This is a genomic window from Cyanobium sp. ATX 6E8 (genome assembly GCF_024346335.1).
Taxonomy (GTDB): Bacteria; Cyanobacteriota; Cyanobacteriia; order PCC-6307; family Cyanobiaceae; genus Cyanobium_A.
Map to the genome: position 1 here is coordinate 1 of NZ_JAGQCT010000015.1, position 57,671 is coordinate 57,671.

A 57,671-nucleotide genomic window follows, 5' to 3' on the forward strand; every position below is an offset into this window, starting at 1 on the left:
GAGCATGGACATCACCTCCTCAAGATTGCCCAGCAGGTCTATCCATTGTGGTGAGGCCTGCTGGAGCCGGCAAAAGCAGGCAGTGCCCTGGCCGTCCATGCATACGTTTTCATGCCGACCTGGGCTTCAGCGGCGACCGGTCAAACTTGAAGAAGACAGCCGGCCAAACCTTGGTTGGTGGGGATTGCAGGATTGATGGCTACCCCTCGCTCTGACAGCTTCCACCGCCTCCGCACCTACATCGCCGAGCGCATGCGGATGAGCCACATCTATCAGCCGCTGATGCTCATGGAGCTGCTTGGAAGGAGCAGCCCGGCGCCGGCGGAGGACATCGCCCGGCGGATCCTCGGAGAAGACGTGACCCAGATCGACTACTACACCGAGCGCGTCAAGCGGATGGTGGGCAAGGTGCTCACCGGTAATGGCATCACTGCGTACGGCAACGGCACCTACAGCCTGATCGGCGCCGACGAGCTGAGCGACACCGAGCGCGACGCGCTGCAGCAGCTGTGCCGCCAGCGACTCGATGCCTTCCGCGAGCAGCGGGGCGAGGAGGTGTTTGCCCACCGCAGCCGCCAGCGAACACCGATCAGCGGCTCGATCAAATACCGGGTGCTGACCCGGGCCCGCGGCCGTTGCGAGTGCTGCGGCGCCCATGAGCACCAAAGGGCCCTGGAGGTGGACCACATCGTGCCCAAAAACCACGGTGGCTCAGACGACATCAGCAACCTGCAGGCGCTTTGCTTTCGTTGCAATGCCGGCAAGCGCGACACCGACAGCACCGACTTCCGCGGCCTGCAGGCCAGCTACGGCCACCGCGAAGCGGGCTGTGTGTTCTGCGCGCTGGAGGGCAGCGGCCGAGTGCTGCTGGAGAACGAACTGGCGCTTTGCATCGCTGATGCTTACCCCGTGACGGAGGGTCACAGCCTGGTGATCCCGCGGCGGCATGTGGCCGACGGGCTGGCACTGCACCAGCCGGAGTGGAACGCCGTGACCCAGCTTCTGAAGCTCAGAAGAGAGCAGCTAGCGACGCAGGACCCGTCGATCAGTGGCTGGAACGTGGGGGTGAACTCAGGCGAAGCTGCCGGGCAGACGGTGCTGCATGCGCACTGGCATCTGATCCCAAGGCGAGATGGGGATTGTGAGCAGCCGCGCGGTGGGGTGCGTGGGGTGATTGCGGGACGGCAGAGCTACTGAGATTGGACCTGGCTGCAGACGAGGTTGGATTCCCTTCGTCCTTCGCAGGAGGACGGCAAATCAGCAGTGCGGAGCTGGCGAGACTCTGCACATCCTCAACGCCGAGAAGGCCATGCAGATCATCGAACTGGAGCGTGACGACTGGAACTTCTTCTGCCCGGCCACCGGTCGGCCGGTCTTCACGGAAGACGGCGAACCCAACACTCCAGCGCTGCGCGGCAGCTGGTGCCATGAGGTGCCTGAGGAGCCCATGCACCTGGCCGATGAGCTGAAACCCCTGTGGCAGGCCCACCTAGAAGAACAGGAGGCTGCCGATGAGGGAGCCGACGTGGTGCGCTTTCTGCAGTCGGTGGAGCGCCCGAACTGGGTGGCCTTTGAAATCACCACCTGCGGCATGGCCTGCGGGCCGGTCTGGAGCACGGCATGGACGGTGCTGGATCTTTCAACGACCAATAGCTGAGAATCTGTATGAGCAGTAACTCAGCGCAGTAACCCTCCCTTGTTCGCCGGTCGAGCTGGATAGCGGCGAACGCTGAGACAATGAAGTGAATGCGAAGCAGAAGCCCTCGTGGCTCAGCAGACCAACTTCGGTAGCCTCCAAGCGGCGGTGTCTCTGGACAAGGAGCGCGGCCTTGCCCAGCTGGCCGGTCGGTTGCTGTTGGCCCTGCTCGAGCTGGCGGTGCCCGTGAAGGTGCAGGTGTTGCAGGAGCTCCGCAGCGAAGGGCGCAACATCAGGTCGTACCAACGGGAAGAACCTGACGATCTTCACCAGGCGCGCCAGGAGCTGGAGGCTTTGCTGACGCAGATTCAGCCAGAGCCATACAAGTTCTATGAGCGCTGGGAGGTGCTGCTGAGTAGCGACCGCGGCACGCGGCGCACGGGAAGCCTGATCCATGATCTTTGGCGCCATCTGCCGGAGCAGGTGCGGCTGAAGCCAGAAGGTGCCGGGGAGCTGCGGCGCTTCACAGGATTGCTGCAGGAAACCCGCGGTCTGTGCATCAAGCTTCAGCAGGACCGTCACCACGCCTCCCACTCCAAGGCCGATACGGCCTTTCATTCCCTGTCGTGGCACGCAGCGGTGCTGCGCCTGGCGGAAATGCCGGCCGAACTACAGAGCAGCGCGCAGATCATCCTGGCGACAGCAGCCACCATTCCGGCCCCTGTACAGGCCGCCCTGGAGCAGGCCCTGCAGGTGCTGGATGGCATCGAGACGCAACCCCTGCTGGGTCATGTGGAGCGGGCCTTCGTGCAGCTGGCTGGGGAACGGACTGGCCTGGCCGAGCGCTGGCTGGCGATTCATCCGCCGGCCACCGAGGCCGGACCAGCCCTCCAGGCCGAGGATATCGCCCAGCTGCGGGAAGAGATGGCAATCCTTCAGGACCGCTTCGCAGCGCTGAGCGGCTCGATCGGGCCGGTACTCAACCGGCTGGGCGACGACATCGAAAGCATCGGCGCCCAGCTGCGGGAGTTGTTGGTGCTGCAGGCCCAGGCCAACAAAGCTGTGCGTCAAACCGGCGGGAACACTCCGGTGGATGAGGCCACTGCACTGACGACCGTACAGGAAGCATATCGGGAGTTGCAGGATCTGCGCTTCGCCATTGCCCAGGAGATGGGCCAGCTGGATTCGGACTTTCGCTTCTACCACTGCATCATTTATCGCGAGCTGATCGTGCAGGCCCTGCGACAGCGGGTGGTGCGGGTAGAGCAGCTGGTGGACCTATCACGCCAGACGATCCTGCAGAAAACCCTGCGCAGCGGCGGTGACACCGATCTGGCTGTGCGGTTGGTGGAGGAACAGGCGCAGCGCTTCGGGGAGCGCATTCAGGTAATTCTGGATCGGATCAGCTATCCATCCGAGGTTGTCGCGGTGAGCGATCTCGTCGGCCGCGAAGAGCCAGAGGTTCACTGACTCAGCGATTCCAGGTCAACCAATCTCCAGCAGGGGCTGCTCGATCGGCACCAGCGCGGGCGGCTGCCGGTGAATGAGGCGATCAAAGTGCTGCCACACGGCGTCGGCACGGCCGCCGGATGGGAAGTGGATGCCGAGCTCGCAGTTATCGAGCTGGGCGCTGTCGCTGAGGTTGGCGCTGGTGACGAGCAGTTCGTCATCGGCAACGCAGCACTTCACGTGAAACACGGTGGGGCGCTCGCGGGATAGATCCAGAGAGCGTGGATCGAAAAAGCCGCGGGGACGTGGCCTGCCCGGATCCCAGAGATGCCGCCAGGTGTCCTGCACATAGGCCTGGCGCAGCTGGTCGGCCAGCACAGTGTTGCCACGAGCCCGCGGGATGTTGACCACCATGCGGGCATCCAGATCGGGATGGTGCTCCAGCCGCTGCTGCACGCGATCCAGCAGTTCGCCGATGAAGCCGCCACGCCAGAGATTGAAGGTGGTGATCAGCAGCCGCTGCTGGCAACGCTCCACCATCTCGCGGATCAACACGGCCTGATCGCGGGTGATGTCGCCCGGCCCGCCCTGGGGGCCTGACCACACCAGCTCCGCCTGGCCACTGCCCTGGCCCCGGCGTTGCTCCAGCAATAACGCAAGGGTGAGCTCGAGGCTGGCGTTGCTGCCACCTCGATGGCTCCAGTTCTCCAGCCAGGCGAGCAACGCCTGGCGCAGTTCAGGCCGATCACTGGCGATATGGTGCTGGCTGAGCGCGGCCTCGCCTGGGCTGGCTGGCTGGGACCTGAGGCAGGCCGCCAGGCGCTGCAGTTCGCCGCTGCTGAGGGCCAGCAGGGGCTGGCTCATGGCAACTGCTCGGGGAAGAAGGCAGCGTCGGCCACATCGAGCGTGGGCACCACAAAGGCACGATCGAGGAACTGGTTGCGCTGCTCGCAACTGGTTTCAGCAATCAGCAGGCAGCCGTGGCAGGCGGCACCATGGGTGTAGCGCTTCTCGAGATCGTTCTCGGGATCGTGCAAAGAGCAGAAGGGATCGTTGGAGCACAGGCGACCCCTCTCCAGGGCGGCAGCCACCAACTGGTCGATGCGATCGGCTAAGGACACCAGCCCACCGAGGGTCCCTTCTGAGCCGCTGCCGCTGGTGTACAGCAGGATTCCGTAACCCTGGCCCGGAAAGCTGTAGATCCGCTCCTTGATGGCCGAGGCGCCATAGCCGCTCTCCAGCGCCGCCGTTGTGATCAACAAGTGGGCCAGGCTATGCAGCATCAGATACGCCTCGCCCGGCCATTCGAACTCATTCTCTTTAAGGCCGTGATCACGGTTCCAGAGCTTGCAGGCTTCACGGTGCTTGGAGCTGTGCTGCTTGACGCCATCGCCCTGGCACCAGGTTTTCAGCGCGGCTTCGTTGACGCCGAGGAACAGTCCTTCGCCGAAGTTCTCGATCGCAGGCACCCAGTCGAGTTCCTTGATGTTGATGTCGGCGCGTTTGGCACCGATGTCGTGCTGGTCAATCGGATCGCCATCGACGCCCTTCACGATCGGTTCAAGCCGGGTGAAGCCGATCAGTGCCATCACCTCGCGCAGACGATGCACTTTCAGCACGCGGTCGAAGCAATCGGTGAACCAACGGGGCTTACCAGTGAGTGGCAGGATTTCGGCATGGAAGGTGCTGCTGGGATCAGATGAGCCGAGTAGATGTGCCGGCTCATAGAGCGCCTTAATTTCCTGCTGCTTGAGAGGAGGTTGTTTTTCGGTGCGAACGTCAACGCTGCTACCTCGAACGGCATCGAGAACTGCCCAGACTTTATCTGGGTCACGCTCTCGAAATGCCGGTGCAATCTTGTCGTGCAGAGCGTCGACATCAAGAAGCTGTTTAAGACGATCCGCGCTCGTTATCTTTGTGCAGTGACTTAGGTTCTGGATAATCAGCTGCCGAAGCGGATCCTCTGGCTGCGGGATTGAGATCGCTCCCACCATCTCCGGGAAGTAGGCATTGCTGGCCGATCGCACCAGCAGACGGTTGTAGCGGGGTTTCCCCTTCTCATCGGTGCAAGGCAGGGCTTCGGTGCTGAAGTTGCCGAGCCAGGGTCGATGGCCACGGCATTGACCCAGCAGCGAGGCACCATTGTCTCCTTTGGTACTGGCCAGAGCCTGCCGTTTCTTGCACTTGGGGCACCGCACATAGATCTCGTTGAAATCATTGCCGGCGCCGGCCTCATCAAGCCAGAGTTCCTCCTGGCAGTTGCTCTGCTTGCCATCGTGAACGAATCGGTCCCAGTCGATGTCGCTGAGGTGTCCGTTGGCGCAGCACTGCACGAAGCGAACCGGCACGACATCCAGGTCCTGCTTTTTGCCCCCGGGTTCCCGCCAGGGCAGTTTGTCCTTGATCAGCCGTCGCTGGTGGATCAGCGGGCGGGTGCGATAACGCTTGCCACCCTCTTCATAGGCAATCGGTTCTTTGGGCTGGGCGACGAACCAGAGCGGGAACTGCGGTGAGCGGATGCCGCTGCTGCTTTTGAATTTTTGGGCGAAGTCGTCGTCTTCATGGGGGGGGCGCTTGAGCAGCAGGGTGCCCACGCCCAACAGGCCACGCAGCTTGGCGATCAGCCGAGGCTCATCGATGTTGCAACTGTCGTCATCGCGGCTGTAGTGCCAGAGATTCAGCCCACCGATCACGACCGAGCGATCAGGGAGATCCACCATGGCTCCAGGGCCATACGTGGTGATCAGCTGGCCGTGGCGCACTTCGCCAACCGGGTGATTGCTTGTGCCTTGGGGTGCGGGCATGACGTTCAAGATTGGGTGGTGGTCTGCAGGCGATCTTTGAGCAGCAGCGCGGAGGGCTCCACATCGCGCAGACTGCGGTTGGCCTTGAACTGTTTCTCACGCTCGTCCTCGAGCTCCAGCAACTCGGGATCGAGGGGGGTGCGCAACAGCGGCGGCAGCTCGCCGTCTTCCCGGCCGTATTCCATGCGGCCGCGGCGCTGGGCGATGGCGCACCAGTCGTCGACGATATGGCGCACCTGCTCGGCTACGGAGGTGGCGTAGGCATCAGCATCTGCGGGGGCATGCACGAGGGCGATGGCCACGCGCCGCCGCAGCGCCTCGGCCACCGCTTCTCGCACGTCCGCCAGCGCCTCGACATCCCCAGCCCGATTGGACGGGGTGAGCTGGTCGCTGAGGTGCCGCGCCAGGGCCACGGTGATGGCGGGGAGGCCCCGTTCCAGAGCCCGCTCCGAGAATGGTGTGACGCTGGTGGCCTCCACGTCGCGGTAGAAGACGTCGTGGCCGTAGGCGAAGTGCTCGTAGTGCGAACGATCGCGTGGGCGGTTGGGGTTGAGCAGCACCACCACCAGCCCCGGCTTTTCAGAATCGCGGCCCACGCGGCTGCTGGCCTGGATGTATTCGGCGGTGGTCTTGGGCTGGCCGAGCATCAACATCAGGCCGAGGCGGGTGATGTCGAGACCTACCGAGATCATGTTGGTGGCCAGGGCCACATCGACGCGCTCCTTGTCGTGGAAGCTGCGAGCCAGGCGATCCTTGGTGGTGCTCACCTCGGTGGTGGAAACCCGGGAGGTGAGCTCAAAGGGGATGTTGGCGATTTTGCGGTTGGAGGAGCGCTCCACCTTGTCGCCCAGGCGTTGGCGCTCTCCATGGGTGGCCAGCTGTGAGGTGAGCTCTTCTTCGATCAGGCGGCGGCTGATGCCCAGTTCCTTGATCGTGTTGAAGTAGCCCAGGAGGGTCATGTAGGGATCGGCTGGGTTCCGGTCGGGCGTTTCACCCCGTTTGCGCTGAGCGCTGCGCTCCTTTTCAGCGGCCTTCCAAGCCAGTTGGGCCCTGCTCATCAGGGCCAAGGAGGCCCGAAGCAATAGCGCTTTCACATTGCGGCCCGGAGCACTGAGGCCTACATAGAGCCTTCCGGGCACCTGATCAACCGGCACTGTGACGGCAAAAAAGGAATCGCGTCGATCGGGGCCTGGCGCGGGAAAGATTGAGGAGTCGTTGCGGCCAAACAGGGCGCGCATCTGCTCACTGGCGCGGCGTACGGTGGCAGTGGAGGCCACAATCTTGGGTCGCAGGCCATCGCGGCTGCAGAGCTCATCGATCACCGCCTCATAGAGGCCCGCCATGGAGCCGAGTGGGCCGGAGATCAGGTGCAGCTCGTCCTGAATCACCAGATCGGGGGGATCTAGTCGATCCGCCAGCCGCACGCCCTTGCTGGCGTCGTCGCCATCGGCAGGGCCGTAGAAGCCCTGACCATCGAGGACATGGGTGGCCTTGCCGAACAACTTGCCGCAGCGACCTTCCCACGGCAGTGAAGCGAATTTGTCGACGGTGGCGATCAGGAACGCCGGCAGGCGGCGGTAGATCATGTCGTCGACGGCCACCAGCGGCAGGTGGTTGCGGCCGGTGGTGCCCTTGAAAGCGCAGCTGCGGTTGAGGCAGGCGACGCGCAGCTCTTCAGGGTTATCGGGATCAATCACGCCCTGACGCAGCAGTTTGAACACCCCGGCAGTGCTGCAGGGTTTGGGGTCGTTGAGGGAATGCTTGCCGAACTCAACGCCGCACCAGGGGCAGGTGTCGATCGGGATTGGCTTGATCGGGGTGTTGCCCCCGTTGTAGGCGCGTACTCGCAGCCGGGCGGTGCTTTCGTTGTTGTTTCCTTTGCCGCCCATGCGGTTGGGAGTGCCGGCCTGGCCCACCCAGAGTCCGATCTCAAACGGCCAGCTACCGAGCTTGTCGGGCTGGCGCTGTCGTTCGAGCTCCAAGGCGCAGATCAGAGTGGAAGCGCGGCCGAGTTGGTCAAGGGTGAGCAAGCGCAGGGTGTAGCGCATCAGTACGCTCAACCCGCCGGCCTGCAGTGAGCCGCCATGGCGCAGGCGACGCATCACCAGTGTGAAGGCGGCCAGCCCCAGGTAGGCCTCGGTTTTGCCACCGCCGGTGGGGAAGAAGATCAGATCAACGTTGTCGCGCTCGCGTTTGGGGTCGAACTGTGGATCATTGGGGCGGGCGATGCCCACGAGATTCATCAGCAGAAAAGCAAGCTGGAAAGGGCGCCACGCCGGTGGGCGCAATGAAGCGTCGTCGGCCATGAGGCCCTGCATGACGCCATAGCGCTGGCGAGCGGCGGCGGCCATGGTGCGATTGGCGATCGCGAAGGCGTCGCGGATGTCGGGCTCGGCGAGGGCCTCGATGCCACGAGCGATGCGCTGAGCTTGTCCGCGGGCATTGGCGAGCAACTGCTCGGCGGTGGCCTGCTGCTGGGCGTTCAGCCCGGCAACGGCGGCCTGTTCCTCGATCCAGGCTCCATAACGATCCACAAGGGGCATAAGTGCCCCGCGAATGGCCTCGAATCCCTGGCTGGCCAGGCGATCAAGCTCCTCCATCGCCAGCTCGCAGCCCACATCGGCGCGGGGCACCACCTTCTCAACCGTGGCCTGGGGGATCCAGGTGGTGCGCAGGCGAGAGCAGCCGCCCGCAGCATCAAGATCCACATCAATCCCTACGTTGTGGCCCACGCCGTATTCACGGGCGTCACGGAACTGAAGGGCATTGACGGCTTCATCCCAGTCGCCGCCGGTGCGGCTGGCGTGTGGGTCGAGCCGCGGCACGAAACCCTTGGAACAGCGCAGCTCCAACTCGGCCTGGAAGGCCGAGCGCTGGTCGCGTTCAACCAGGGTGATGGCCTTCTTGCGCTCGTTGGTGAAGAAGAGGGTGACTGCCACGGTGCCGGCGGCATAGCCCTGGCTGGCGGGAGCCGGGCGGCAATGCCAGCGCAGATGTAGACCGTTGCTGTTTGGCCAGGGCCTTCCGGTAAGGCCCTGGGTAGCGGTGATCTCGCTGTGGCTTAGGGCCAGCGCCTCCTGGCGTGGGGTGCGCTGCCAGCTCTGCTGCTCACGGGATCCGCCCTCTTCTCGGGCGATGCTTGCCGCAGCGTCGGGGTTGGCGCCCTCGGCAAGTCGGACGTAGTCGCCCCAGGTGGCGATCAGATGCAGATCGCCACCTGGCGGCAGCAGCACGCTCACACCGATGGACGAGGGGAACAGCTGGGGCTTGGCCGGACCCGATTCGCTGCTGCCGCCGTCATCACCGGATCCTGGTTTGTACTCGCTGTTGGTCTTTTTGGGTTTGCGTAGGTCCACCCCATCGGCGGCGGCGAAGTCGTCGTCGGCCGTGTCGTCGCATTTCAGCGACAGATCTGTTTCGGTGGGCACCAGGAAACCGGTGGGATACCAGCTGTTAGGCAGCCGATCGAGGGCTTCCGAGTCCAATCCCTCGCCTTCCGGCCCGAGGGCCTGCAGCACCCGCTGAGTGGGCCCGACCAATTCCAGTTCCAGAGCAGTAACAAGCTGGGTTCTGACCTCGCCTGAGCTGTGGGAAGGCTCGTAGGGGGAATGCAAAGCGGTGGACTGACTCATGGCAAACAGTCTTGCAACAGCGGAAACCAAGTGGCTACGTATGTCATGCGATTGACCAGCCCGTGCTTGAGCTTGCCTGTAACAGGGATGCTCCCCAACCCAACTAGCTGAATATGCTCGATCACTGTGGTTCCTGCTCTAGAAGCTTCAGCCAGCCAAGCCAATACTCGCTGGCTTGGCTGGGACTAATCATAGAGGCTGCTTCGGGTACTTCGCCATCTACGGCAGCCTTAGCAATATCACTTTTGGAGCGAATTCGATCTAGTTTTGAACGACACCAACTCCAACGCTCGCCATTTGGAAGATGAATGTCAGTGATAGGGAGATATACTTTAACAGAATCAAACTCTGTGCCATCACGATCCAATCGCCCAATGGCCTGCTCGAACTCCGTTGAGGTCCACGGGAGCTGCAGAAAGACTGCTCTATTGCAGACCGATTGAAGACCGTCGACCCCAGTGCCTGCACATTGAATCGAAGCCACCAAGATATCAGTTGATCCTCTGATGAATTCATCCAAAGAATCAACATAACCAGCCTCGCTGGCCTCTTTGTCGTTTCCTGTGTAGACACTATAGCTATAGCCATCTTGTTTCAGCCATTGGCACAGCGGATCCAGTGTGCTTTTGATGTAGGTGATAAAGATCACTGTCTTGTGACCAGGCTCAAGACAAGCTTTTAAAGCATCAAGCTTTGGCTGGACTAGTAGCTGCTCCACATCGTGGTAGCTTCCGCGCCTGGTAGCACTAATGACCTGTGGCAAAATCGATGTGGCATCCACGTCGACAAGAAGAAGCTCTGTACGCGGTAGTCGACCCGGGTTCATGCGAATGCCATGCACAACAAAGTGCTGATAGAGATTCATGCAGGCATTGAGGTCCATTTCCTCATCAACACCGTCAAGAGCTTCTTGGCTCACTAATTCAATCAGAGAACGACCTTCAAGCAAGTTGTTGATGACAGGCGTAGCAGATAGACCTAGTACACGCAGCTCACTGTTGATATTGGCAGACGTAAAGATAAACTGATCCATTAAACGCCGACGTTGGCTGCTCTTGTCCTTATCTCTCTGCTTGGCTTGATGAATTTCATCAATGACGATAAGGTCTGCCTGAAAGCCAAGGCAAAACTCAAGCAAGAGCTGGCTGAATTGGTTTTGAAATCTCTCATGGTTCACGATGACGACATGAGTTCGTTTATCAAGTTCTGGTAGTCGCCAATCGTCGGGCCTAATATGAATTACTGCATCGGGATATGCAGAGCTAAATGTGCGATGCCAGCTGGAGATTACGCCGTTTGGACAAGAAACCAGAATCCTTCGGCATCCACAGACTTGAGCCGCAAAAACAGCGGAGAGGGTTTTGCCTGTTCCAGTTCCACTGAGGTTGAGAAGCCTGTAGTCACGCTTGAGTCGAAACGCCACAAGTCGTTGCATCAACTTTGGCTGTCGTGGAAGGCCTTTTAGATCGCAGAATCGGTAGGTGGAGGGAATCTCTAGAGATCGAGCTCCTTCGTACTCCTCAAGAAAGGATGATCGAACTTCACTGCTATAGGTATCTGCATCGACATTCATGATTCGTAGCTTGTTAGTCAAGGCCTCTGCATCCGCGAAGCAGGCATCCCATAGTTTCGCGGTAGCCTTTGCTTTTAAGAATTCGATACGATCAGAATCTGTTGCACTGCTCTCGATCACACTTGCAGCCTTGTCTAAAGCTAGAAGAGTCTTGACGGGATCGAGCTGTGGCAGGTCAACACTAGCAATAAGGTCAGTTCGTTTTTCTTCAGCGAACTCACTCTGAAGCTGTTTAGAGCGCTGGTGTAGGAGCAAAGACTCCTTGTCTGCCTGATTCGTTTCGGCCTTCAGGTCGGCGCCAAATTCCAGGAGTTCACTGATGGAATCAACATCGTTGTTACTAGCCCAGGCCTGAAGGTCTTCACGCTTGACCATGCCAGACTGAACAGCATCGACTAGCCGATCAAAGGTGCGACTGAACCTCTCTTTGTCTCCCCGGTTGATTCCCTGTGCTTGAAATAGTACATAAAGTTCAGATGGGGTTAAGGCCTCTAGATGCACCCCTAGATCACGAACAAAGGCCTTGATATAGGCAAGCGTTACATTTGCTGTGGATGCTCCTGAGACAAACTGCTTGCTAAAGCGACTAGCGACTTCGCTCCAGTGCAGCTGCCCTTGCCGCGTCATTCCGGCGATTGGTGAGCCAGGATTTTTACCCGCATAAGGCTCGTCGCACTGCTCCTTAAAGAAGTCGTAGATCTGGGCGTAGGACGGCATGAGCAACAAGTCCTGGTTGTGGAAATGATTTACGTCATCCAACAACTTGAGCAGCTTGTCTTCGGTCCAATACGTGCGACCACCGTCTTCACCAACTAGTTGCCCCTGATACCGGAGCCCGAGACGGCGAGCGACCTTGCTCTGGCCACCGAAGTCTTGAACAATTCGTCCCACACGACGGGGTAGTGAGGTCTGTTTGGGCATCGCATTGGGATGACCAAGTGCTACTGCGTGCCGCAGGATAAATTGCTCTAAACACTCAAAGTCTTTCCAGTAGGCATTCCCCATAGAAGTGCTGTTGTTGCAGATCCATTCGTAATGTACATCCCACTCGGAACTTGGCACAGGGATGGCGTACTCCTTGTAGGACCCAAGCCGCTGTTTAGGATTCATCTTCAGAGCAGTTTCCCAAAGATCCATATTTTCTTCGGCCAACGGATGATCACCGTTAAATGCAATGCGCCCGAAGCGTTCAAGCCAAGACTGGATACATGAAAGCTGCTTGACTCTTGCTTGATCAATATCGCTGCCTTGAATCCGATCGGCGAACACATCTGTCGCAACGCCAATGACGCGCGCTACTCTGTTGACCAGTTGCCTAACACGCTCTCTCGTTACTGGGGGATCAAGCTGCTCGCCAATGGCTTGATAGGTTATGCCGCAAACTCGACTGATATAAGATTTCCAGCCCCTTTCTGCATCTCTACTGATACTTTTTTGAAGGCCATTAAGCCAGGACTTGGAGGTGTCATTGCCTAGTTCATGCGCATAGCGCAGAAGCAGGTGCCTCCTTAATTCTTGCCAGGCATCATTGTTGAATTTGTCGCGAAGGAATGATGGGCCGAGTAGTGATTCGATAATCCAAAGGCAATCCCTTAAGAAGCTCAGCTCTGTGTGCAGTGAGGCATGCCCTTGAGTGAGCTCGCTGTTCAGTAGTAGCTCCCCAATAGCCTCTTCTGGGGTGCCAGGCTCTCCTGCTAAGCACTTCTCGGCTATATCACTAACCAAAGCAATTGCGTCCTCTCTTTGCTGCTTTCTGTCGGCCTTGACAGTTTGGTTAAAGAGATTGACATCATATGACTGCGGCCCTACCTGCCCTAGATCACTGGCATCAAATGGCAGCTCGAGGCCATGACTAGCAAGGATGTCACGAATGATCTGTATGCCTTTTGAACCAAGCCGGCGGATCTCCGCGAGTTCTACATCCGTTTGTTCAGAGAGATCACCCAACGTCTTAATTCCGCTGCGCAACAATGGACCTAAAACAGCCTGCGGGAATCCAATGTCAGTCAGTAGAGTTGTCGACGACAGCCCAATCGGCTTACCAACTAGATCGCGGTTGATTTGATCGCTTTCTTGCCAATCAAGGTTGGGAATTGAAGGAACTGGAAATGGAATGCTCTGATTTTCCAGACCTGCTATCAGCTCATTCAGACCCCGCTGTCCAAAGTTGCGTATGGACAGAAGGTCGTCTGCTTGTTTCTCTGCTAAGTCTGCAAGGGTGCGAATGCCACCACGGTAGAGAGAATTTGTGGCCCGTATTGACAGTGAAAGAGCTTCGATAGGAGCTGCTAACCAAGTGGGATTCTCTCTTGGCAACTCGGCGTCAGGCTCTGGCTCAAGCTCAGGAGCTGCCTTCTCGACCCTATTTAGGTCTTGGAGAGTGACTAAATCCTCTGCGAGAGGGTCTAAATCCAACTCAGTATTGGGCTCAAGTCCTGGAAAGCGGTGGCCAAATCCTTGTGGGTCGAAGTCCTTGGCCTCCAAGGCCTGGCGTTCCACTTCCGCCTGACGCTCCTGCTCCGCCCTCAGCCGATCTGCCTCAGCCTTGGCTTCGGCTGCTAAACGCTCCTGCTCTGCTTCCCTCTCCTGGCGTTCCGTCTCTGCTTTGGCCTGGCGTTCCACTTCCGCCTGACGCTCCTGCTCCGCCCTCAGCCGATCTGCCTCAGCCTTGGCTTCGGCTGCTAGACGCGCCTGCTCTGCTTCCCTCTCCTGGCGTTCCGTCTCTGCTTTGGCCTGGCGCTTGGCTTCTTCCTTGGCTCGCTGCTCCTGTTCTTGCCTGAGTCGATCAACCTCTAACTTTTGGCGAGCCCATTCCTCTTTCTCTCGCTGCATTTCCGCCCTGCGCTGCGCAGCGGCCTCAGTAGCCAGGCGCTCTGTTTCCTTCTGCCTTTCTTGTTCTACCCGTAGTTGCTCGGCTTCAGCTGATTGACGGGACTGGTCCTCCTTTTCAGCCAGCTGTCGCTCGCTTCTTTGTTTGGAAGCCACCTGCGATCTCAGCACCAGGAGAGTGCTGGAAGACGCATTGGGATTAACAGTTTGTCCTTCAAACTCCTCGAATAGTTGAGCCAGGCGCCGTTTCAGTTCGACTGTCTTAGCCGGTGGTGCCTTCCAGAGTGTCAGCTCGTGCCAGAGATCCAGCAGCCTGAGGCTGTTGCGGCTGGTGGCTGCTTCTACAATCTGCTGCTCTATTCGGTCAAGGGTAATGGCGTAATCAACCTCTCCCGAAGCGACTGACTTAGCCGAGGGTTTGCGCAGCCCTAGGGCGCGAGCTGTGTTCTTGAGGAAGGATCTCAGGCCCATCGACTATCGGTGCTCATGTTCATTGCCTAATACATCCACCTCCACGCTTAAGCCAGATAAAAAGCTTTGCGTAGTAGTTGAGGGTCCAAATCGACCTTTGGACGATCCTGGCGACGGATTTCCATCGATGTGATGAAGGCTGGGAGTGCCGACACATTGAGCAAATTTGTGCCGCAGCCGCTTACGCCATCCAGGTGGGCCTGATCGGGGGCAATTACCAGGCATGCCTTGCTGAACTGGAAATTGGCGTATTCGCTTGACAGGCGCTGAAGTACATCACCGATGTAGCGGCGACATTGGAGCATTGGATTAACCGGTCTGGCAGCAATAACCCGCTCGCTGCCATCGGGTGCGGTGCAGACCCACTGAGAGTTGATACCACCGGTCCAGGTTCCACGGTAGTTCTTGCACTCCATGATGTAAGCCTCCCCCGACGGGGTGATCAGCAGGTGATCCACCTCATGCAAGTGCTGACCGAGAATGACATTGGAAATCAGGTAGCCCTCCATGTTCATATCTCGAAGAATATTTGCTACTTCAACCTCGAGGCTGTTGTAACTGGGATTGGGATTCAGCTCGATGACTTTTTGCGATCTTCTGGAGGTGATCGCAGGGGGAGACGGAGGTGATGCGAGCACAGGAGAAGCCGACTCGTTGAGATCTACGATCACCTTGTTGTCAAACAGGCGCTGTTTGCTAACGGTGTCATCCACCGTGATCAGGAGTTGGCGGTCCACATCGATGGCGAACGTGATGCGATAGCGCTTATCACCAACAGGAGCAGCTGGGTCGACTGGAATCACCACGAGGTGGCCGCCAGTACCCAGGGGTCGAAACTCGCTAGCTACCAGGGGGCCGGTTGCCTGTGGCTCGTCTGTTACAACTTCTACGGGACGGCGGGGTTGCCGATATAACTCACCTACCGAGATGCGGATACCAGTTTGACTCCTGGATTGGCGACCTGAATTAAGAGCGTAGTCGGACAGACAGGGGTAGACCGTTCCCTTGCTGAACAGTGTCTGGTAAACAAAGTTGCCGTTGCTTGCCCGCAGGCGGACTGCATAGTCGTGCAGCAGGTAGTCATTTGATACTGGGGTATCTACACTCTTCAGTGCGCCGAAAACAACAGCGGCAAAGCGGTCTTCCTCCGTTGGTGAATCAGAGAGTTCAAGGTCTAGGGCTGAAAAGGCCTCATTGAGAACAGCACGTATGGGCGGACAGATGGTGCAGCCCCCTACAAGAATTGCGCCGTTGATCGAATTCAGCGCGATGCCGCGGCGCTGGATTTCAGCAGCAGTTTCCCTCACCAGATCCCGAAGTGATAGCGCAATCGCCGAGTCCGCAACCATCGACGCTAGGTCGGTATCACGGAAGGTCATATTGATGGTGAGGCCGGCTTGCAGGTCCTCGTAGGGCTCCAGGGCACGGGGGCGGAAGCTGAGAGTCTTCTTCACCTTCTCTCCCGCACGGATGGCGCGCAGGTAGGTCTTGCGGTTATAGGTCGCAGGCTGATTTAGCCCCTGAAGTGCAAAGGCCTTCTCAGCAATCAGGTCGTCGATGGTGGAGCCCCCGACAAAGGCACCAGTCTTGGTGATCAGTCGAGCCTCTTCTGAGGATCCGTCGCCAGCAAAGCCGATATCGGCCAGGGTGATATCAGAGGTGGAGCCACCGATGTCCACGATCAACACGCGGCTGCCAAAAGCCTCCTCGCCGTAGAAAAGGGCAGCGGCGGTGGATTCGTCGATCAGGCGAATCGCTTCTGGCTGGAGGTTGTCATTGAAGACTTCGCGCAGCCACGAGCGGTATTCGGAAGGTGCCTGCACCGGGACCGTAAGGATCAGGCTGGGTACCCTGGAACTGCCAAATTCAACTTCCAGTTCCTGCCTGAGATCGTGGCAGAGCACGCGCACGAAATCTGTGCTGGTTTCCAGCAGGCTTCGGTGACCCTCTTCCCCATGGCGGGCCTGCAGGAAGGAGTCGAGCAGCTGACGCTTGAAATTGCGGCCGTAACGCCGGTAGGCATCAGGCCGTTCATCGTCTGCGAGCTTTGCCCAGGCCCGCGCGCCTATTTCAGGTCCGTCGTCGGAGTGGAACACCTCCGAGGGAACAAAGGTGAAGGGCTTTTCAGGGCTCTTGGATAGCTGGGTATCCAGCTGGGAGATGCGCGGTAGGTGCAGCAGAGCCTCAGTGCCATCCTGATCGCGACTGGCGATCAGGGTGTTGGTGTTGCCGAGGTCGATGGCGAGGTGTTGAAGCATGGCTAATCACTCCGCACCCACAACGACAGCCTTGCGTACCACGGCATCACCACGGCGGAAGCCAATCTGGCGAATGGTGCAGGTGTCTCCTTTGCTCAAAGCAGCAGCGGAATCGTGGTGGCGCGGATCAAAGACTGCTGCTTCGCCAGGTTCGCCGATGGGCTCAAGGTCTAGCGGTTCATAAACCGCTTCCAGGGCAGCGGTATAGACACCCAACCGCTGCAGCTTTTGTTGATCGCTTAGGGCGTTATCGGCCAAGAGCGACGGCAGTAACGCCAGGGGGGCTTCCACCGCCTCCATCACCATCTGCCGCAGCGCATCGGCTGCAAGGGCGGCCTGTTTGATGGCCCGACCTGAGGTGTCGTCGCTCTTGTTGGGCTTAGGGGGGCTTGACGCCATTGGAGCTTCCTGCCCCTGATCGGCCAGGGTTCGGATCAGGGCGCCGTAGTGGGCAGCCACGCCGGATGCGCTGGATTCCGCCAGGTTCAGCCCTACCACCAGGTCGGCCAATGCTTGCTGCAGCTGCCGCACCAGCTTTTGGCGGCTGTCTGGGAAGAGCTCCGCAATTTCGGCGTCACTGCGAAAACCAGCTGCCTTGGCCAGCTTTTCACGGGGGGCGCCCTTGGCGCCACGAGCGGTGAGTCCCTGTGCTGACTTCGACTTTCTGGCCATGGCTGATCTTGCGTAGAGGGTTGATGGGAAAAGAAAAAGGCCGTGGGTATGCAGGCCGATCGGGGACAGAAATCAGGAGCTATCCCGAGGGCTACCCAGAAAGGCGTTGAGCCGCTCGGCAATCGAGCGCCGACGCTCCGCCAGGAATTCTCTGTAGCACCCAGTGGGCAGCAGAGCTGGATCGGTGGGGATGCACTGGCTTGTGAAGGGCTGATCGCCATTGCTAGCGATCAGCTCAGGGATATAGGAGGAAGGAGCCTTGTCGCTGATGCGGCGATTAGCGCGGCCGCCTATGAAGGCGAGGTTGGCGATGTCGTCTATCTCGCGGGTGCTGTAGCCGCTCTTCTTGAGCAGGGCCTTGGGGAAGATGTGATGGAACTGCAGCTGGTGGGCGCTGCCCACATGGCTGAGGGCAATGGCCAGTTGGGTCTGCCAGTCGCGGGCGCCGGCCTGTTGGAACGCAAGGAACATGGTTTTGAAAAGGGCGCTGCGTTGGCTGCGGCCATCCAGCTCCTCGGGGGCGATGTCAAGGCGGCCCACCTGGGTGCGCAGGCGCTCGAGCAGCTCGATGTAGGTGCCACCTTCCCGGATTGTCTTGAGGTCTTGGTCGAGCAGGGTTTCGCTGGAGCCGCGGCTGTAGCGGCCCTTGGCATTGGCGAGTAACACCCAACGCAACAGGCCAACTGCCTCATCGCTGCTGAGCGAGTAGTTGCGCTGGGCGCCGTAAAAGCCAAGGCTGATCACCAGAAATGGCGAAGCCAAGAGCGCAGGACTGGTGATGCCTACATTGCTGCGGAGCAGATTGAGGGCAAAATCGATACCCCGGCAGCCATCATCCCAACCGCTCTGGAGTTGCTCCAGCCGGAGATTGGCCACGGTGAGGAAGCGTGACTGGCCGGTGGCATGGGCTACCAGGTTCTTGAGGTGGATACCCAGATCCAGTTCAAAACCAATCTTGGAGCAATCAGCCTGGTAGGCCTGAAAGATCTGCAGGGAGCCGCGCCACTTGGCGGTGATCTGGGCGAGGGCGAGATCGGAGCTGCGCAGCTTGGCGCCGAGCGAGTTGACCCGCACAAAGATCTCCGTGACTTCGTCGTAGGAGAGGCTGCGCTCCAGCACGTCCATTCGGTAGATGTAATCGCTAATCCCCCTTAAGCGGTTCAGTCGCTGGGTGTAGCGCTCAGCTCGAGGATCATCGAGGCTGGTGATACCAGCTTGTTTTAGGAAATGTGTGATGTCGTTCTTGCGCTGAAAGACCTCGCTGACATTCACCCACTGGGGCAGCTGCTCCAGCTTGCGGGTGGCGACTACAAAGGTCATGCGATTGAACCGCTTCTGCAGTTCGTCTTCTGAGGCATCGGCTTCTTCCTCGGTGGCTTCCTCCCCGTCTTCACCGTTATCGCCGCTGTCTTCGAGGGCATCGGCGGTGTCGTCGTCCACCTCGGAGATCACGCTGAGTTGATCAGGGTGCTCGAGGTTGAACAGCAGCTCGATGGGGCGAACCCGCCCATTCACTCGCACAGGCTTGCCGCGGATCACAGCGGAGAGGGACGTGAGCCGCTGCTGGCCGTCGAGTAAGAGTTGCGTTTTGGTTGCAGGCTTCACCTGCTGGTCAACTGCAAACGGCTGCTCGGCCACCTCGTCGTCGGTTTCCCAGATCAGGATCGCGCCGGAGGGATAGCCGCGATACAGCGAATCGAGCAGATCACGCACGCGGGTGGAGCGCCAGACGTAGCGGCGCTGCATTTCAGGCAGGCGCAGCTCGCCGCGCTCGATCTTGCTGACAAGTTCTTCGACGGTGGCTTCTGCTTTGGCCATGTTTCAGAACAGGCTTAAGCCGCCTTGGTAGGGCTCACTGGTGAGCTCGAATTTCGGGGTTGATGCGGCTTTGGCCTTGCCTTTCCCCTTGGCCTTGGGCGTCTTGGCTGCCCCCTTGCTGTGCAGCCCCATCGCCACCTCCTCCTCATACCGCGCGGCATTCAGCGCCAACAGCCGAGCCAGCACGTCATCTCGTACTGAATCCGGCCAGCGGTAGCGCCAGGGCAGCTTGAGCCGGCCGGTGATGGCGCCGTAGGCCTGCAGCTGGCCCTGGAAATCGAGGGCGTCGCCGGCATCCCAGAAGAAAAGGTTGCCCTCGTCGATGCGCTGCTGCAGGTCCTCGGGTAGCTGGGCGTCTTCTTCGAGATCGAGGTAGTCGAGGCCGAAGCCGCAGGCGGTGGGCACATCGCTCCATCCGTAGGCGTTCAGCACCACCTGATCCATCTCGCCGTGGAGGTTGCGCAGCTCCAGTAGGCCGCTGCTGGTTTCGGCTGGATCGTGGAAGCGGTTGTAGGTGCTGGTCAGGCCTTCGTTGTTGGCCACCATCAGCTCGGCGCGGAACTGGTGGTAGCGCTCGCCGATGGCTTCGAGGCTCTGGCGAGTGGCGGCGTGGGTGGGATCGGTGGCGGCGGAATTGAGGAGGGCGGTGGGGAAGGGGAAAGTTTCGAAGCAGTCGGAGGGGTTGTAGGTCAGCCTGTCTTCAAGAGTTGAACTGAAGAAGTTTGCGAATACCGTGTGTACGCGAGAAATAAGAATACAAAAAGCATCAGTAGTATCTAGCGGGAAGACAATCAGCTTGTGACTGAAGACTTGATCGGCAGGAATAAACGGAAATGTCAAATACTGTGTAGCAGCTGCGCCTGTAACCAATACCCGCTCACAACCCGTAATCGCCGCATACAGCGCAGGGCGTTTTTCTGCGTGTATCCACCACTTCTGAGGCAGTGGTATCCGCTGTTTGTATTCTCCACTTGGCTTGCGCTCTTGCCGCTGAGGCTTCACCTTTTTATCGAGAAGTGTCATCAGCTCGGGCCAGTTGAGCCGGCACTCATCTTCACTGCGATCTCTGAAATCAACCACATAACGGTGATGCGCATGTGTCAAGCTCTCATTTACCTCCTCGCCGCCGATGTAGGGGAAGATCACCTCAGCATTCTTCTGGCTCATGGCGATCAGGCGCTCCATCGTGGCGATCGGTGAAGGGATGCCTGGTGTGTCGTCGTCGGCCGGGCCGGAGTCATCAAAGGTGAAGCCCATGCCCAGCACGATCGAGCCCTGGAAGCTCTTGCCTGCATTGGCCGCCAACTGCTTCGGGTCGTCGTGGCCGCCATTGGCAAACAGAAACGCCGTGATCCGCTCCACCGACCGTTTTTCCAGCAGCTTCACGCCGGCATAGGCCCCCTTGAATAGGTGCACCACGCTGACAACAACAGCGGCCACACCGGGCCACTTGTAACGCTTGCGCGCGGCGTAGATAGTGCCGCCATTCAGGCAGATCCAGCGCAGACCGGTGCTGCGCGTATCGCCCTGGGCGATGGTGTTGGTGGCGATCAGGCCCAGGGTGCCCCCGGGCCGCAGCAGATGGAAGCAACGGCGGAAGAAGTGGGCCACCAGATCGGCATTGCCGTGGCTCTCGGGGTGCAGCTGCTTGAACCAATCGAGGATTCCGTTGGGGCTGCCTTCGGCGATGGTGTTCTTGCCGGCGAAGGGTGGATTTCCCACGAAGGCATCGAAGCCTCCGTGCCCATCACCGAACACCTCCGGGAACTCCAGATCCCAGTGGAAGGGAGTGATGCCCTTGTCGCCTGCGGCCAGCCGATCGCGGATCTCCTGAATTGAATCCTGTAGCCCCTCATCGTTGAAGGCGCCGCTGAGCATGGCCAGATACACCTGCTGCTTATCGGCCCGTTCCTTAGCTTTGACTGCATCAAAGAAGGCCGCCACCATCAGATCACCGGCCTGGCGCAAGCCTTCGCTGGCTTTGATCTGTTGCTGCAGCAACACCTTCTTGCGGTCGTAGCCCTCGTCATTGAGGCTGTCGTCGCTGAAGCTCTCGCGCCGGGCCACACCCATCTGGGAGAAGACCTGGTTCTGCTCATTGAGGAAGCCGAGCTGCACTTCCTTCATTGCGCTCTGGATCTCCTGGACGCCGTACCCCACCAGCGAATCACCGCACTTGAGGGCGTGATCCACAAAGGTGAAGGGCAGGTGCTCGCTGAGGGTCACCAGCCAGAGCGACAGCTTGGCCAGGTTCACCGCAAACGGGTTCTTGTCGACGCCGTAGAGGCAGCGCTGGGCAATCAGTCGGCGGGCCACCGTGTCTTTGTCCCACTCCTGGCGGAAGCCTTCGGGGTAGCCCTCGCGCTCCCAGGCCTGCACCAGCCAAACCGCCAGACAGCGGCACACAGCCACCAGAAAGGCGCCTGAGCCCATGGCCGGATCGCATACCTTCAGGGCCAGGATCTGCTCGGCCGTGGGCTTGCCATTGCAACGCTCCAGCCAGGGGCGGAAGGCCTCAGCCACGATCGGTTCGGTGAGCGCCCGGGGCGTGTAGTGACTGCCGCTGCGGCGCCGTTCGGCCGTGGGCTGCAGGATCAGGCTGCCGCTCACCAGGCCGTTGGGCGTGTGGGGGGAGAGCTTCTTGTCGAGCGCCACACACAGCTCGGCCAGGGTGGTGGCGCTTTTGAGCTCGCTCTTCACCTTGGCGGGCAACTTGAGGGCCACGCCGGCCTGTTCATCGAGCCACTTCTCGCGCTTGGATCCGTTCTGGGCCAGCAGCTGTTCGGCGTCCACCACCACCGTGATGGTGATCTTCTGGCGCGGCGGCCGATACGTAATCCCCACGCTGGGGCCTGTGGCTCCCTCCACCGTGAAGCCCATGATCCCCTCGTAGACCGAGCCGATCTGCTCCACGTCCAGGGCCCGATAGCTGAGCCGCTCGCCATCGAGCCAGATCAACTTGCTCAGCACCTTCTCCATCACGTCGTCGCTGACGGCGGGCAGGTTGGTGAGGATGCCGTCGTCGTAGAAGCTGTCGATGTCCCTTCCCTCCAGGAACGGGAAGGCATCGGGGTCGAACAATTCGCCGTGGCGGGCTGGCAGGTAGCTCGGCTCCGCCCCGCCGCCGTCGTACACCAACCGGAACAAACTCAGAAGCGAGGCCCAGGCGCCGCGCCGGTCGGCCATGGCGCTCTGGTGCTCAAAGCGCTCCTGGCGCAGCCGGTCGGCCAAGGAGCTGACGCTGTAGTGCTGCCCGTAGAGAGAATCTCTGGGCATCAACTCTTCGTCTTCCGCATACAGCAGGAACACCAGCCGCAGCAGCACCGTGATCAGGCCGCCGTAGAGCTGCTTCTGGCCCTCTTCTGTTGTTGGCAACGCGCCCAACACACTTCGGCCGTTGTCCTGGGCAATGCGCTCGGCCGCATCGAAGCCCAGCAACAACTCCCAGAGGGCTTCGAGCACTTGTTCGGCAAGGCGTGTGCTCACCTCGTTCTGGTTCTTGCGGCTTGCCGCCAGCAGTGCCGGTAGACGTTGCTCCGGGTTGCCGCCGAATAGCCGGTCCACCCCCAGCAGCAGCTCGAGGGCACCGAGCATCGGCCGGCCCGCCACCTCTGCCATCGGTTCCAGTGGCATGGTGATGTGGCCGCTCGATTCACCGCGCGGCGCATGCACCAGCCGCAGCTGAGTGCCGTTGAACAACAGTCCGATCGGATGCTCGGTTTCCTTCAGCAGCCGTTCGAAGCGCTGCTGCGGTGTGGCATCCCAGCCGTTACCAGTGGGGTTCCAGGCGGCATCGAGATCACGGTCCCACTGGGGGGTGAGGGTGCCGCTGGCGTCTCGCCATTGGCTTAGATCGAGCACCAGGGCCTGCATGCCCTCACCCTCCAGCTTCAGTACGCCATGGGTGGGCCGCAGGGTTTCGCCGTATTCGCTCAGCACCACCTCGGGCACCGTCTCCAGCGCGCTGGCCTCCACCAGATCGGAGTCGCCCCAATCGAGCAGCTCGGTGGCCAGTTGCTGGAAGCTGGAGACCACCTTCACGGGGTCGCCATTCAGCCCGTCGACCTTCTCCAAAAGTCCATTGAGCTGCAGTTGGAGGGCTGAGATGTAGGCGGTGCTCTGGTTGGGCACCAACTCCAGCTTGGTGAGCACCGCCGGTGCCACCACCAGGCCCACGGGTTGCACCAATCCGAGCCATTGCTCGTGGATCGCTTTGGTGGGGATGCCGTAGTAGGCCATCAGCGCACCTCCTGGAGGCTGGCGGACCCAGCAAGGTCTTCTGTCTCAGTACCCCAGCGGGTCTCGCGAGCCACGAGAGGGAGTGAGGAGGACTGTGGCGGGGGCAGGATTGCATGCTCAACCCATTTAGGATTGGGTTTGGCATAGGCACGTTTCGCCATGACCTCCATCAGCCCGTCACTGAAACACCAGCTGGAACGCCTTTCCTCTGACCAGCGCAGCCAGGTAGGCGCTCTGTTGGCAGCCATGCAGGATTCCGCCTCGCGAGGAGCGTCTGCCCCGCGGCAGCCCGGCGGCCTGCTTGGCAAGATGCACACCCACGCCGACTTCGACGCTCCCTTAGCTGAGGAGTTTCTGATTCCTTGAGCGGCGCCGGGTTTCTTCTTGATACCAGTGTGCTGATCTGGTGGTTGGCGGAGCCATCGCGCCTTTCCAGCACTGCCATTAGCAGCATTGCTGACCCTGAGAATCAGATCTACTGCAGTGTGGTCAACCTCTGGGAGATTCAGATCAAGGTGAAGCTGGGCAAGCTGGATCTTGATCTGCATCTGCCGGAGATTCATAGCTGGGTTGTTGATCAGGAAGGTTGGTTGCTGTTGCCAGTCCACTGGCCTCACGTCAGGCGACTGGATCAATTGCCGGTGCCGCATAAAGACCCGTTTGATCGCCTGCTGATTGCCCAGGCTGTTGAGGAGAACCTGACCTTGGTGAGCGTTGATCCCTTGATGCGTGATTACCCCGTAGCTGTGCTGGGCTGACTTGAATCCCCTGTCCATCAGCGCACCCCCTGGGGCCAGAGGTAGATAGCCCCGGCCGGCTCCACCCGGTGGGTCTGCAGCGCGAAGGTGCGGCGGATGCGTTCGGGTTCGCGCTCCAGATCAATGTCGATGGTTTGCAAGCGCTCCTCCCAGTACTTGCGGTTGTCCTGCAGCTGGCGGCGTTCCTCCTTGATCCCGCCCAGATCGAGCAGCAGCTGATCGAGGTTTTCGTTGGTGCGGCTGCGGGTGCTGAGGATCCGTTTGCGTTGCTCCTCCAGCACCCGCACAAAGCGGGCCACTTCATCGTCGGACCGTTTGGCCAGCTTCTGGGCCGCGTCCTGACGGCGCTCGTCGACCACCCGATCGAGGGCGTCTCTGAGCTGGCCCACATCCGCCGCCAGATGCTGCTGCAACGCCATCGCTGCCGCTTCTGGTGCTTCGAGCTGCAACTGGAGGGATTCTTTCAACTCCTTCATCACCCGATCGCTCTTTTCCACGCTGAGCTTGCGCAGGCGCCGGTTTGGATCCGCCGGATCCCACTCGGCCACCACCGCCAGCACTTCATCGTGCAGCCGCGAGGCGCCGTGGCCATAGAGGCTGAGCCGCGCTAGCACGACCAGCTTGGCCGTGTCATCGGGCGTGCCCAACACGGCGGCGCGGCTGAGGGAATCGCTCTGGAAACCACGCATCAGGAAGCGGTTGAGCAGCCGCATCACCAGCGGGTGCTCTAGATGCAGGTGCACCCGATCGGCATTCACCTCCTGGGGGTCCTGGAACACCACCGGCTGCAGTTGCGTCTCCTTGCGCCACTGCCACAACTTCTGGCCGGGTTGGCGTGGAGGCCGCAGGGCATCGAGCACATCCCCCCAGGCGGCTTCTCCGCCCGGCAGGTCGGCAGCACTGGGGAACTCCCAAATGGCCCGATCGGGATCCTGCTCGGCCTGGCTGGCATCCCGCGGTATTAGCGCTAGGCGGTTGTTGCCTTGCCGCTCTCCGGTGAGTTGCAGGCTGGTGTTGAGGGCATTGCGGAACTGGGCGCGGCTGAAGTTCAACCACTTGGTGGAGCGCTCCAGTGCGCGCTCTAGCTTGCCCACCTGTTTTTCGAGCTCTTCTTTGCGCTCACGGCTCCCTTCCAATTCCTCATCGAGCAGGGCCCGGGTGATGCGCAGGTCTTCCTCCTGATCCAAGCCCTTGATGTCTGCGATTGTGCGCGCCAGCGACGTGGGGTTGATGCCCTTGGCCAGCAGATCATTGAGCTTGCGGATCACCACCGGCGGCAGGCAACCCAGTTCCTGGCGGATCTGATCTGTCTTACGCACCACGGTGTCGAGCACCACGTCTTCCGGGCGTTGGGGCAGCACGAAATAGTGGCAGTACACCTGCGGCGCACGCTGCAGGGTGCGATCAATCCGACCATTGCGCTGTTCCATCCGGCCCGGGTTCCAGGGCACATCGAAGTGCACCAACCGCCTGCAGTGGTTCTGCAGGTTCACGCCCTCACGGGCCGCGTCGGTGGCGATCAAAATCCGCAGTGGATCGGCGTTGGGTGGGCTGTTAAAACTGCGCTTAATCGCCTCACGCCGCTCATCGCCGATGCCGCCATGGAATGTGGCAATCCGGGCCTCGGCACAATCGCTACCGGCGATCAGCTCGCGCACGCGGCGCTCCAGCCAGTCCTTGGTGTCGGCGTATTCGGTAAAGATCAGCAGGCGCTCGCCGGCCCATTCAGCGCCTTGCTGCCCAAGACGCGGACAAAGGTGTTGGCGGATCAACTCCTCCAAGCGCTGCACCCGGCTGTCGGCCTCGTAGCGGGCTGCTTCGGCGATCGTCTGCATCTGACTCAGGAGCTGCTTCTCCTCCTCGCTGGACACCAGAGCCGAGCCCACGGCTGCCTCGTGCTGGGCATCGGCCTCCTGCAGCAGGTCCTCCTCGTTGCCTTCGGCGCGATCGTCGTCGCCATCGATGGAACCCTGCAGTAGATCGAGGGCCTCCAGCCGCACCGGGCGCTGTTTGTCGGCCCTGGCGGCCCGTTTCTCCAGGGTGTTTCTATGCACCCTCAACGTGCGATCAAAAGCCGCGATCGAACTCAACAGCCGCTTCTGCAGGTTGGAGATCACCAGGTTTTCGGCTGCACGCTCCCGCTTGCCGGCGCTCGCTAGGCGCTGGTTTCGCATCTCCCTGTAGCGGCTGAGCAGCTCAGCCAGCTTGATCTCCGGGGTATTCGCCGGTAGGCCATCGATCACCTCCGGCACCACCAATCGCTCAGGCAGATCCACATTTATCTGGCGCAGGTCTTCCTTGAGCCGCCGCACCATCACGTCCTCAAGGTCTTGCTTGCGCACGGCCACACCGCGGCAGAAGCGGGTGGGATCGAGGATCTCCAGCAGGGCGGAGAAGCTGTTGCTGTGGCCGTTGTGGGGAGTAGCCGAGAGAAACAGCCTGTGCTCGAACCTTCCGGCCAGATCGCGCATCGCGCGGGTGAGCTTGGAGTCGATCGCAAATTTCGAGCCGCTCGCCGGCGCCGCGTTGTGGGCCTCATCGAGGATCAGCAGCGCCTGCTTGCCCTCATCGCCGAGCCAGTCGCGAAGGGGGCCGGCGTAGGCCTCATCGCGCACAAGCGCTTGGCTAATGATGAACCGGGTGTGGGTCGCCCAAGGGTTGATGCCCCAGCCCCGCTGCCGGCGCATCTCGGTGATGTACTGCCGGTCCAGCACGGCAAAACTCAGCCCGAAGCGGCTCTCCATCTCCCCCTTCCACTGCAGCACCACCGAAGGGGGCGCTACCACCACCACGCGATGCACCTTCTGGCGCAGCAGCAGCTCGCGCATGATCAGGCCTGCTTCAATCGTCTTGCCCAGGCCCACGTCGTCGGCGATGAACAAGCTCACCCGCGGCATGAGCAGGGCCTTGCGCAACGGCTCCAGCTGGTAAGGCTTCACATCGATGCCGGCCCGCAACGGCGATTGGAATAGGCCGGGGTCGGTACTGGTGACGCAGTTCCAGCGCAGGGTATTCAGGTAGCTGCCGAACACCTGCGGGTCGTCAAAGCCCCGTTGGCCCACCGTGTCCCAGGTGGTCTCGCCCAGCACCAGGGCATCTACCTCCCGCTCCCAGAACACCTCCAGCCGTTGGCCGTTGGCGTCGTCATCCAGACACGCCATCCGAACCACCATGTCGCCCTCAGGGTGCTCGGCGGGCTCCACGTCCTCCACCAGCCAGCGGTGGCTTCGGCACTGGACAACGGCGCCCTGCGTGGGGACCTGGCTTTTGGCGAGAACAGCGTCTGGCATCAGTCGCAGAGTGAGGCCACTGGTGTGGAGTTGAACAATCGACGCCTAAGAACAGGACGCGTTTCCACTTCACTATGCGGCGTCGTGCGGCCATCCGCTGTCGTTTTTGATCCTCCGAAACGCCTATTGGCACTGACCCCTATGCAAATCATGCATAAGGGTTGATGTACCTCTCTCGATCCAGGATTGGCGACATAGGCAGCGGAGCGGAGTTTTTGAAGAGCTGCACCGAGTGATTTGGATTGGGTAGGCGTGCAAATGGGACTGGCGGCCATGGCCAAGTCAGTCCTTCCGCGGTGCGCGAACGCTGAGGACTCCTGCCTGACGTTCCTCTGGGTTCCAGTAGCTGCCCGCTTGATGCGGCACCTCGCGGAGCGGGCTAAAACTGGGCAATCCCTGCCAACCCCCGTGGCTCACTGGTGGGTCAACCACAAGCAAACCGTCCGCCAGGAAACCGACGGTGGGTATGTGTGGTCGCCCAAGGCCAACGCCAATGGCGCCCACAATGTGAGTTACGACAACCTCACCCGCTGCCAGCGGGGAGACGTGGTGTTCAGCTACGCCTACGGGCGGATTGGCTCTATTGGGCTGGTGGAAGCGGCAGCGATCACGGCACCCAAGCCGCCGGAGTTTGGCGCTGCTGGCGATAACTGGAGCCAGGAGGGCTGGCTGGTGCGGGTGAATTGGCAGCCGTTGCGCCAACCGCTGGTGCCGCAGACATTTTTTGAGCTGCTGCAACCGTTGTTGCCCGAGAGGCACAGCCCGATCAGCACCAACACGGGCCGGGGCAACCAGGGGGTGTACCTGGCGGAGCTGAGCGACGCCTTGGGCCTGCTGCTGCTCAAGCTGATCGAAGACCATGCCGATCCCGCGGTGCGCGTGCATCTGGTGGTGCTTGCAGAAGAAGGGGAGGCCGCGTCTTCCCTGCTGGCCGACATGCAGCAGCTGCAGGCGGTGCCGAGCACCACTGAGCGCGATGCCCTCACCAAGGCGAGGCTGGGGCAGGGGCTCTTTCGGCATCGGGTGGCGGAACTGGAACCCGCCTGCCGGGTGACGGGGCTGATGCGGCAGGAGTTTCTGGTGGCCAGTCACATCAAACCCTGGCGCGACTGCGACAACCGCGAGCGGCTGAGCGGCGCCAACGGCCTGTTGCTGTCCCCCCACATCGACAAGCTGTTTGATCGCCACTGGATCAGCTTTGATTCCGACGGCCAACTGATCTGGCAGCACGAGGCCGCTGGTGAAGCGCTCCGCTGCTGGGGGATCGAGGGGGCCAACTTGATACAGCCCTTCAGCCGGGAACAGGAGCACTTTCTTGGTGTCCATCGCCGCTGCTTGAGGACGTGACCAGCAGCCAGGCGCTTAAACACCACCGCCCCAGAGCTGCCGTACCACTTCAGTGATGAAGGATCCAAGATCGCCTGCTTGGCTGATCCGCCAGATAACAGATACAGCTGGAATGGTGGTTCACTCCTCTTCGTCGGAGCCACCGCTGGGAATCAGCTTGATCTGCTTGCGGCCGAGCTTGATCTCGAACTCATCGCCGGGCTTGAGATCCAGCATGGCGGTGTAGGCCTTGCCCACCAGCAGGTTGCCATTGCCCTGCACGGTGGCTGTGTAGCTGAGCTTGCGGCCACCTTTTCCGGCACTACGCCTGCCACCATCGGTGCCAAGGCTGACACCTTTGGCGCCGAGCAGGGCTTCATAAAAAGCAGTGAAGTTGAGTCGCTCGGAGCCATCCTTTTTGGTGCTCACATAGCCGCACTCCCGCACTAGGTCTGACTTGGACACGTCGCCAAGCTCCTTGACTTTGGCGAGCAGTTCCGAACCGGTGAGCATGCTGATGAACCTATGGCCCAAAGATTTTAGCCCTCTCATCGCAAGCGGCCAGTGTCCAATGCTCTTGTTGATGGCTCAGATCAGGATGGCTTCTGTATCCCAAGCCGCATCATCATCCCCACTCCAGTTGGCTTCGGCGTCATCAATCACCTCACGCAGGCTCAATGTCAGCCAGCCAAGGCTGCAGGCGAGCAGATCGATACGGCGGCCGCAGTGGGTCCAGATCGGCAGTGGCTGCAGGGTGGGGCCGCAACCAACCACATCCCCATCGAAGGCGTCGTCGAAAGGGCTATCCACCGCAAGGATCTGATCGATCAGGTTGCCGTCCATGGTTCGCTCGTTTGACTTGAGCCAAGCCTCGGCCAGCTCAGCCGCAATCGCTAGCACCCTTGTGCGAACGACGATTGCGTCAGCTGATTGCATTCCCGTTGGGCGAGGTCCTGCACGAGAGGATCGCTGCGGCACAACAGCCACAAGCTGCAGTTTCCTGTTGCTGGCAGTGGAATCAGATCGTGGGTCTGGAAGGCGGCTATTTGATCGCGATCCAGCACCACCCCATCCAGCAGATCAAGCTCCAGGAGAGTGTTGCTGTGGTTCAAGCTGGCGGCCGGCAACGGCACCCACTCCGCCCACGGCCAACTCCTCATCAGCGATTCGATGGCGGGAGAGCCACCCAGCCGCAACACCCCGCAATCCAACCGGTGACGGTTCACGCCCTGCCGCAGCAGGCGCATCCAGTCGGCATCGCAGAAGCGCCGACCGGGCTGGCGGCCGCGCTGCTGCTGCAAACCCATCTCCTTGGCCAGGCGCCGATAGCGCCGGCTCACGCTGGGTTGCGACAGGTTCAACAGCTGTGCGGCAGCCACGGTGCTGCCAGTGAGCTCGAGCATGTCCACCAACACCAGATCCCTCAGCACGGCTGGGATTCGGTAAGGACGACGAGGAAGAACGGCGGACATCCAACAGCTGCAGCAGCCACACCAGTGTTCGGAGCCGGGGCCATGGTTGGTGGCTGACTCCTGCGAACGACCGCTGGTGATTCGCAGGAGCCCATGGCATGTGCCCCAGTCCCGCTGCAGGATGGATCGATGACCGGCACCCCCTTGCGCTGCCACCTGCTGATCGGCCCGCCCGGCAGTGGCAAAACCACCCTGGCGCACCAGTTGGCGCCCCTGCTGCAGGGGGCCGATGGCGGCCCGGGCCTGGTGCTCTCCACCGATTTGATCCGCGAGGAGCTGTTCGGCGATGCTGCCGTGCAGGGCCCCTGGGATGAGATCCGCACCGTGCTGCTGCAACGCCTGCAGACCGAGGTGGCGGCAGGCCGGCCGGTGATCATCGACGCCACCCACGCCCGCCGGCCCTGGCGGCTGCTCTACACCCAGCAGCTGCAATTGCCTCAGCCGGTCGAGTGGATCGGCTGGTGGCTCACCACACCCCTTGAGCAATGCAAGGCCTGGGCGTTGCGGCGTGATCGACCCGTGCCCGAGGCGGTGATCGAGGAGTTCCACGCCAGCCTCAACAACCGCTTCTTTCGGCCGGATCGGGCCGAGGGCTTTGCGGCGATCGTGACTCTCAACCCCGGCGGCGGAGAAGGCAGCGATGACGATCTGCGTGGGCGTTTAGCAGCCCTGGATGGCCGCATCCGCAATGCCCTCAACCGCCAGCGTGCTGTTACCCCCCAGCTGCACCGCTATTCACGCCTGCTGGATCTGGAGCGGCTGTTGTTTCTGCTCCGCCTGCTCACCAGTTTCAACGGCCTGGACGACAGCGATCCAGGCACGGCGGCCGAGCTGCTCAAGATCTGCAACCCACTGCCTCAGGGCGATGTGGCCGAACGCGCCGCTGCCTACCTCGGCAGCTGGAGCGAGGTGCACGGAGGCAACAGCGAGTGCTACGCCGATGCCACGGCCATCCGCGGCGACCTGGCCTGGCTGGAGGCCAATGGCTTCACGGGCCTCGACTGGCAGAGCGACCAGCCGATCGAGCTGGGCAGCGGCGGCCCCCCAGACGGGAGCAAAGTCAACGGCGGCCAGCCCGCCCTGGCGAGCCAGGAGGTGTTCCGGCGGGTGTTCACCCTGCTGCGCCACGTGCTCAAGTATCCATTCGATGCTCCAGAAGCCGCATCAGATCGGGAGCCATCGGAGCCGGAGACATCCGCCCCTGCTCCACCCAGGGCAAAGCGGGCCAAACGGGCCAACACGGAATTCGGCCCCTTCTACCGCCATCTGATCGACAACCTCCAGGAGATCGAGGGGAGCTACCGCCCCGACCAGGAAGCGGCTCTCCGCCATGACATCGAGCACGTTCTGACCCCCTACGGCTTCCTGCCCGCCGTGAAGGGCAAAGGTCGCCCCCACAGTCGCCGCCAGGGTTACGCGATCGGCACGGCGCTGCTGTCGGCCGATCAACTGCTGCAGGTGCACGCCCAGCTCAAGGCCTCTCAGGATCGCCTCAGTGATCAATCGCAGAAGCCTCTGCTGCTCACCCTTGAGGAGCGCCTCCAACGCGCTGGCATCCTCAGCGCTGATGGAACCCCCGACCGGCTGCGCCAGCCCCGGCGGGCCCTGGCGCACCGCTCATACACGGAAGAAAAGCCCGGCACTCTCTCCAGCCTGGAGCTGTCTCCCCGGGTGGAGCGGGCGATCCGCGACCGCCGCCGGGTGTGGTTGCGCCATACACCTGACGTGGTGGATGAAGAGCAGCGGAAACGAGGCGATGACGGCAGTTTCCGTGCCTGGCCCCTGCAGCTGATTTTTCACAACATCAGCTGGTATCTGGCCTTTGAAACCTCCCCGATCGGCGGCGACGGCCTCGGCCTGATCCGCGTGCTGCGCCTCGATCGGCTGGTGCTGACGAAAGAGGATGGCAACATCCGCCGCAACAGCGAGCAGGAGCACGCCCATGCCCTGGAGCGACTGGAGCGGCTGATGGACGTCTGCGGTGGCGTTTATTTCGGCGAGTCCATCGAGGACCAGCTGGCGGTGATGGCGCCTGCGCTGGGCCGCAGTGTCAAACCGCCATATCAGGTGCTGCGTTTTTCATGCACTGCCTGGGTGTTCAATCTGATCCGGGAAACACCACGGCGGTATCCGCTGGAGCACATCGCTTTCTCCAAGGCTATCCAGGGTGATGGCATCAAGGATCCGGGAACACGATGCATCCTCACCCCCAATCCTGCCGGTGACAGCCGTCCCTATCCCGTGGAATTCCGCCTACCCCATTGGACCGTTGCACACGACTGGGACCTGCACAACTGGCTGTTCCGCTGGGGCGCTGGCATCCGCATCGAGCAACCCATCGCCCTGCGAGAGAAACAGCTGCAGCAGGCACAAGAAGTGGTGGATCTGTATGGGCAGATGCCCTGATCCACCACCATCCACGCCTCAGCTCTAGAAGCAGTATTTGTTAAGCACGTAGAGCACCTCGTTTGGCTTGTCCTCCATCCAGAAGGCCTCTCGCTCGAGTGCTCTGAGGTTGCGACCGAATCGATCGACCTGCCTGAGATCACGCTCGCGAGATGCCGTTAGCACCATGGCGGAAGAGTTGATGCCAAAAGCGCTAATGGTTCGAAAGCCTCGCTTGCAGGCCTGAGCAACATGAACCGATTCATGCAGGATCGTTTCATTGATATGGCGCGCTGAATCCCCAAAACGAAGGATCCGGGATGTGCAGATTGTCAACTCACGCTTGTGGGTGTCGAAAAAACCATAGATATCCATTTTGTTGCAAACGGAGCCGTTCTCAACGATTCGCACCTTCTGCTGCACCAGCTGACGAACCTCCATCGCAACGGGGGTCAGATAGGCGACATAGTCCATAGTGTTGGCTGAACTCGACTGGATCAGGCCATCACAATCGAAACAGGCAGAATGCGTGAGGGGTGACGTGCGAACGACGCTCAATTGAGTCATTCAAACCTTCTCGCTCAGCAGCCCGAGATCGCCTCATCCAGCCCATCGATCACCGCCATCAGAAAGGGCAGATCCAGGGTGTCGATCGTGTCGCTGGGCTTGTGGTAATTCGGGTTCCGCATAAACGAGGTGTCGGTCACCATCATGGCGTTGTAGCCCGCATCCCAGAAGGGGCTGTGGTCGCTGAGGCGCACATCCGGCAGGGCACGGCCCTTGAAGGGCACAGGCAGCACCTTGGTTTTCACATGGGCTCCCATGCCAGCGCTGAGACCTGGCAGCAGGGCCGCAGCGCCGGTGTTGGCCACCAGGGCGATGAAGTCGCCGCGGTTGCCATACACGGCCTTCATGGCAGCCAGCGGGTAGCTCTGCTGCTCGGCGGTGTAGCCGAGCATCTCCAGGCTCAGCATCAGGTGCAGCCGCTGGCCCTGCTGACGCAGTTCAGCAGCCAGGGCCGAGCTGCCCACCATGCCCCACTCCTCCTGATCAAACGCCACCAACCAGATCGGCCGCCGTGGTGGCGTCATTGACCATCGGCGGGCCAGCTCCAGCAGCGCCGCCACGCCGGTGGCGTTGTCATCGGCGCCGGGAGAGCCCAATGGTCCGTCGTAGTGGGCGGCCACCAGCACCGGCGCCAGCTCGGTCCGCTGCCCAGGCAGTTTGAGGATCAGATTCACGCCCGCATCCGCTCCTTCCCCGAAGCGGTGCTGCTCCACCGAGCCATGCACCGCCAGCTGCTCGAGCAGATAGCTGCGCACCGTCATCAGGCCCAGTTCATCCCAGCGGGCATGGCGCGGACGCACCACCTGCTGGAGATCAGCGAGTAGCCGCTGCCGGAAGGTTTCCTGCTCTGACATCACGGGCACTGGCTGTTGCTGTGATCCTGAGGCGAGAAGAGTACTGATGGGGGAATTGACCTGCGATCGACGGCTGGTCGTTCGCAGCAGCACAGAAGCCATCCAGCTGCGTTGGATTGAGCCTGGAGGTCACAGCCATTGCCCCATGAAGTTGGCACGCGCCCCAGTCCCACTACTGATCGCCGCTTTGCTGGCCATGCCAGCTGGGGTCAATGGTCAGGTGGTCAGCGACTTCCCGGTCTGCACCAACTACCGCGAGCGCTATCAAGGCGGTGGCTACGACAACGATGGCAATTACGTGCCTGGCTTTGTCATGACCGAGCGCTTCAACATCGACTGCGGCACTGCAACCAATGGCGCTGGCTCCTACAGGCGCTACCAGGGCAATCCCCTCAACCCCAGCTGCAACCCAACACGCACGATCCTGGCGGGCACGCTGGGGGCGGGCATCGGTGCGGCCTTCAAGCGCTCAGCCAGGCGTTACACCGTGCCGATCGGCGCCGCTTTGTTCGGCCTGGCCTACAGCTGCTGAGCCTGGTGCGTGGTTTACGGCCCAAGGGCACCCACAGGCACCACCACGACCCCATCGGCACGGGGGTAGCCGTACCCCTTTCCGCAGATCACGGCCAGAAATGCGGGTGAGCCAGAGCGCTGGCTATCGATCTGCTCTGAGAAGCGCTTGAGGTTGGCGGCGGCCTGCTCCACCTGGCCCTCGCCGAGCTTGATCTCGATCGCGCCCCAGCGCCCATCTCGCAGCTGCACGATCGCATCCACCTCCACGCCGTAGTCATCGCGGTAGTGCAACACCTCCCCGTCTAGAGGTTGGCTGAGCACGCGCAAATCGCGGATCACCAGCGATTCGAACAACAGCCCGAACCACTCGAAATCGTGCAGCAATCGCTCCGGTGCAGCCCCGGTGGCGGCCAACGCCAGCGATGGGTCAACGAAATGACGCTTTGGGGCTTTGCGCAGTCGTGCTCTGGAGCGCAGATGGGGAGCCCAGGCGGGCTGATCTTCGATCACCATTAGCCGCTCCAACGCCTGCAGGTAGTCGGTCACGGTGCGCTCGTCCAGGGGGCCATCAGCACCACCTGCATCGGCGGCCAGCGTTGCGAGTTTCGCCTCAGTGGCGCAATGGCGGCCCAGGGAGCGCAACAGGGCCCCGACCCGCGCTGGATCACGGCGTCGATCATCCACCCGGCTGATGTCAACCTGCCGCACCTGCTCGAGATAATCGCGGGCGGCCCGGCTGGCGGCCTTCAGGGGCCGGCCCTGCTGCGCAGGCCAGCCGCCTCGGGCTATCAGCGCCGTGAGGTCCTGCACACTCATCCCTGGATCCGCAACGGCCTGCACCTCGCCAGCAAAGAGTTGCCACAATGACACAGCGCCATTTGACACTCCGGATTCGAACAGGCTCATGGGCCGCATGCGCAGGAACCCGAAGCGGCCGGCGCCGGTGTGGCGGCTGGCATCGTCTGCCGGCACCGCTGAGCCGGTGAGCAGAAACTGGCCGGGCTGATCCGAGGCATCGACGGCCCTGCGCACCTGATTCCAGAGCTCGGGTGCCACCTGCCACTCATCCAGCAGTCGCGGCCTTGCTCCTTCCAGCACCAGCCTCGGCTCCACCGCGAGGACCTGCCGCGCCGCTTGATCGATGTCGAGCAGCACGCTGGAGGCGGCTTGCTGCGAGGCCGTCATCGTCTTGCCGCAGGCCTTGGGCCCTTCGATCACCACCGCACCGGCAGATTCCAGGAGCTCCCGCAGCTCGCCATCCACGATCCGGGGGCTATAGGCCGGCACTCAGGGTCATCGATGCGGGAAACGCCGAAATCCTAATGCGGACATTGCAGAGCTTCTAATGGTGCTTTTGCTGGCGCAGTGATGCGGCTTTTGCTGACCCGGTGCTCGGTCTTGCTCTCTGGAAAAAAGCTCGTGATTCGCAGGAGCCTTGGCCCTCCCGCCCCATCCCACCACGAGGATCCGACCAACAGCGCGATCCGACCTTGCTCTTCTCCAACCCCGAGGCCCAAAGCCTGCTGGCCAACCGCCACCGCCGCACCCCCTGCGTGCTGCTGCTCGACAACTCCGGCTCGATGGCAGGCGAGAAGATCAGCCGCCTCAATGCCGGCGTTCGCACCTTCCGCGATGACATCCTGCGCAACCCGATGGCCGCCCAGAGCGTGGAGCTGTGCGTGATCAGCTTCGGGCCGGTGCAGGTGCAGAGCGAATTCACCCTGCTGCGCGAGATGCCGGCGCTGCACCTCAGCGCCGATGGCGTCACCCCGCTCAAGGAAGCGCTGGAACTGGCGATGCTCAAGGTCACCAAGCGCAAGCAGAGCTACCGCGACCACGGCATCAGCTACTACCGCCCCTGGATCTTCCTGCTCACCGATGGCGAGCCCACCGACAACAACGGTGGTTTCTCCACCAACTACCGCCAGTTGATCCAGCCCCTGGAGCTGGCGGCCCAGGAGCGCAAGTTCACCCTGTTCACCGTGGGTGTGGGGGTGAACGAGGAGGGGCGAGAGGTGCTCAACGCGCTCAGCCGGCCCTTCGGGGGGCGCTGCCTCGATCTCGACAACCTCAAGTTTGAGGAGATGTTCCTGTGGCTCTCGGGCAGCCTCAGCCGCGTCTCCCAGTCCAGCCCCGGCGAGCGGGTGCAGCTGGTGGATCCCGCAATCGGCGATGAGGTCTACGACGGCTGGGTGCTGTGAATTCCCTGCCCCCAGCCGCCCCACCCCGAGTGGTGGGCGCTCGCAAGCGCGGCGAGGGCCACGCCGCCCGTCAGGAGCCCTGCTGCGATGCGCTTTGGCTCCCGCCATCCAACCCACGGCTGGGTGGATTCGTGATCTGCGATGGGGCCGGCGGCACCCCAGCGGTGGCGCGCTCTGCCCAGCTCTCGGCCCGCGCCGGCTGGCAGGCACTGCTGCTGCTGCGCCGCCAGCTGGCTCGCCCGGCCCGCAGAGCCCACCACCAGAGCCAGGTGCATCTGCAGCACTGTTTTGTGCAGGCCTTCTGGCACGGCCGCCGGCCCGGACCGATCGCAGATCACACCCTGCTGGCCTGCCTGTGGGACCGGCAGCGGCTGCTGATCGCCCAGGTGGGCGACACCACCCTGTTGCTGCGCCGGCAGGGCCGCTGGCAACTGCCGCTGCCGCCGGCGCGGGGCGAATACGCCAACGAGACCACCTTCCTGCGGCCCACCACCCCGGCCAGCGCCGTAGGCCTGTGGTGGGCGCCAGCCCAGCAGATTGAGGCGGTGATCGGCTTCTCCGATGGTCTGGAGGCCGCGTTCCTGCAGGAGCAGCAGCCCAATGGCCCGCTGGCCGACCTGGTGCTCCAGGCGCACCGGCAGCACCTGGGCTGGCGGGGTTATCCAACCTGGCTGGCCAACTCCCTGGCCGATCCGGCCCTCGCTGCCCTCAGCGATGACGACCGCACCCTGGTGGTAGCGGCGCGATGAGCCAACGGGCGTTCATCACAGGCGATGGCCGCAGCGTGGTGTTGCCGGCTGGCCGCACCGGCCGCATCGGCGCCGGTGGCCAGGGCCAGGTGTATCTCACGCAGCTCGGCGGCCAGCCGATCGCCGTGAAGCTCTGCCGCCAGCTCGAGGAGGCGCGGCTGATCGCCTTGCAGCGCCTGGAGCCAACCTGCGGCACCATCGCCACCCTGCCCCAACAACGGATCTACCACTGCCGCGATGGTCAGCGCGGGGCACTGGCGGGCTACGCCATGCGCTACGTGGAGAGCAAGCGCAGCGTCTCAGCTGCGCGGCTCTTCAACTTCGAGGAGATCGCCGGCCTGCAGCGTTTCACCTGGAAGGACGCGGTGCTGGCGGCCCTGCGGCTGGCCGAATCGGTAGCGCAGCTGCATCGCTATGGGCTGGTGATCGGCGACCTCAATCCTGAGAACGTGCTGTTTGAACAGCAGGGCCAGGCGGCCGGCACCAGCACCTGGCGAGCGGTGATTCTCGATAGCGACAGCTTTCAGATCGCCAGCAGCGCTGAGCGCTTCCACTGCCCGGTCAGCCGGCCGCCCTACACCGCCCCGGAGCTGATCGGTGCCGACTTTGCGACCACCTGGCGCGATGCCAGCAGCGATGCCTACGCCCTGGCGGTGATCGTCTACCTGCTGCTGCTGCACGACCACCCTTACGACAACGCGCTGCTGCAGGCGGAGCCCGAGCTGGAGGTGACGGCCCGGATCCGCCGCGGGCTTTATCCCCATGCCGCCATGCCGGCAGCGGGCCTGCGGCCTGGGCCCTACCGGCCGGCACCAGCGGCGATCAGCGAGGCGATGGATGCCGCCTTCCGGCGCAGCTTCTGCTGTGAACCGGCTCTGCGGCCCACTGCTGCGGAGTGGATGCTGCTGCTGCGGGATCTGCACAGTCAGGTGGTGGCCTGCAGTCGCAATCCGCGGCACCAGCACGTGGCGGGCCGCGACTGCCTGTGGTGCGCGGTGGAGCAGCGCATCGGCACCCCGATCAGCCGTTACAGCCCTGCCCCAACCAGCGCCAAGCCGCTGGCCACGCAGCAGACACCAGAGCAATCGAGTCAGCCAGCCCCGGCAGACCCCCAGGGCAATGGGCTGGAGGCCCTGCGCGATCAGCTGCGGCTGGCGCGCGACCTGGTGGAACGCCGGGCTGTGCTGGTTGAGCAGCTGCTGCAGCTTGAGCCGGTGCTGGTTGAAATTGCGGAGCGTTGCAGCAGCCCGGAGCAGCTAGTGGATGAGCAGGCCGTACTGGAGCGGCTGAGCGGGCTGCGCAATCGCATCAGTCGCTGGCTGGGGCACCGCCAGAAGGTGGAAGCCCGCCAGCGGCTCGCCGATCAACTGCTTGAACTGGCCACCAGCAGCGCCGCGAGCACCCTGCAGCAAAGTCGAGAGCTGGAGCAACAGCGCCACCAACTGCTGAGCCGGCTGGCTGGCAGTTGCACAGCGCAGCTGGCTGCACGCCTGCCCCTGCAGGATCCCGAGCGCACCGCCACGGCCCTCTGGCGGCAGGCTGCCAACCACCGACAGCAGCGCTGGTTGCAGCAGCAGTTGGCACAGCAGCCGCTGCGCTCCTGGCGCATGGAGGGCTTTGGCGATGGGCGCATGGCGCTGCTGGAGCGCCATGGATTGGAGCGGGGCGACCAGCTGCTCGAGCGGATTGACCAGCTCACCAGCCTGGCTGGTATCGGCCGGGGCCTCCAGCAGCGTCTCCGTCAGCAGTTGGAGAACGAAATCCAGACCCTGCAGGCACACATGCCTGAGCACGTCGCATCGCCTCAGATCGCGTCTTCTCTGCCTGACCTGCTGGGGCCGGAGACGCTCGCATTGATCGACACGCAGCAATCGCTGATCGATGCGTTGCAGGCCGATGCAGGCGCCCTGGCGATCCGTTGCCGGGATCTCAACGCGCAGATCACCAGCAGCTACCAGCAGCGCGATGCGCTGCAGCAGTCCTTCAACAAGCTCTTCTGAGATCCGTCGTTCGCGCGAGAGTGATCAACCTGCCGATGGATTGCGCCGATGCTGTTGCCATCGCGATCGGAGGTGACATGAGCATGCCCAGTGATTCCGCCGGCCGGGGCCGTTACCGCTACCAGGGCGGCAAGCCGGTTGATCCCAATGCCGGTGTTCATCCGGAGATGGCCGCTGATCAGGCCGATGCGCCGGTTGGCGCTGGCATCCCCAGCACCCCACAGGAGTTGATCGCCATGCAGGAGAACAAGCCCGAGCGGCCGGAGAAGCCCGAGCGCCAGCAGAGCGCCAAGGTGAAGGAGGTGCTGGATCTGCTCGAGAAGCTGGACACCAGCGCTGCAGAAGATCAACAGATCGCACTGGCCCTGGTGCGCAAGCTGGAGACCTTCCACGACGAGGTGGTGGACGAGATGAAGGGCGACGCTGACGCCAAGCACACCCAGATTGTCAGCTGGGCTGTCGATGCGGACAGGCTCTACAGGTCCCGGATGTTGCTCGAGAGTGTGGATCTGGAGTGATGGGTCAGCTCTACGCCACGGCCGGCCTGCGCCATCTGGCCCAGCGGCGACGGCTGGGCTGGCTGGCTCAGCAATTGCCCCAGCCGCACGCCGATGGTGCCGGGCTGTTGCGGCGGCTGGCCGCCAGTGGCGATGGTCTGCCGTTGGAGACGCTTGGGGCAGCGAACGCGCAGGCACTGCTTCTGCGGAACTGGGCCACCGACTCGGCGCCGTCAGGGGGGCGCTCGGCGCTGCCGTTTGCGTTTGTGGAAGCGATCAACCTGGAGCTGAGCTACAGCTGCAACTTGGCCTGCAGCCATTGCCTGCAGGAGCCACTGCGGCCCAAGGGCGCGTCCACCTGGTTGGATGTCGCCACCGTTCGCCCACTGCTGGAGCAGGCCCAGGCCCTGCAGTTGCTGCGCCGCGGACTGAATCTCACCGGTGGTGAAGTGATCGCAACAGCCAGCCCCGTGCTGGAACTGTTGGCACTGGCGCAGCAGCTGAACATCCCCACCCGGATGAACACCAACGCCTGGTGGGGGCTGCAACAGCAGATCCGAGTCGGCGATCACTCCTTTGCCGATGACGCCGCCTTGGTGGGAGCGCTGCAGCAACGTGGCCTTGGCAGGCTGGCCCTCAGCCTGGATGATCGCTACCAGCAATATCCGCAGCTGCTGGAGCGGGTGATCCGGGTAGGCACCCTCTGCCAGCTCGCGGGCCAGGCCATCGAAGTTGTGGCGACCGACGCCGAGCCAACCCTCCTGAAGCGTGTGCAGCGCCAGCTGCCTGCGGCCTTGATCACGCCCATGGAACAGGTGGACATTGGGGCTGCCCAACCGGTGCAGCAACGCCCCATAAGACGCGGCAATGTGGCACGACTGGCGGCGTTGTCGCACTGCGCAACGGCAGGTTTTTACCGGCCCAGGTATCTGCATGTGACACCGGATGGGGGAGTCCGCAGCTGCCTCTATGCGCCAGGCGGTGGCTGGCTGGGCAACCTCCACCATCAGAGTTTGATCGAGATCTTGAACGCCGCCGCCGCCAACACCGTGGTCCAGCTCTTTGACAGTGGCGAACTGGAAGCGTTTGTGGCTGAGCACCTGACCCCTTGGCGCCACATCTACCGCGGTCTTGACCATGGCTGCACAGCAGCAGCCTTGATTGCGCGACTGGCAGAACGGCTGAGCATGCAGCAACAAAATGCGGACCGGCCTCTCCATCCAGAGCAGCTCGAGCTGCTGCACCGGCGCCTGGCCAAAGAAATGGGCCTTGAGGCTGCGATGAAGGCTTGATCAATCTGGTCTGAGGTGGGGCTACAGGCCCCTGCAATTAGCTGCCCGGGAGGCATTAAGCAACCCTTGAACTGTTTGGGGCTGCTTGGTGATGTCCTTGTTGGCCCGTGCGTCCTTGATGAATGTCCGAGCAAAGCCCTTGCCGACCTCACCATTGCGCTCAAGCTCGCAAACCGTGATTGCGATGCCTGCTCCGATCCCATACCAATACATATTGCGATCTCGAGCTGACAAGGACTGAGCCTGTCCTGGCAAGACAGCAACAAGCGCGCACCCAGCCAGGCACAGCAAGGATGCGTAAAACTCTTTCATCTCGTCAAAACCCATATTCGCTCAGGAAGACCAGGAACTCGTCTCGCTCAGAAACGCCGATGGCATCAACATTCTTGGCAGTGGCTTCGTCGTCATCATCACCGCGGAATCGAGCTCTGATCAGACGCGGAAAACATCCATGCCCGGACAGGAGATCTTCTAATGAACTGATCCATTCGATCTGCAGCAGTGACTTCAGGTTGTCGTTGAAAGCACTGATCGCTGCGGCGGAATCAGCCTCGAAGCGAAGTGCAATCTGACGCAGCTGATCGCGCAGCTCGATCCATTCGGCTTCCTCGTCAAATGTGGCAAAGCCAGCAGGGCTGAGATCGGTGACGAAGGACAGCACCGCAGAGAGCTCGTCGAACCACTGAAAGGCTCCGACTCCACCTCCGCAGGCGGGTGGGGCATCGCCCCAGGCGAACAGCCCCCAATTGAATTCGAGCGGATCGCGGGAGCTGCTCGTGGACATCGCTTCGTTAGCGAGATCCGTCAAAGCCTCGGGGTCCCAGTTCATCTGCAAGTTCCTTGAGGTGCTCAGCATGCCAGCTTCACTAGTTCCCATAACTGCTCTCGCGCGAACAACCGCCTATCGAGGGATGCAGAAATTGCATAAACAGCCGAATGAAGTCGTCGTTCGCGCCAGAGAGGCTGCGCCGATCGCTCTGGTCGGCGATGCTGAAAAGGTCTTGCACTCCCAGGCACGCCACATTTCATGCCGAACCGCCTGATCACCCCGTCCCAGCTCGCTTTGTTCAGCCGCAGCCCGGTGATCGGCGCCTGGTGGGAGGAGCTACACGCCCAGGGTTTGTTCAGGCAGCAGCGGCCAGCCACCACGCCGCTGGATGAGCTGCTGTTCAAACAGGGGCACAAACATGAGGAAGTCCTGCTGAAGCGATTGGAAGATGAAGGGAAGGACGTCTACCGCCAACAGCCATTGGACCCAGACGGTCCACCTCAAGAGCAGGACTACGCCAATACGCGTGCAGCCATGCAACAGGGACGGCAATACATCCATCAGGCGGCGCTGAAAAACAACGAAATCCGCGGCTGGGCCGACTTGCTGGAGCGAATCGAGCGACCTTCAAAGCTGGGCGATTGGAGCTACATCCCGATCGAATGCAAGCTCTCCAGTCACCCCAAGCCGATCTACCTGGTGCAGGCCTGCGCCTACTGCGAGCTGTTGGAGCTCATCCTCGGCGAGCGGCCCGAGCACTTCAAGCTTTACCTCGGAGGGCGTCGCTTCGAGCAGGGGGAGCATGGCTATCCCACGGCTCGCTTCTGGAGCTGGTACGAGCAGCTGCGCCAGCGCTACCGCGACTTCCGTGCTGCCTTTGATCCCAGCCAGGAACCAGATGATGCCCGGGGTGACCATGGGCTGTGGGAACCATTCATTGAGCAACGGCTCCAACAGAAGCGGGATCTGATCCTGGTCGCAGGTCTACGCGGTAGTCAGCGGGACAAGCTTAGGAACGCCGGCATTCACACCATCGAGCAGCTGGCCGCTCTGCCAGAGCAAGGCAGCGTGCCGGGAATGAACCACGACGTACTCAAACGCCTACGCGAGCAGGCTTGCATTCAACTTGAAACCCGAGAGAACGATGAACGGCCTGCATTCCGGGTGCGGCCCATTGACGAACAAGCGGGTGGCCTGGCTCTGCTGCCCGCTCCCGATGACGGTGACATCTGGTTCGACATGGAGGGCTACCCCGATCCGATCAAGGGCGAGAAGCTTGAATACCTCTTCGGTGCCTGCTATCGCGATCAAGCGGGTGACCTGCAGTTCAAGCCCTGGTGGGCACACACTATGGCGGACGAGAAGCAGGCCTTCGACAGCTTCATCCAGTGGGTTGAGCAACGCCGCCTGCAGCATCCCAACCTGCACGTTTATCACTACGCCAGCTACGAGAAAACGGCCCTCGGAAATTTGGCGGCCTTGCATCAAATCCATGAACCTTTGATGGACCAGTGGCGAGCTACGGGCGTGCTGGTGGATCTATACCCGATCGTGCGACGTGGTCTGCTGCTTGGGGCCGACAGCTATTCGATCAAGAAGGTGGAGCGCCTGTATCAGCCTCCCCGCGACGGCGATGTCGAAACCGCAGCGGATTCAGTGGTGCAGTACGCCGAATGGCTGCGCTCCGGTGAGCCCTCCATTGCCGGTGATCTTCCTCACGGCAGCCCGCGGCTACTGGCGATTGAACGTTACAATCGCGATGACTGCATCTCCACAGCCCGGCTACATGCTTTCCTGATTGAGAATCATCTACAACTTGGACTTGAGTTTCCATCATTTGATCGAAGAGATGGTGTTGCCGATGAATCTCAGCTAGAGGATGTGGTTGAGGAATCACCGCGAGCCAAGGCCAACCGAGAGGCGATTGAGGCACTGATGCGTGCCTCACAGATCCTGTTAGAGGAGTTACCCGTACAGCACCGCGACAAAACCTCTTCTATCCGTCCAGCCGACGAGAACAACAGGTTGCTTGCCCTCAGCGAAGCGGACGAGTCTGCTGGTCCACGGGGCATGAGCCTGCGCATCCAGCGGCTGTTAAGCCAGCTGCTGCCATTCCATCTGCGGGAGCGCAAAGTGGAGTGGTGGGACTTCTATGCGCGCTTGGAGCAGTCACCAGAGGAGCGCCTGGATGATCCCGAGGTGATCGTCGCTGCAAGGCTCGAGAGCGATGAGACCAGACAACTGCCGCGCAGCCGGCAGCGACTTCTGACTTACAGCTTCGCCTGCGATCAGCCGCTCAAGCTGAATGATGGCGCGGGCCTGTCGCTGTATCTCACTGAAGCGGAGATCCCACTCGCGGCAAAGCTGGACGAAGAGACTGGCACCGTGGTGCTGACGCTGCCCGACTCCATCCAACAGACGCGCCTGCAAAGCGGTCGCCCGGTGACGATTCCTGAGCAGACCGATTTAATTCTGTTTCCGCCCGATATCAGCCAACACCTCAGGCCCCACTTGGCAGTTCAGGCTCAGCGCTGGGTTGAGGGTAAGGACCTACCTGCAGCGATGCTGCATCTGCTGGAGCGGCGGCGGATGCCGGAGCTGGAGCCGATCAACGAGCGCACCCGCCACAATCCCGCCGGCACCGCTGCCGATCTGGCCGCCTTCTTTGCAGACGCCGATGGGGTGGCGCTGTCGCTGCAGGGTCCTCCGGGCACTGGCAAAACGACGGTCACCGCTGAGCTGATTGCCCGGCTGAGTGCCCAGGGGCAGCGCATCGCGGTGAGCTCCAACAGTCATCCAGCCATCAATCACCTGCTGAAGCAGTGCCAAAAGGCGGTGGATCGCCGTGGCGGCACAGCAATGGTGGTGAAGTGCACAGGAAGTTCAGCCCGACCAGACGACGAGAGTAACTTTGGCGGCACAGCCGTGAGCTGCGCTCTGCAGAAGCAACTGCGACCGGATATGGCCGTGGTGGGGGGAACCGCATATGTCTTCGCCAAACACGACGCCGACCCCTTCGATCTCTTGGTGATCGATGAAGCAGGCCAGGTGTCGCTGGCCAACCTGTTAGCAATGGCTCGCTGTGCCCGCAACATCCTGGTGGTGGGTGATCAGCAGCAACTCAGCCAGCCCACGCGCGCCGCTCATCCCGAGGACAGTGGCCTCAGCTGCCTTGACTACATGATGGCCGATCACGCTGTGGTGCCGGCAGACCGGGGCGTGTTCTTGGCTACCAGCTGGCGCATGCCACCAGCGCTCACCGCCGTGGTGTCGGAGCTGTTCTACGAGGAGCAGTTGCAGGCAACCTTCGCCAACGAGGCGAATCGAATCCTATGGAACGCCCAGCCGCAGGGTCTCATCTTCCAGCCAGTGGAACACAAGGGCAACAGCACAGGTAGCGACGAGGAAGTGGAGTACATCGCAAAGTTGGTGGACGAGCTACTCGGCAAGCCCTATCAGCGCTCTCAAATGCGCAACGGGAAGATGAGGACTGAAGACGACGACGTTCTTGGCCCCAGCGACATTCTAATTACCGCCCCCTACAACATTCAAGTGAATCGCCTCCAACGAATACTGGGAGATAGAGCCCGCGTCGGCACTGTCGATAAGTTTCAGGGGCAAGAGGCTCCGGTGGCGATCCATTCGCTGACGGCCAGCGATGCCGAATCCGCCCCCCGCGGCCTGGATTTCCTGCTGTCACCCAACCGTCTGAACGTGGCAATCAGCCGTGCCCAGTGTCTTTCGATCGTGGTGGGGTCACCAGAGCTCGCTACTGGCATCAGCACCAGCATTGCCAACGTGCAGCGACTCAATCGGCTATGTCGCCTGATGGCAGTAGGGCAGGGCGAGGAGCGTTGATCGATGACCAACACAATTGGACTGTTTGTGCACTATCGGCCTGTGGTGTTGGCTCTGCCGGCTGGGGGTTGCAAGGCCGTAGCCACCTACTTGGGCTATTCCACCCTGCAGGAGCTCCAGTCGGACTTGGCGGCGGCCAACCTGCTTTACCAACACCCTGAGCTTGGCAATGCCGTCACCAACTTACTGAGTGTTGAACCAGCCGAATCCACACTCGGCGGTGTTCTGCACCAGTCTCTGATGCGTATGGACACGATCACGCAACGGCCGCAGATCTTCCGCTGGAATCTCGATGCACAGATCGTGATAGAGCCGATCAGCCTCAAGTTGGAAGAGTCCGAAGGCGCTGAACTGCTGGTGCTGGACCTGCGAATGCGCTCTAAGGAAGCCCTACTGGCTGGGGCCCATTGCCCGACTGCCCTAATCAATAAGCTCAAGGAGCAGGGCAATCTCTGGTGGGCCTACGGCAAGGGCGAAGAAATGGATGGACGCGAGTACAACAGCATGGAGCCGGCGGAACAGGAAGCCTGGGCCCAGATCCTGAAGGAGATGGATCTGCCTGGCATCCAGCCCGTGGATCTAGTGAAGGCACTCGATGAGTTCGCAGATTGTGCCATTGACTTCCGCTACAGCGAGGCCTTCCTGCAGTCGATGGCAAGCAGCCTTTCTATGCCGCTGGAGTACCTCGAGGCCTGGCAGGCGGAAGGCGATGGGGTGATCGTGGACGTTGGCGACGACAAGGTTCAGGGGTTCTGTTGAGGCAAGAAACCAGAAGACAAAATGACACTGACAAATCAACTCATGCCACAACGTTTGCTTGAACTCCGCAAGCTTCTCAATGAAGCGGCCCATGCCTACTACGTGCTCGATGCTCCACAGATGGAGGACGCGGTCTATGACCGCCTCTATCGCGAACTGCTGGAGCTGGAGGAGCAATACCCGGAGCTGATCACAGCCGACAGCCCCAGCCAGCGGGTAGGCGGCGCCCCCAGTGATGGCTTCACCTCGGTGGAGCACCGCATCGCGATGCTCAGCCTCGACAACGCCTTCAACGACGAGGAGATCGAGCGCTGGCATCGCCGCCTGCTGCGAGAACTGGATCTGGAGGAAGGCACCGATCTCCCAATGGTGTGTGAGCTCAAGATCGACGGCAATGCCCTGGCGCTCAGCTACGAGAACGGCGTTCTCGTAAGGGCCGCAACTCGTGGCGATGGCGCCAGGGGAGAGGAGATCACCACCAATGTGCGCACGATTCAAACGGTGCCGCTGCGGCTGCAGTTCGAGAACCCACCCGAATGGGTGGAAGTGCGAGGGGAGGCCTTCATCCCCGACGACACCTTCGCGCGGATCAACAAGGAGCGAGAGGCCAACGAAGAGCCCCTGTTTGCCAATCCCCGCAATGCCTGCGCCGGCACCCTCAGGCAACTGGATTCCAAGGTGGTCGCCGCCCGGCGGCTGGATTTCTTCGCCTACACCCTGCACTTGCCTGATGGCACCGAGGCACCTGCCAGCCAGTGGCAGTCACTGCAATGGCTAAAGCAAGCTGGATTCCGGGTGAATCCCAATGCTCGGCTCTGCGCCGACCTGGCCGCCGTGCAGAGCTTTGCGAGCGAATGGGAGCAGCAACGCCATGGACTTCTCTATGCCACCGATGGCGTGGTGGTGAAGCTTGATGCGTTGGAGCTGCAGCAACGCGCCGGCTTCAATGCCAAGGCACCACGCTGGGCGGTGGCCTTCAAGTACGCCCCAGAAGAAGCACCCAGCCGCTTGCTGCGGGTGGTGGCCCAGGTGGGCCGCACGGGAGTGGTCACTCCCGTGGCGGAATTCGAAGCCGTGCCCCTGGCCGGCACCACCGTGAGCCGGGCCACGCTCCATAACGCCGACCGCATCGCCGAGCTTGACCTGCGCCAAGGCGACACGATCGTGGTGCGCAAAGCCGGCGAGATCATTCCCGAGGTGGTGCGGGTGCTGCCGGAGCTGCGACCTGCGGGAGCCGTAGCCGTGCAGCTGCCGGATCACTGCCCTGCTTGCAACTCCGAACTGGTGCGGGCCGTTGAAGAAGCCGCCACCCGCTGCATCAACAACTCCTGCCCGGCCCAGCTCAAGGGGGCGATCCGCCAGTGGGTGAGCCGGGCCGCCATGGATGTGGACGGCCTGGGCACCCGCACCATTGCCCTGCTGGCGGAACGCGGCCTGGTCAACACGTTGAGCGATCTCTACCGCCTCGAAGAAGCCACCCTGGCCTCGCTGGATGGAATGGGCAAACGCTCCGCTGCCAAGCTGGTGCAGGCCCTGGAGGCATCGCGCCAACAACCCTGGCATCGATTGCTGTTTGCTCTTGGCATCCGCAATATCGGCCCGGTAAACGCCAAAGTCCTGGCAGCAGCGTTCCCTTCCGCTGCAGCCTTGAGCCATGCCGCCTTGAAAGATCCCGATGCTCTGCTGGCCACCTATGGAATTGGGCCAGAGATCGCCGATGCCCTCAGCGAATGGTTCGGCAATGGCACCAACCAAATTCTGCTGCAGCAGTTGGAAGAGATGGGCTTCTGTCTGCAGGCTCCGGAGGCAATTGCTGGCGACGCGTCGGGCGATGGGGACAGCCCAAAACCCTTAGCGGGCAAAACGTTTGTACTGACAGGCACGCTTCCAACCATGAAGCGCGGTAAGGCTCAGGAGTTGATCGAAGCCGCAGGAGGCAAGGTCAGTGGTTCGGTGAGCAAAAAAACCAACTATGTGGTGGCGGGTAGCGATTCTGGCAGCAAACTCACTAAGGCAGAACAGCTAGGCGTGGCCACCTTGGATGAGCCGGGCCTGCTAAACCTTTTGAACCAATCACTGTAGGCACCAGAAGGCTAGCTGCCTAAACACACCCAAAACCCCACCACTTTGCTGATGTTGAAACTCATTAAAACTGCGGGGATCGGAGCCCTTGATCAAAGACCAAAACCGACCAACAAAAATCTAGTCATAAATAGACATGATTAAATCTATAGCCTCTCAGGATCTAGCTCAATATCTTGCCGCTATGAGAATTCCCTCACTCAACAGCAGGCTCTACAGGGAAGCTGAAGCTCCAAGCGCAGCGCCTAATCACCTACGGGAGCTTTGCCCAGATAAAGAAACCAATCGTTCTGTAACTTGCAAATACCACTCATGAAAGAGTACTAATAAGCTTTATGGAGGCATACTACTCCGCCAAGGGAATTACTCTTTACCATGGCAGATACGAGAAAATACTGTCATCTCTGCGCTTCGATGCGATTGTAACCGACCCACCCTATCCGGGTCATTTTGAAGCTGAATACAAGTATTATGACGGAATCTTAAAGCCGCTTGCAGCAATAGAGTGCCCGCAAGCAATTTTCTGGACCCCCTCAGCCGTCTTCCCGCTCGACTGGCAGGGGCTTCATGTCTGGGATAAGGCAACAGGAAGTAATACGCAATTTGAGCTAATCTATTTCCGCGGAAAGAGGTCGGGCTATAAGGTTCATAGATTTATGTCTCCACATAATCCGCTCAGGGCTAAGATATGCGGGGATATGTGGACTCCTCATCCAAGTCAGAAGCCGGTTCAACTCATGCAACAGCTGGTTGATGTGATGAGGGACGCCAGAGTTGTCTGCGATCCATTCTCTGGCAGTGGCTCGACCCTGGTGGCGTGCAAAGCCATGGGCAAGAAAGCGATTGGGATTGAGATGAATAAACTCCATTGCGATCTGATAATTGAAAGACTTGAAGAATGCGCTTGATTGCTTATCAAGGAAGGTGAAATAGTGCTCGATCGATGCCTGCAGGAGTTATGACTATGCTTTCTCCATGGCCGGCATGAGGATTCAGGACTTGGAGGTGATTAGCTATCTTGCATTATCACCTTGCGAAAGCATATATGTCCTTGCAGCAATCAAAGAAGTTGAGAGCACAAAGAACTCTTCATGCCTTCATCAGCGCTTTAGCCAGGCATGTTTTGCGGCCAGTTTTTCGGAGGTTTCTGCCGATATCATTCGCACGTAAGCGAGATGGCCACGTGCGACAGATTCTGCGTCTTTGCCGATTTCTGCTGACACCACCTCTAGACCCTGAGAGCTGCACCGGTGCAGGAAGGCTCGCACACGCCGCAGATCCTTGCGGGTCAACCCCACATCGTGATTCACCAGTAGTCCGGTAACGGTTTGGCGGTTGGGTGCCCGCATCACACGGGTTTTTTGTTCATTCACTACGAACCCTTCATCGCGGATGACTGCGCTGATGCCGCGGATCAGTCGATGAGGTGAGCCCGTCTCCTGGTTGGTGGAGAACACGAGATCATCGGCATAGCGTGTGTACACCCATCCAGATTTATTGGTATAGCCCTGGATGCGGCGATCCAGACTGCGGCTCACCAAGTTGGCCAGCGACGGTGAAGTGCAGGCCCCCTGCGGCAGTGCCCTCTCCCCCACTGGCACCACATGGCTTTGATCGTCGAGGCTCAGCAGCACCCGTGGACTATCCGTGCAGAGCAGGGACAGCACCGTGGCCACTCCTGGGTTATAGCCGAATGACTCAAAAAGCCCGCGCACCCTGGCAAAGGTTATGGTTGGAAAGAAATCCTTCAGGTCAAGGCGCACAACAAACCGCATTCCCGCATGCAGACGTGCGTTGTCGACGATCGACACTCCGCGCCGGTAGGCCATGGCGGCTGGATGCAGCGGTTGGTTATGCAGGATGGTGCTTTGCACCCATTGCTGCGCATGCTGCAGATATGGCCTGGGCCTGGAGATCAGCCGGTTGCCACCAGATCGCTTGGGAATGGTGAAGCGAATGTAGTGATCCACATGGCTGTCGCCTCGCTCGTACACCAGCCATTGCAGCTGTTGAGGTTCAAGGCTCAGGGCAGATGCGATGTCGCTGAAGCTGTGCAGCTGGGGCAGACCCAGCTGGTTAAGCATGTCGTCGTTGCCGCCGTTGTAGTGGAGTCGGTTAGAAACCCCGCGACCAAGAAACGTGGGTTCTTCCCGGCGCTGGCGAAGGATTGCCTCCTCTCGCACCAGTCGCTCAGCCTCCTTCCGGGCTCGCCGCTGATTTCTTTGCTCCTTCACTCGCGCGATGCGCCGGCTGCGGATGGCGGCTAGTGCTGCCTCAACCGTGCCGAGAGATTTGATTTCGAGGGATGTTGCGGTCAGTTCAGTAGTGGCTTCGGCCAACTCAGCGAGGGCACTCTGATAGGTCTTAATGCTCAGGCCGTTGGTGCTGAGGTGCTTCTGGAGATCGTCGGCTTCAAGATAGCCGAGGCGCACCATCTCTTCGACTTCAAATGCATTTTTGCCTACCTCTTCAATCCGCTTGCGCCAGCGGGGATCAAGAACTCCATCAGTGTTCGCCATCGTCAGAGCCCCCCCGCCAGGCTGAGGGCAACGATGTGGCGACAGGGTCCTTGGCGTAGCTTGTTGCGCCGGAAATGGGAGCAGTCGCATTCGGCATAGTTGATCCGCCCATCCACATCCCGGCGGAGCATCGGGGAACTGGTTTCTACATTTGCCACAAGTTGTCTCCCCTCCGCCGTAATCGTGTCTTCTTGCACTTGGACGGCACCTTTCCGGAACAACTGCACGCCCATCCGCTCCTCTAGCCCTGCCGTCTCATCTCTGTTGAGCTTGAGAGTTGGGAAAAGCGCTCTCCAGCGGTAGAGATTGCGCCCCGGTTCGAACATGGCCATGCCGGCTAGGCAGAGTCCCTGAAGAAGGCCACGGGCTTCTCCGGGGCTGCAGTTCAGGGTCTTGGCGAGATCTTCAACCGATAGGGAATGCTGCCTTTGAAGCAGTTCGGCAGCCTGGTGAATGGCTGCCTTATCGCTGCCGCAGGCTGGGGTGAAAGCCGAAAACCGAGCTCTGCCGGCCCAATCCTGGGCGGTCCAACCGGACAGCCCGATCGTGAGGCTGATGCCTTCCATCTCAATACTCCAGAAGGAGGGCAAGCCGGAATCCACCAGTCGCACGGTGAGTTCGGGCGCCAGTGACAGCAGCTCGCGCAGCACCCGGAGGCGACGGCGCCCCCAGACCTTGATAAATCGTGCTTCGCTGCCGCTGTAGGGCTGTGACCCGATCACGTATTGATCCCCCCAAGGCTCCACCAGCACCCTGGCCGGCTGGCCGGGCTGGAGTTCAAACACCAAGGCTCTGGGGCCCTGGCGTTCCCGTTGGGCATCCAGTCGCGCGAGCACATCGGCGAACGCGGATGCCTGCAGCTGCAGCTCCACCGGGGCCAGCGAAAGAGCTGCCTGCACTTCCACCAGGCCTCGAACCCAGGATTCAGGCAGCTCGATTTTCTTCTCCACCGTGGATGAGACGCCGGTGTCGAGGCTTACCGCATCAGCACCTACGCGCAGATGCAGGGGGCGGTAGCTGCGGGTGCGCGCCAGTTCCCTTTCCAGGCCCGTGCCGAAGTCAATGTTGGTGGTGCCAAGTACCGGCTTGTGTTCGCCGCGTGTTGCTACGTGGGGCAGGGTGACTCGGGCGTAGGTGGATTCATCAAGAGAAAATGCCTCGAAGAAGGTGGCATCGGGCTGCACGCTCACGATCGGATCGAGCACGATCCAGGCCTCGCGGTTATGGGTATGAAGCCAATCCCAGAAACGACGCCGGGCCTTAGCCTTACTCATCCTGGCCTCGTAGACGGAAATGGCTTTTGTATAGGGCCTGAGGTGCTCCTGCAGTGCGTCACGCCTTTTTTCAATCATTTTCCTTCTATCCAGCAGGGCTAGAACGCGTCGGGCATTGGCCACCATCTCGCTATCCAGCTCCTTCAGGTACTGACCGTGCACCCACGCCTGATAAGCGGAGTGATCCTTCGCCACTGCCGTGTCACGCATGCGCACCACCCGTCCAAGGGCCAGCATCAGCCGGGCAAAGGCCTGGCCCGGTAGTACCTCCACATTCAGGTAAACAGGAGCCTGAGATAGGTCTGCACCGAAGGTCACGGAGCTGGTGGCTGGGCTCACCGCCGTCTGAGATGCGGTGTAGCGGCCGATGTAGGTGAGCATCAGCTCATCCCTCCTGTGTTGTCTGCCGTGGTGACCGTGCGAACGGCCACACCATCAAATGGAACTCCTCCTAACGTCAGTTCCGCAATGCGGCGCAGGGCCCATTCGCGATCGCGGCTATTGGCTCCGCGAGCTAGATCCAGGAGCGCCGCCCGCCGCTCAGGTGCCAGCAGCTGCTCACTGCTAAGCCGAATCTGCACCTGCTCCTTGGCGCGGCGGTTGGTGCGCCTGCTCACAAGCATTCGTCGATCAAAGGCAGCGAGGCCATCCCCATCAGGCCAGCTGCGCAGCATGGATTCCGCCGCTACACGGGCCTGCACCACCGGATCATCCGACTGGCTTAACGCTGGCCATAGCCGATCATGCTCAATCCTCTCTGTATGGGAGGCGATCAATTCAATGCCTAGATCCCGAACCATCGGCACGATGCTGTCGACGCAGGCCAAAACGGCATCGGTGAAAACCGAGGGTGATTCCAACCCGTTGAGATAGAGGCGAATCGTTGCGAGTGGCTGGGGAAGTCCAAGCTCAGCCAGGCGAAGCCAGCACATTCCTAGAGCGTTGAAGCGTCTCAGTTGTTCCAGGCAATCCCGCTGCAGAGCGGGCTCCCCCAGTGCCACGGCCGCCACCGCGAAGGACGGATCTGACTTGATGCGGTCGCGCTCACGCACGTAGCGCAGCAAGAAATGTTGCTGCCATGGACTTGCCACCGACAGATCATCCGCTTGGAGTATGTCTCCGACGGCCATGGCCAGAGCCGACTCTTCCTCGAGCATGGTTTTCAGCACTGTCGAGTCGCCTTGTTCCTCGGCTGAGAGGGCGTGCCAGATGGCCCGAAGACAGGGGGGGGAATGCAGCATCAAGCGTGCAAGTTTGGCGGAGTTGAGTTGCCAGGTATCACCGCGGAGCAGATCAACCACTCTGGCGGTGATGTCTGAGCTGCGGGCTAGTAGTTCCCCAAGGAGTTCAATCCGTCGCTCCTGCCAGTTCTGAGGGGTGAACGCCTCTGGAGCTTCGTTGTCCTTGAGCCAGCACCAGATGGCATCGAGGAGATCGTTATTGTTTCTGCAGCGATCAAGAAGCTTCCATCCCAATGTTGTCGCCCGTGATGCGGGCATCACCATGGCTTGGAGAATGAGCTGGTGGAGCTGGTTCTCATCCAGTTTCGCTGTCAGCAGGATGGTCTCCAGCGCAGTGAGGTTGCCTGGGACAACAGCTGTTTGGCCTGCTAGTTGGTTATAAAGATCAAGCAGTTCACAGCCGTCCAACTGCTTCAGATGGGTTGTCAAGAGTTCACTGTGTTCGGCAAAACACAGGGAGCAAGCCAGGGTTAGCAGGGCAGCGGCTGTGGCGCGTGAATTGGTATAGCGAAGGTATTTTGGCTGAGCCGTGAGTGCGTTGACATAGAATTCAGCAAGTAACTTAATGCGATCTGTATCCGTAGTCTGCAGGTGCGGACTGCTCTCCATGGACGCCAACAGACCTGCCGCAGCAGTCAAAGTTCTAGGTAATGGAGCATTGCTCTGCACCTCGAATATCTGAATTAGCAGAGCTATTTCAGCGAGGGTAAGAAACATCCGCCAATGCTCAGCGCTGAGGGACTTCCACTGAGAGGGCCGTCGGAGAATGATTGTGCAGCCCCAAGCCACGAGGCGTGAATCTGAACTGCGGAGAGCTAGGAGTAACTGATTGACCCTTGGACTAGGAAGAGTCTCTCCAGCCTCCAACAGGACCTGAGAAGCGAACGTAAACGTTTCGACCGAGACCGTGATCTGAGGCAACAGATTCCGCAGCAGGTCACGATGGCTGTCCCAAGTTGCTGGATAAGCATCGCCGCGAGACGATTGGTCAAGGGGAAGGGCCACACATCGCCCGGACTTATTCAGCACCGTCTGATCTCCGCCCAGCACATAGGCAGGCAGGTAGCTGTAAGTTCCCAGTGTGGTGTCCCAGTACTGCAGCAAGCTGGTGGCAATGGACGTGTAGAGAGCTGGATCACTGCGTCCGATCTTCGCCAGCTGGCGCCGCATGCGTCTGGCCATGTACAGCACGGTGCTTTCGCTGGGAATGTCTGTGAAGGCCACCATCCAGTCCAAATCCTCTACCTCTGCAGAGGAGGCAGTGTTTTCTGAGGGCTCGGACAGCCGCGCCAGAGCTATGCCGAAAGCCTTGGGCATCAGCCCCGGATCAAGCTGTTTCAGTGCAGTCTTGAACGGCCCCCAATAACCGAATTGCAAGGGAGCCTCGGTTAGCAGTAGCCGCAGCACATCAAGGTCTGCAGGACTGAGCTGAGACTTGTTCGCAACCTTCGCAGCGAGATTCTGAGCTGAGGCCATACCCAGAACACCAGACCAGGCATCCTGTGACTCGCCATCCACGAAATCGGTGAGCCTGACCTTTTTTAGATGCTTCCTCAGTTCCCGCCGAAGACCATCAGCAGTGTCGGTATCCAGTTGGCTGAGGAGGTACGTTTCCACAACTTCCTGCATATGCTCAGGCAGCTGATTTTTACTATGCCTGACCTTGATCAGCGCATCCAAGGAGTCAGCATCGTCTTTTTGGGGACCCCAATAAGTAAGGAGCGGAGATTGGTCGCGCCATCGTCCTTGTACCCACGTGCCGAGTGGATCGCGGCCATAGCTCGATGCAGAGCCAACACGGATCAAAACCCTGATGTCATCACCCCAGCCACGAATCAGCAGGGAAATTGCCAGCTCATTGGTACAAAAACGTGCCGCAAGCCGAATGCGAGTGGGGGATATCTCCGGCATTCAGCTGAAGCAAAAAGGGGGGCGCAGATCTTCCTACTATCCAGCTGAGATCGGTGTCGATCGCTGTAGGCGGCGGCGGGCCAAAACGCCCGGAGCGCAAAGTGACTGCTTGCAGTCGATTCAGCGAAGCGCTTCGGGCATTTTGGCCCGTTGCCGCTGAATGACATCGGCAGCCGATGGTGGATGAGGGACGTGAACGCTACCTCGGCGAAGCACCGAGGCGAATTGCTAGGAAGATCGTACGCCTAAGTTTATTATTGAGCAAAATCTTCCCGGTGTCAAGGCCATTGCATGACTATGCATCTATTGCATGGTCATGCAATGAGCTGTGAAGGTGCTGCCCAGGTCTTACGAAGTAGATTCTGAATTCGCGCTGGAGTGGTCGAATCCTCTTTCATGGCAAGGAGGATTGGAATTGTGGCGTTGACATTGGAGGCAACAGCATCACGGAGGTATAGCAATTTACTCATCGCCAGAGCCTGTAGAACCTCTTGCGATGCCGGTTGTTGCTGGAGTCTTTCGATAATCTCTAGATCATCCAAATTCATCCACTCTTTCGGGAGCAGTTTCCGAATCATGGATTCCTTCGCGATCTTTTTCACTTCATTGTCTTCATCCTCGCTCAATGTGCGAAGTAATTCAACCGGCGTTGCCAGGGATGATGCAACTGCTTTCCGTATGTCTTGAGTTGTAGACAAAGCAAGTGCTTCAAGTACATACTCTGTTGCCTTCCCATTGTTTATCCTGTTAATCTTTTGGCTCGTATCAAGCGACTGCCATTCACTGGGAAGCCTGCGAAGCAGTAGGGCTTCGCGTGCAGCTGAGGCTACATCGGAATCACTATCTCTTGCTAGTTCTTTCAGTAGCTTATCCGAAGCCTTGGAGTTGCTAGCTACTGCTTGTCGGACGCGCCAGTTAGACGAACCTGACAACACGTCTAGGACTTCTAGCGTTGCACTGTCTTTGGATAGTTTCGTCGAGCGCTCATTATCGTCGAGGTAGCGCCACTCAGATGGCAAGTTTCGGTCTATCACTGCTTGACGGACATCGGAATCGTTGTCACGCGCTAGTTTTTTGATCAGTAAAGATGGTGTTCCTTCGTGCCTTGCGACTGCTTGTCGGACCCGCCAGTTAGATGAGCCTGCCAAAACGTCTAGGACTTCTGGCGTTGCAACCTCTTTGGATAGTTTCGTGGAGCGCTGATTGTCATCAAGGTAGCGCCACTCGGATGGCAAGCATCGATCTATCACTGCTTGACGGACATCGGAATCGGTGTCACGCGCTAGTTTTTTGATTAGTGAAGGTGGTGTTCCTTCGTGCCTTGCTACTGCTTGCCTAATCTTCCAATTAATTGACGTCGCCAATGCTGCTAGTACTTCACCAGTAACTATGTTCTGGCTCTTGAGGCGTCGTATGCGTTCAGTATCTCCAAGCTGGCGCCAATCTTCTGGCAGGCAAAGATTCAATAGTCTTTCTCGTGCGCTCGTTGAAACGTCATCATCTTTGTCTTTGGCTAGCTTTTTAAGAAGCTCTCTATTGGCGCCGGCATTATTTGCAACATGTTGGCGTATTACCCAATTCTCTGAACAGGACAGAATCTTTAGGATGTAACACGGTGCGTTTTCTGTTTTGAGCCTCTGAATGCGTTCGTCTTCATCAAGGTTCCGCCACTCTTGTGGTAGATGTCGATCTGAGACTGCCTGGCGAACATCCCAGTCCTCGTCATTTGCCAGCAGTGCGATTATAGAATCCGGCGTATTTTCATGGCATGCCACAGCCTGTCGGATACGAAAACTGCGAGAATGTTTTAGGATTTCTAAAATCTTGCAATCTGTGATATTACTATTTAATTTGTCAATACAGTCCTGCTCGTTCAGTTGCCGCCAGTCATCAGGCAGCTTCTGCCTAAAATCGATTCGCTTGAGGCTTTCTAATGCAGCTCTACGAACGTAATTGTTGCCATCTTTAGCGAG

At 60.6% G+C, this 57,671-nt stretch carries 37 protein-coding genes (1 of these 37 running past the window's edge); 16 read left to right on the forward strand and 21 right to left on the reverse strand.

Translation table 11 applies throughout. The features are described from left to right. Nucleotides 1-195 precede the first annotated feature (195 nt). The 3 genes from KBY70_RS11460 (at nucleotide 196) to KBY70_RS11470 (ending at nucleotide 3,106) form a co-directional block, all read left to right on the forward strand. Nucleotides 196-1,197, forward strand: a complete 1,002-nt coding sequence (locus KBY70_RS11460; protein ID WP_254988569.1) for an HIT domain-containing protein — start codon at nucleotides 196-198, stop codon at nucleotides 1,195-1,197. A gap of 112 nt (nucleotides 1,198-1,309) precedes the next feature. Continuing rightward, nucleotides 1,310-1,657, forward strand: a complete 348-nt coding sequence (locus KBY70_RS11465) for a hypothetical protein (protein ID WP_254988570.1) — start codon at nucleotides 1,310-1,312, stop codon at nucleotides 1,655-1,657. A 108-nt stretch (nucleotides 1,658-1,765) separates the two neighbouring features. Next, the gene (locus tag KBY70_RS11470) at nucleotides 1,766-3,106 is read left to right on the forward strand and encodes a hypothetical protein (protein ID WP_254988571.1); all 1,341 of its coding nucleotides are present in this window, start codon (nucleotides 1,766-1,768) and stop codon (nucleotides 3,104-3,106) included. Between the two features lie 15 nt (nucleotides 3,107-3,121). Here the strand turns inward: KBY70_RS11470 and KBY70_RS11475 are convergent, their stop codons facing one another. The 8 genes from KBY70_RS11475 to KBY70_RS11510 form a co-directional block, all read right to left on the reverse strand. Beyond that, nucleotides 3,122-3,949, reverse strand: coding sequence for a hypothetical protein (locus tag KBY70_RS11475; protein WP_254988572.1), 828 nt, complete (start codon nucleotides 3,947-3,949; stop codon nucleotides 3,122-3,124). Next, nucleotides 3,946-5,889: a DUF1998 domain-containing protein gene (drmB, locus tag KBY70_RS11480; protein ID WP_254988573.1), complete on the reverse strand. Its 1,944-nt coding sequence runs from the start codon at nucleotides 5,887-5,889 to the stop codon at nucleotides 3,946-3,948. Before drmB ends, KBY70_RS11475 begins: the two co-directional genes overlap by 4 nt. Nucleotides 5,890-5,894: 5 nt before the next feature. Beyond that, nucleotides 5,895-9,521: a DISARM system helicase DrmA gene (gene drmA / locus KBY70_RS11485; protein ID WP_254988574.1), complete on the reverse strand. Its 3,627-nt coding sequence runs from the start codon at nucleotides 9,519-9,521 to the stop codon at nucleotides 5,895-5,897. Nucleotides 9,522-9,642: 121 nt separating this feature from the next. After that, the gene (locus KBY70_RS11490; RefSeq protein ID WP_254988575.1) at nucleotides 9,643-14,394 is read right to left on the reverse strand and encodes a DNA-directed RNA polymerase subunit alpha C-terminal domain-containing protein; all 4,752 of its coding nucleotides are present in this window, start codon (nucleotides 14,392-14,394) and stop codon (nucleotides 9,643-9,645) included. 47 nt (nucleotides 14,395-14,441) lie between these two features. Next, nucleotides 14,442-16,652, reverse strand: coding sequence for an Hsp70 family protein (locus tag KBY70_RS11495; protein ID WP_254988576.1), 2,211 nt, complete (start codon nucleotides 16,650-16,652; stop codon nucleotides 14,442-14,444). A 6-nt stretch (nucleotides 16,653-16,658) separates the two neighbouring features. Then, the gene (locus KBY70_RS11500) at nucleotides 16,659-17,324 is read right to left on the reverse strand and encodes a hypothetical protein (RefSeq protein ID WP_254988577.1); all 666 of its coding nucleotides are present in this window, start codon (nucleotides 17,322-17,324) and stop codon (nucleotides 16,659-16,661) included. 72 nt (nucleotides 17,325-17,396) lie between these two features. Beyond that, nucleotides 17,397-19,142, reverse strand: a complete 1,746-nt coding sequence (locus KBY70_RS11505; RefSeq protein WP_254988578.1) for a DUF262 domain-containing protein — start codon at nucleotides 19,140-19,142, stop codon at nucleotides 17,397-17,399. 3 nt (nucleotides 19,143-19,145) lie between these two features. Beyond that, nucleotides 19,146-23,381, reverse strand: a complete 4,236-nt coding sequence (locus KBY70_RS11510) for a BREX-1 system adenine-specific DNA-methyltransferase PglX (RefSeq protein WP_254988579.1) — start codon at nucleotides 23,379-23,381, stop codon at nucleotides 19,146-19,148. A gap of 362 nt (nucleotides 23,382-23,743) precedes the next feature. Between KBY70_RS11510 and KBY70_RS11515 the strand changes: the two genes are divergently transcribed. Further along, nucleotides 23,744-24,139, forward strand: a complete 396-nt coding sequence (locus KBY70_RS11515) for a type II toxin-antitoxin system VapC family toxin (protein ID WP_254988580.1) — start codon at nucleotides 23,744-23,746, stop codon at nucleotides 24,137-24,139. 17 nt (nucleotides 24,140-24,156) lie between these two features. Here the strand turns inward: KBY70_RS11515 and drmD are convergent, their stop codons facing one another. After that, a complete protein-coding gene (gene drmD / locus KBY70_RS11520; protein ID WP_254988581.1) occupies nucleotides 24,157-27,429 on the reverse strand; it encodes a DISARM system SNF2-like helicase DrmD in 3,273 nt (1,090 codons plus the stop codon). A gap of 408 nt (nucleotides 27,430-27,837) precedes the next feature. Between drmD and KBY70_RS14485 the strand changes: the two genes are divergently transcribed. Beyond that, nucleotides 27,838-28,776: an HNH endonuclease gene (locus KBY70_RS14485; RefSeq protein WP_254988582.1), complete on the forward strand. Its 939-nt coding sequence runs from the start codon at nucleotides 27,838-27,840 to the stop codon at nucleotides 28,774-28,776. A gap of 120 nt (nucleotides 28,777-28,896) precedes the next feature. Here KBY70_RS14485 and KBY70_RS11530 read toward each other — a convergent pair whose 3' ends face one another. The 3 genes from KBY70_RS11530 to KBY70_RS11540 form a co-directional block, all read right to left on the reverse strand. After that, nucleotides 28,897-29,268, reverse strand: coding sequence for an AbrB family transcriptional regulator (locus KBY70_RS11530; RefSeq protein WP_254988583.1), 372 nt, complete (start codon nucleotides 29,266-29,268; stop codon nucleotides 28,897-28,899). A gap of 75 nt (nucleotides 29,269-29,343) precedes the next feature. Beyond that, complete coding sequence (locus tag KBY70_RS11535; RefSeq protein ID WP_254988584.1) at nucleotides 29,344-29,598, reverse strand: hypothetical protein; 255 nt, start codon at nucleotides 29,596-29,598, stop codon at nucleotides 29,344-29,346. Nucleotides 29,599-29,648: 50 nt separating this feature from the next. Beyond that, the gene (locus tag KBY70_RS11540; RefSeq protein WP_254988585.1) at nucleotides 29,649-30,185 is read right to left on the reverse strand and encodes a LysR family transcriptional regulator; all 537 of its coding nucleotides are present in this window, start codon (nucleotides 30,183-30,185) and stop codon (nucleotides 29,649-29,651) included. Between the two features lie 171 nt (nucleotides 30,186-30,356). Here KBY70_RS11540 and KBY70_RS11545 point away from each other — a divergent pair, with 171 nt between their 5' ends. Then, on the forward strand, nucleotides 30,357-32,633 hold the full coding sequence (locus tag KBY70_RS11545; protein WP_254988586.1) for an AAA family ATPase: 2,277 nt from the start codon (nucleotides 30,357-30,359) through the stop codon (nucleotides 32,631-32,633). 24 nt (nucleotides 32,634-32,657) lie between these two features. Here the strand turns inward: KBY70_RS11545 and KBY70_RS11550 are convergent, their stop codons facing one another. Continuing rightward, nucleotides 32,658-33,179 (reverse strand): hypothetical protein, encoded by a 522-nt coding sequence (locus KBY70_RS11550; RefSeq protein ID WP_254988587.1) that lies wholly within the window; start codon nucleotides 33,177-33,179, stop codon nucleotides 32,658-32,660. Between the two features lie 14 nt (nucleotides 33,180-33,193). Next, nucleotides 33,194-34,033, reverse strand: coding sequence for a M20/M25/M40 family metallo-hydrolase (locus KBY70_RS11555; protein WP_094560592.1), 840 nt, complete (start codon nucleotides 34,031-34,033; stop codon nucleotides 33,194-33,196). Nucleotides 34,034-34,178: 145 nt separating this feature from the next. Between KBY70_RS11555 and KBY70_RS11560 the strand changes: the two genes are divergently transcribed. Further along, complete coding sequence (locus tag KBY70_RS11560; RefSeq protein ID WP_254988588.1) at nucleotides 34,179-34,565, forward strand: hypothetical protein; 387 nt, start codon at nucleotides 34,179-34,181, stop codon at nucleotides 34,563-34,565. A gap of 14 nt (nucleotides 34,566-34,579) precedes the next feature. Here KBY70_RS11560 and KBY70_RS11565 read toward each other — a convergent pair whose 3' ends face one another. After that, nucleotides 34,580-35,833, reverse strand: a complete 1,254-nt coding sequence (locus KBY70_RS11565) for an ATP-binding protein (RefSeq protein WP_254988589.1) — start codon at nucleotides 35,831-35,833, stop codon at nucleotides 34,580-34,582. Nucleotides 35,834-36,036: 203 nt separating this feature from the next. Between KBY70_RS11565 and KBY70_RS11570 the strand changes: the two genes are divergently transcribed. From KBY70_RS11570 to KBY70_RS11590, 5 genes are read left to right on the forward strand one after another with little or no spacing between them, the layout of a single operon-like run. Further along, a complete protein-coding gene (locus KBY70_RS11570; RefSeq protein ID WP_254988590.1) occupies nucleotides 36,037-36,747 on the forward strand; it encodes a vWA domain-containing protein in 711 nt (236 codons plus the stop codon). After that, the gene (locus tag KBY70_RS11575) at nucleotides 36,744-37,496 is read left to right on the forward strand and encodes a protein phosphatase 2C domain-containing protein (RefSeq protein WP_254988591.1); all 753 of its coding nucleotides are present in this window, start codon (nucleotides 36,744-36,746) and stop codon (nucleotides 37,494-37,496) included. Before KBY70_RS11570 ends, KBY70_RS11575 begins: the two co-directional genes overlap by 4 nt. After that, nucleotides 37,493-39,496: a protein kinase domain-containing protein gene (locus KBY70_RS11580; protein WP_254988592.1), complete on the forward strand. Its 2,004-nt coding sequence runs from the start codon at nucleotides 37,493-37,495 to the stop codon at nucleotides 39,494-39,496. Before KBY70_RS11575 ends, KBY70_RS11580 begins: the two co-directional genes overlap by 4 nt. A gap of 35 nt (nucleotides 39,497-39,531) precedes the next feature. Further along, complete coding sequence (locus KBY70_RS11585) at nucleotides 39,532-40,014, forward strand: hypothetical protein (protein WP_254988593.1); 483 nt, start codon at nucleotides 39,532-39,534, stop codon at nucleotides 40,012-40,014. Beyond that, on the forward strand, nucleotides 40,014-41,285 hold the full coding sequence (locus tag KBY70_RS11590; protein WP_254988594.1) for a hypothetical protein: 1,272 nt from the start codon (nucleotides 40,014-40,016) through the stop codon (nucleotides 41,283-41,285). The genes KBY70_RS11585 and KBY70_RS11590 overlap by 1 nt, the downstream gene beginning before the upstream one ends. Before the next feature lie 21 nt (nucleotides 41,286-41,306). Here the strand turns inward: KBY70_RS11590 and KBY70_RS11595 are convergent, their stop codons facing one another. Together KBY70_RS11595 and KBY70_RS11600 are read right to left on the reverse strand one after the other, a co-directional pair. Then, complete coding sequence (locus tag KBY70_RS11595; RefSeq protein ID WP_254988595.1) at nucleotides 41,307-41,612, reverse strand: hypothetical protein; 306 nt, start codon at nucleotides 41,610-41,612, stop codon at nucleotides 41,307-41,309. Then, nucleotides 41,602-42,141 (reverse strand): hypothetical protein, encoded by a 540-nt coding sequence (locus KBY70_RS11600; protein ID WP_143592879.1) that lies wholly within the window; start codon nucleotides 42,139-42,141, stop codon nucleotides 41,602-41,604. Before KBY70_RS11600 ends, KBY70_RS11595 begins: the two co-directional genes overlap by 11 nt. Before the next feature lie 171 nt (nucleotides 42,142-42,312). Here KBY70_RS11600 and KBY70_RS11605 point away from each other — a divergent pair, with 171 nt between their 5' ends. The 4 genes from KBY70_RS11605 (at nucleotide 42,313) to KBY70_RS11620 (ending at nucleotide 49,661) form a co-directional block, all read left to right on the forward strand. Then, the gene (locus KBY70_RS11605; protein WP_094560612.1) at nucleotides 42,313-45,912 is read left to right on the forward strand and encodes a TM0106 family RecB-like putative nuclease; all 3,600 of its coding nucleotides are present in this window, start codon (nucleotides 42,313-42,315) and stop codon (nucleotides 45,910-45,912) included. Between the two features lie 126 nt (nucleotides 45,913-46,038). Further along, entirely contained in the window at nucleotides 46,039-46,671 is a 633-nt protein-coding gene (locus tag KBY70_RS11610; RefSeq protein ID WP_254988596.1) for a hypothetical protein, read from the forward strand. Between the two features lie 42 nt (nucleotides 46,672-46,713). Then, entirely contained in the window at nucleotides 46,714-48,753 is a 2,040-nt protein-coding gene (ligA, locus tag KBY70_RS11615) for an NAD-dependent DNA ligase LigA (RefSeq protein WP_254988597.1), read from the forward strand. Between the two features lie 335 nt (nucleotides 48,754-49,088). Further along, on the forward strand, nucleotides 49,089-49,661 hold the full coding sequence (locus tag KBY70_RS11620; RefSeq protein ID WP_254988598.1) for a DNA methyltransferase: 573 nt from the start codon (nucleotides 49,089-49,091) through the stop codon (nucleotides 49,659-49,661). Between the two features lie 192 nt (nucleotides 49,662-49,853). On the opposite strand, the gene KBY70_RS11625 is transcribed toward KBY70_RS11620, so the two are convergent. From KBY70_RS11625 to KBY70_RS11640, 4 genes are all read right to left on the reverse strand, one after another. Next, entirely contained in the window at nucleotides 49,854-51,272 is a 1,419-nt protein-coding gene (locus KBY70_RS11625; protein WP_254988599.1) for a reverse transcriptase domain-containing protein, read from the reverse strand. A gap of 2 nt (nucleotides 51,273-51,274) precedes the next feature. Beyond that, nucleotides 51,275-52,927 carry an SWIM zinc finger domain-containing protein gene (locus tag KBY70_RS11630; RefSeq protein ID WP_254988600.1) on the reverse strand — a complete coding sequence of 551 codons (1,653 nt, stop codon included), beginning with the start codon at nucleotides 52,925-52,927 and terminating at the stop codon, nucleotides 51,275-51,277. After that, nucleotides 52,927-55,698: a hypothetical protein gene (locus KBY70_RS11635; RefSeq protein ID WP_254988601.1), complete on the reverse strand. Its 2,772-nt coding sequence runs from the start codon at nucleotides 55,696-55,698 to the stop codon at nucleotides 52,927-52,929. The genes KBY70_RS11630 and KBY70_RS11635 overlap by 1 nt, the downstream gene beginning before the upstream one ends. Before the next feature lie 314 nt (nucleotides 55,699-56,012). Next, nucleotides 56,013-57,671: the 3' portion of a HEAT repeat domain-containing protein gene (locus tag KBY70_RS11640; protein WP_254988602.1), read on the reverse strand. 81 nt of this gene lie beyond the right edge of the window; 1,659 of the gene's 1,740 nt are visible here — the last part of the coding sequence; its start codon lies beyond the right edge, outside the window; its stop codon occupies nucleotides 56,013-56,015.

What these genes read in the sequence shown, in the direction of transcription:
- drmA (WP_254988574.1), bottom strand. Translation starts at nt 9,521, where the DNA reads ATGAGTCAGTCCACCGCTTTGCATTCCCCCTACGAGCCTTCCCACAGC.
- KBY70_RS11590 (WP_254988594.1), top strand. Translation starts at nt 40,014, where the DNA reads ATGGGTCAGCTCTACGCCACGGCCGGCCTGCGCCATCTGGCCCAGCGG.
- KBY70_RS11535 (WP_254988584.1), bottom strand. Translation starts at nt 29,598, where the DNA reads ATGGACGGCAACCTGATCGATCAGATCCTTGCGGTGGATAGCCCTTTC.
- drmB (WP_254988573.1), bottom strand. Translation starts at nt 5,889, where the DNA reads ATGCCCGCACCCCAAGGCACAAGCAATCACCCGGTTGGCGAAGTGCGC.
- KBY70_RS11555 (WP_094560592.1), bottom strand. Translation starts at nt 34,033, where the DNA reads ATGTCAGAGCAGGAAACCTTCCGGCAGCGGCTACTCGCTGATCTCCAG.
- KBY70_RS11560 (WP_254988588.1), top strand. Translation starts at nt 34,179, where the DNA reads ATGAAGTTGGCACGCGCCCCAGTCCCACTACTGATCGCCGCTTTGCTG.
- KBY70_RS11505 (WP_254988578.1), bottom strand. Translation starts at nt 19,142, where the DNA reads ATGGCCAAAGCAGAAGCCACCGTCGAAGAACTTGTCAGCAAGATCGAG.
- KBY70_RS11585 (WP_254988593.1), top strand. Translation starts at nt 39,532, where the DNA reads ATGGATTGCGCCGATGCTGTTGCCATCGCGATCGGAGGTGACATGAGC.
- KBY70_RS11630 (WP_254988600.1), bottom strand. Translation starts at nt 52,927, where the DNA reads ATGCTCACCTACATCGGCCGCTACACCGCATCTCAGACGGCGGTGAGC.
- KBY70_RS11545 (WP_254988586.1), top strand. Translation starts at nt 30,357, where the DNA reads ATGACCGGCACCCCCTTGCGCTGCCACCTGCTGATCGGCCCGCCCGGC.
- KBY70_RS11490 (WP_254988575.1), bottom strand. Translation starts at nt 14,394, where the DNA reads ATGGGCCTGAGATCCTTCCTCAAGAACACAGCTCGCGCCCTAGGGCTG.
- KBY70_RS11495 (WP_254988576.1), bottom strand. Translation starts at nt 16,652, where the DNA reads ATGCTTCAACACCTCGCCATCGACCTCGGCAACACCAACACCCTGATC.
- KBY70_RS11460 (WP_254988569.1), top strand. Translation starts at nt 196, where the DNA reads ATGGCTACCCCTCGCTCTGACAGCTTCCACCGCCTCCGCACCTACATC.
- KBY70_RS11475 (WP_254988572.1), bottom strand. Translation starts at nt 3,949, where the DNA reads ATGAGCCAGCCCCTGCTGGCCCTCAGCAGCGGCGAACTGCAGCGCCTG.
- KBY70_RS11605 (WP_094560612.1), top strand. Translation starts at nt 42,313, where the DNA reads ATGCCGAACCGCCTGATCACCCCGTCCCAGCTCGCTTTGTTCAGCCGC.
- drmD (WP_254988581.1), bottom strand. Translation starts at nt 27,429, where the DNA reads ATGCCAGACGCTGTTCTCGCCAAAAGCCAGGTCCCCACGCAGGGCGCC.
- KBY70_RS11620 (WP_254988598.1), top strand. Translation starts at nt 49,089, where the DNA reads ATGGAGGCATACTACTCCGCCAAGGGAATTACTCTTTACCATGGCAGA.
- KBY70_RS11595 (WP_254988595.1), bottom strand. Translation starts at nt 41,612, where the DNA reads ATGGGTTTTGACGAGATGAAAGAGTTTTACGCATCCTTGCTGTGCCTG.
- KBY70_RS11530 (WP_254988583.1), bottom strand. Translation starts at nt 29,268, where the DNA reads ATGCTCACCGGTTCGGAACTGCTCGCCAAAGTCAAGGAGCTTGGCGAC.
- KBY70_RS11625 (WP_254988599.1), bottom strand. Translation starts at nt 51,272, where the DNA reads ATGGCGAACACTGATGGAGTTCTTGATCCCCGCTGGCGCAAGCGGATT.
- KBY70_RS11465 (WP_254988570.1), top strand. Translation starts at nt 1,310, where the DNA reads ATGCAGATCATCGAACTGGAGCGTGACGACTGGAACTTCTTCTGCCCG.
- KBY70_RS11550 (WP_254988587.1), bottom strand. Translation starts at nt 33,179, where the DNA reads ATGACTCAATTGAGCGTCGTTCGCACGTCACCCCTCACGCATTCTGCC.
- KBY70_RS11510 (WP_254988579.1), bottom strand. Translation starts at nt 23,381, where the DNA reads ATGGCCTACTACGGCATCCCCACCAAAGCGATCCACGAGCAATGGCTC.
- KBY70_RS11580 (WP_254988592.1), top strand. Translation starts at nt 37,493, where the DNA reads ATGAGCCAACGGGCGTTCATCACAGGCGATGGCCGCAGCGTGGTGTTG.
- KBY70_RS11500 (WP_254988577.1), bottom strand. Translation starts at nt 17,324, where the DNA reads ATGGCCAGAAAGTCGAAGTCAGCACAGGGACTCACCGCTCGTGGCGCC.
- KBY70_RS11600 (WP_143592879.1), bottom strand. Translation starts at nt 42,141, where the DNA reads ATGCTGAGCACCTCAAGGAACTTGCAGATGAACTGGGACCCCGAGGCT.
- ligA (WP_254988597.1), top strand. Translation starts at nt 46,714, where the DNA reads ATGCCACAACGTTTGCTTGAACTCCGCAAGCTTCTCAATGAAGCGGCC.
- KBY70_RS11635 (WP_254988601.1), bottom strand. Translation starts at nt 55,698, where the DNA reads ATGCCGGAGATATCCCCCACTCGCATTCGGCTTGCGGCACGTTTTTGT.